The sequence below is a fragment of the Oceanicola granulosus HTCC2516 genome, assembly GCF_000153305.1.
Lineage (GTDB): Bacteria > Pseudomonadota > Alphaproteobacteria > Rhodobacterales > Rhodobacteraceae > Oceanicola > Oceanicola granulosus.
Window position 1 is genome coordinate 74,871 of the sequence record NZ_CH724107.1, and the last position, 57,193, is coordinate 132,063.

General features: G+C 71.3%; 47 protein-coding genes and 1 tRNA gene (1 of these 48 running past the window's edge). 38 read left to right on the top strand and 10 right to left on the bottom strand.

The annotated features are described in order from the left end of the window. Nucleotides 1–645: 645 nt before the first annotated feature. Both OG2516_RS00400 and OG2516_RS00405 read left to right on the top strand, forming a co-directional pair. Nucleotides 646–876 carry a hypothetical protein gene (locus tag OG2516_RS00400; protein ID WP_007253601.1) on the top strand — a complete coding sequence of 77 codons (231 nt, stop codon included), beginning with the start codon at nucleotides 646–648 and terminating at the stop codon, nucleotides 874–876. Between the two features lie 116 nt (nucleotides 877–992). Beyond that, nucleotides 993–2,993: an acetyl-CoA carboxylase biotin carboxylase subunit gene (locus OG2516_RS00405; protein WP_007253602.1), complete on the top strand. Its 2,001-nt coding sequence runs from the start codon at nucleotides 993–995 to the stop codon at nucleotides 2,991–2,993. Nucleotides 2,994–2,996: 3 nt separating this feature from the next. Here OG2516_RS00405 and OG2516_RS00410 read toward each other — a convergent pair whose 3' ends face one another. Then, entirely contained in the window at nucleotides 2,997–3,518 is a 522-nt protein-coding gene (locus tag OG2516_RS00410) for a DUF4174 domain-containing protein (RefSeq protein ID WP_007253603.1), read from the bottom strand. 144 nt (nucleotides 3,519–3,662) lie between these two features. Here OG2516_RS00410 and OG2516_RS00415 point away from each other — a divergent pair, with 144 nt between their 5' ends. The 5 genes from OG2516_RS00415 to OG2516_RS00435 all read left to right on the top strand — a co-directional run bounded on the left by OG2516_RS00415 (nucleotide 3,663) and on the right by OG2516_RS00435 (nucleotide 10,318). After that, a complete protein-coding gene (locus OG2516_RS00415; protein WP_007253604.1) occupies nucleotides 3,663–4,625 on the top strand; it encodes a hypothetical protein in 963 nt (320 codons plus the stop codon). Continuing rightward, complete coding sequence (gene scpA, locus OG2516_RS00420) at nucleotides 4,597–6,738, top strand: methylmalonyl-CoA mutase (RefSeq protein ID WP_007253605.1); 2,142 nt, start codon at nucleotides 4,597–4,599, stop codon at nucleotides 6,736–6,738. Before OG2516_RS00415 ends, scpA begins: the two co-directional genes overlap by 29 nt. A 103-nt stretch (nucleotides 6,739–6,841) precedes the next feature. Then, complete coding sequence (locus OG2516_RS00425; RefSeq protein WP_040614856.1) at nucleotides 6,842–7,327, top strand: (2Fe-2S)-binding protein; 486 nt, start codon at nucleotides 6,842–6,844, stop codon at nucleotides 7,325–7,327. Between the two features lie 43 nt (nucleotides 7,328–7,370). Then, on the top strand, nucleotides 7,371–8,162 hold the full coding sequence (locus tag OG2516_RS00430) for an FAD binding domain-containing protein (protein ID WP_007253607.1): 792 nt from the start codon (nucleotides 7,371–7,373) through the stop codon (nucleotides 8,160–8,162). Nucleotides 8,163–8,290: 128 nt separating this feature from the next. Further along, nucleotides 8,291–10,318 (top strand): OmpA family protein, encoded by a 2,028-nt coding sequence (locus tag OG2516_RS00435; protein ID WP_007253608.1) that lies wholly within the window; start codon nucleotides 8,291–8,293, stop codon nucleotides 10,316–10,318. Nucleotides 10,319–10,397: 79 nt separating this feature from the next. Here the strand turns inward: OG2516_RS00435 and OG2516_RS00440 are convergent, their stop codons facing one another. Both OG2516_RS00440 and OG2516_RS00445 read right to left on the bottom strand, forming a co-directional pair. Continuing rightward, nucleotides 10,398–11,567, bottom strand: a complete 1,170-nt coding sequence (locus tag OG2516_RS00440; protein ID WP_007253609.1) for a class I SAM-dependent methyltransferase — start codon at nucleotides 11,565–11,567, stop codon at nucleotides 10,398–10,400. Between the two features lie 4 nt (nucleotides 11,568–11,571). After that, complete coding sequence (locus tag OG2516_RS00445) at nucleotides 11,572–12,447, bottom strand: hypothetical protein (RefSeq protein WP_007253610.1); 876 nt, start codon at nucleotides 12,445–12,447, stop codon at nucleotides 11,572–11,574. An 82-nt stretch (nucleotides 12,448–12,529) separates the two neighbouring features. Between OG2516_RS00445 and OG2516_RS00450 the strand changes: the two genes are divergently transcribed. Both OG2516_RS00450 and OG2516_RS00455 read left to right on the top strand, forming a co-directional pair. Next, nucleotides 12,530–14,179, top strand: a complete 1,650-nt coding sequence (locus OG2516_RS00450; RefSeq protein WP_007253611.1) for an ABC transporter permease — start codon at nucleotides 12,530–12,532, stop codon at nucleotides 14,177–14,179. A gap of 41 nt (nucleotides 14,180–14,220) precedes the next feature. Next, a tRNA-Thr gene (locus OG2516_RS00455) sits at nucleotides 14,221–14,296 on the top strand. Nucleotides 14,297–14,410: 114 nt separating this feature from the next. Here the strand turns inward: OG2516_RS00455 and OG2516_RS00460 are convergent. Next, nucleotides 14,411–15,379, bottom strand: coding sequence for an aldo/keto reductase (locus tag OG2516_RS00460; protein WP_007253612.1), 969 nt, complete (start codon nucleotides 15,377–15,379; stop codon nucleotides 14,411–14,413). 287 nt (nucleotides 15,380–15,666) lie between these two features. Here OG2516_RS00460 and OG2516_RS00465 point away from each other — a divergent pair, with 287 nt between their 5' ends. The 9 genes from OG2516_RS00465 (at nucleotide 15,667) to OG2516_RS00505 (ending at nucleotide 25,568) form a co-directional block, all read left to right on the top strand. Continuing rightward, complete coding sequence (locus OG2516_RS00465) at nucleotides 15,667–16,710, top strand: GntR family transcriptional regulator (RefSeq protein ID WP_007253613.1); 1,044 nt, start codon at nucleotides 15,667–15,669, stop codon at nucleotides 16,708–16,710. Further along, nucleotides 16,707–18,233 (top strand): ABC transporter substrate-binding protein, encoded by a 1,527-nt coding sequence (locus tag OG2516_RS00470; RefSeq protein WP_007253614.1) that lies wholly within the window; start codon nucleotides 16,707–16,709, stop codon nucleotides 18,231–18,233. Before OG2516_RS00465 ends, OG2516_RS00470 begins: the two co-directional genes overlap by 4 nt. A 79-nt stretch (nucleotides 18,234–18,312) precedes the next feature. Continuing rightward, nucleotides 18,313–19,497, top strand: coding sequence for a M24 family metallopeptidase (locus OG2516_RS00475; protein ID WP_007253615.1), 1,185 nt, complete (start codon nucleotides 18,313–18,315; stop codon nucleotides 19,495–19,497). Between the two features lie 23 nt (nucleotides 19,498–19,520). Beyond that, complete coding sequence (locus OG2516_RS00480) at nucleotides 19,521–20,501, top strand: ABC transporter permease (protein ID WP_007253616.1); 981 nt, start codon at nucleotides 19,521–19,523, stop codon at nucleotides 20,499–20,501. A 5-nt stretch (nucleotides 20,502–20,506) separates the two neighbouring features. After that, a complete protein-coding gene (locus tag OG2516_RS00485) occupies nucleotides 20,507–21,400 on the top strand; it encodes an ABC transporter permease (RefSeq protein WP_007253617.1) in 894 nt (297 codons plus the stop codon). 39 nt (nucleotides 21,401–21,439) lie between these two features. Then, nucleotides 21,440–22,381: a succinylglutamate desuccinylase/aspartoacylase family protein gene (locus OG2516_RS00490; protein ID WP_007253618.1), complete on the top strand. Its 942-nt coding sequence runs from the start codon at nucleotides 21,440–21,442 to the stop codon at nucleotides 22,379–22,381. Further along, the gene (locus OG2516_RS00495) at nucleotides 22,378–23,388 is read left to right on the top strand and encodes an ABC transporter ATP-binding protein (protein ID WP_007253619.1); all 1,011 of its coding nucleotides are present in this window, start codon (nucleotides 22,378–22,380) and stop codon (nucleotides 23,386–23,388) included. Before OG2516_RS00490 ends, OG2516_RS00495 begins: the two co-directional genes overlap by 4 nt. Then, entirely contained in the window at nucleotides 23,378–24,358 is a 981-nt protein-coding gene (locus OG2516_RS00500) for an ABC transporter ATP-binding protein (RefSeq protein ID WP_007253620.1), read from the top strand. Before OG2516_RS00495 ends, OG2516_RS00500 begins: the two co-directional genes overlap by 11 nt. A gap of 46 nt (nucleotides 24,359–24,404) precedes the next feature. Beyond that, nucleotides 24,405–25,568, top strand: coding sequence for a hypothetical protein (locus OG2516_RS00505; protein WP_007253621.1), 1,164 nt, complete (start codon nucleotides 24,405–24,407; stop codon nucleotides 25,566–25,568). Between the two features lie 12 nt (nucleotides 25,569–25,580). Here OG2516_RS00505 and OG2516_RS00510 read toward each other — a convergent pair whose 3' ends face one another. Further along, on the bottom strand, nucleotides 25,581–27,146 hold the full coding sequence (locus tag OG2516_RS00510; RefSeq protein WP_040614857.1) for an acetolactate synthase large subunit: 1,566 nt from the start codon (nucleotides 27,144–27,146) through the stop codon (nucleotides 25,581–25,583). Between the two features lie 113 nt (nucleotides 27,147–27,259). On the opposite strand from OG2516_RS00510, the gene OG2516_RS00515 reads away from it, so the two are divergent. Beyond that, the gene (locus OG2516_RS00515) at nucleotides 27,260–29,617 is read left to right on the top strand and encodes a penicillin acylase family protein (RefSeq protein ID WP_050769093.1); all 2,358 of its coding nucleotides are present in this window, start codon (nucleotides 27,260–27,262) and stop codon (nucleotides 29,615–29,617) included. Nucleotides 29,618–29,632: 15 nt separating this feature from the next. Here the strand turns inward: OG2516_RS00515 and OG2516_RS00520 are convergent, their stop codons facing one another. Continuing rightward, nucleotides 29,633–30,403, bottom strand: a complete 771-nt coding sequence (locus OG2516_RS00520; RefSeq protein WP_007253624.1) for an IclR family transcriptional regulator — start codon at nucleotides 30,401–30,403, stop codon at nucleotides 29,633–29,635. 186 nt (nucleotides 30,404–30,589) lie between these two features. Between OG2516_RS00520 and OG2516_RS00525 the strand changes: the two genes are divergently transcribed. Genes OG2516_RS00525 through OG2516_RS00560 form a run of 8 tightly spaced genes read left to right on the top strand, consistent with a single transcriptional unit; the run spans nucleotide 30,590 to nucleotide 39,111 of the window. After that, on the top strand, nucleotides 30,590–31,570 hold the full coding sequence (locus OG2516_RS00525) for an ABC transporter permease (RefSeq protein WP_007253625.1): 981 nt from the start codon (nucleotides 30,590–30,592) through the stop codon (nucleotides 31,568–31,570). Continuing rightward, nucleotides 31,567–32,409, top strand: a complete 843-nt coding sequence (locus OG2516_RS00530; protein ID WP_007253626.1) for an ABC transporter permease — start codon at nucleotides 31,567–31,569, stop codon at nucleotides 32,407–32,409. The genes OG2516_RS00525 and OG2516_RS00530 overlap by 4 nt, the downstream gene beginning before the upstream one ends. After that, nucleotides 32,406–34,067, top strand: a complete 1,662-nt coding sequence (locus OG2516_RS00535) for an ABC transporter ATP-binding protein (RefSeq protein WP_007253627.1) — start codon at nucleotides 32,406–32,408, stop codon at nucleotides 34,065–34,067. Before OG2516_RS00530 ends, OG2516_RS00535 begins: the two co-directional genes overlap by 4 nt. Continuing rightward, nucleotides 34,064–35,656, top strand: a complete 1,593-nt coding sequence (locus tag OG2516_RS00540; RefSeq protein WP_007253628.1) for an ABC transporter substrate-binding protein — start codon at nucleotides 34,064–34,066, stop codon at nucleotides 35,654–35,656. Before OG2516_RS00535 ends, OG2516_RS00540 begins: the two co-directional genes overlap by 4 nt. Before the next feature lie 53 nt (nucleotides 35,657–35,709). After that, nucleotides 35,710–36,522, top strand: a complete 813-nt coding sequence (locus tag OG2516_RS00545; RefSeq protein ID WP_007253629.1) for a polysaccharide deacetylase family protein — start codon at nucleotides 35,710–35,712, stop codon at nucleotides 36,520–36,522. Beyond that, the gene (locus OG2516_RS00550; RefSeq protein ID WP_007253630.1) at nucleotides 36,519–37,268 is read left to right on the top strand and encodes an SDR family NAD(P)-dependent oxidoreductase; all 750 of its coding nucleotides are present in this window, start codon (nucleotides 36,519–36,521) and stop codon (nucleotides 37,266–37,268) included. Before OG2516_RS00545 ends, OG2516_RS00550 begins: the two co-directional genes overlap by 4 nt. Next, complete coding sequence (locus OG2516_RS00555) at nucleotides 37,265–38,017, top strand: SDR family NAD(P)-dependent oxidoreductase (protein ID WP_007253631.1); 753 nt, start codon at nucleotides 37,265–37,267, stop codon at nucleotides 38,015–38,017. Before OG2516_RS00550 ends, OG2516_RS00555 begins: the two co-directional genes overlap by 4 nt. Next, on the top strand, nucleotides 38,017–39,111 hold the full coding sequence (locus tag OG2516_RS00560) for an NADH:flavin oxidoreductase/NADH oxidase (protein WP_007253632.1): 1,095 nt from the start codon (nucleotides 38,017–38,019) through the stop codon (nucleotides 39,109–39,111). The genes OG2516_RS00555 and OG2516_RS00560 overlap by 1 nt, the downstream gene beginning before the upstream one ends. A 10-nt stretch (nucleotides 39,112–39,121) precedes the next feature. Here OG2516_RS00560 and OG2516_RS00565 read toward each other — a convergent pair whose 3' ends face one another. Then, nucleotides 39,122–39,964, bottom strand: a complete 843-nt coding sequence (locus OG2516_RS00565; protein WP_007253633.1) for an aspartate dehydrogenase — start codon at nucleotides 39,962–39,964, stop codon at nucleotides 39,122–39,124. Between the two features lie 191 nt (nucleotides 39,965–40,155). On the opposite strand from OG2516_RS00565, the gene OG2516_RS00570 reads away from it, so the two are divergent. Next, nucleotides 40,156–41,379 (top strand): aminotransferase class I/II-fold pyridoxal phosphate-dependent enzyme, encoded by a 1,224-nt coding sequence (locus tag OG2516_RS00570; protein WP_007253634.1) that lies wholly within the window; start codon nucleotides 40,156–40,158, stop codon nucleotides 41,377–41,379. A 9-nt stretch (nucleotides 41,380–41,388) separates the two neighbouring features. Here OG2516_RS00570 and gcvA read toward each other — a convergent pair whose 3' ends face one another. Next, a complete protein-coding gene (gene gcvA / locus OG2516_RS00575) occupies nucleotides 41,389–42,273 on the bottom strand; it encodes a transcriptional regulator GcvA (protein ID WP_007253635.1) in 885 nt (294 codons plus the stop codon). 118 nt (nucleotides 42,274–42,391) lie between these two features. On the opposite strand from gcvA, the gene OG2516_RS00580 reads away from it, so the two are divergent. The 9 genes from OG2516_RS00580 (at nucleotide 42,392) to OG2516_RS00620 (ending at nucleotide 54,076) form a co-directional block, all read left to right on the top strand. Next, complete coding sequence (locus OG2516_RS00580; protein ID WP_007253636.1) at nucleotides 42,392–43,570, top strand: hypothetical protein; 1,179 nt, start codon at nucleotides 42,392–42,394, stop codon at nucleotides 43,568–43,570. A gap of 15 nt (nucleotides 43,571–43,585) precedes the next feature. Continuing rightward, entirely contained in the window at nucleotides 43,586–44,668 is a 1,083-nt protein-coding gene (locus OG2516_RS00585; RefSeq protein WP_007253637.1) for a ketopantoate reductase family protein, read from the top strand. Then, nucleotides 44,665–45,777: a Gfo/Idh/MocA family protein gene (locus tag OG2516_RS00590; protein WP_007253638.1), complete on the top strand. Its 1,113-nt coding sequence runs from the start codon at nucleotides 44,665–44,667 to the stop codon at nucleotides 45,775–45,777. The genes OG2516_RS00585 and OG2516_RS00590 overlap by 4 nt, the downstream gene beginning before the upstream one ends. Further along, the gene (locus OG2516_RS00595; RefSeq protein WP_007253639.1) at nucleotides 45,774–47,357 is read left to right on the top strand and encodes a DUF885 family protein; all 1,584 of its coding nucleotides are present in this window, start codon (nucleotides 45,774–45,776) and stop codon (nucleotides 47,355–47,357) included. Before OG2516_RS00590 ends, OG2516_RS00595 begins: the two co-directional genes overlap by 4 nt. Nucleotides 47,358–47,514: 157 nt before the next feature. Beyond that, nucleotides 47,515–48,444 carry a 2-hydroxyacid dehydrogenase gene (locus tag OG2516_RS00600; RefSeq protein ID WP_007253640.1) on the top strand — a complete coding sequence of 310 codons (930 nt, stop codon included), beginning with the start codon at nucleotides 47,515–47,517 and terminating at the stop codon, nucleotides 48,442–48,444. Between the two features lie 66 nt (nucleotides 48,445–48,510). Next, complete coding sequence (locus OG2516_RS00605; RefSeq protein ID WP_007253641.1) at nucleotides 48,511–50,082, top strand: ABC transporter substrate-binding protein; 1,572 nt, start codon at nucleotides 48,511–48,513, stop codon at nucleotides 50,080–50,082. A gap of 54 nt (nucleotides 50,083–50,136) precedes the next feature. Continuing rightward, nucleotides 50,137–51,102, top strand: a complete 966-nt coding sequence (locus tag OG2516_RS00610) for an ABC transporter permease (protein WP_007253642.1) — start codon at nucleotides 50,137–50,139, stop codon at nucleotides 51,100–51,102. After that, a complete protein-coding gene (locus tag OG2516_RS00615) occupies nucleotides 51,099–53,045 on the top strand; it encodes a dipeptide/oligopeptide/nickel ABC transporter permease/ATP-binding protein (protein WP_007253643.1) in 1,947 nt (648 codons plus the stop codon). Before OG2516_RS00610 ends, OG2516_RS00615 begins: the two co-directional genes overlap by 4 nt. Beyond that, nucleotides 53,042–54,076, top strand: a complete 1,035-nt coding sequence (locus OG2516_RS00620) for an ABC transporter ATP-binding protein (protein WP_007253644.1) — start codon at nucleotides 53,042–53,044, stop codon at nucleotides 54,074–54,076. The genes OG2516_RS00615 and OG2516_RS00620 overlap by 4 nt, the downstream gene beginning before the upstream one ends. A 27-nt stretch (nucleotides 54,077–54,103) precedes the next feature. Here OG2516_RS00620 and OG2516_RS00625 read toward each other — a convergent pair whose 3' ends face one another. Together OG2516_RS00625 and OG2516_RS00630 are read right to left on the bottom strand one after the other, a co-directional pair. Then, nucleotides 54,104–55,126, bottom strand: a complete 1,023-nt coding sequence (locus OG2516_RS00625) for an AbrB family transcriptional regulator (RefSeq protein ID WP_007253645.1) — start codon at nucleotides 55,124–55,126, stop codon at nucleotides 54,104–54,106. Then, on the bottom strand, nucleotides 55,123–55,764 hold the full coding sequence (locus OG2516_RS00630; protein ID WP_007253646.1) for a GntR family transcriptional regulator: 642 nt from the start codon (nucleotides 55,762–55,764) through the stop codon (nucleotides 55,123–55,125). The genes OG2516_RS00625 and OG2516_RS00630 overlap by 4 nt, the downstream gene beginning before the upstream one ends. Before the next feature lie 59 nt (nucleotides 55,765–55,823). Here OG2516_RS00630 and tcuA point away from each other — a divergent pair, with 59 nt between their 5' ends. Next, nucleotides 55,824–57,193, top strand: the 5' portion of a protein-coding gene (gene tcuA / locus OG2516_RS00635; protein ID WP_040614859.1) for an FAD-dependent tricarballylate dehydrogenase TcuA. 97 nt of this gene lie beyond the right edge of the window; 1,370 of the gene's 1,467 nt are visible here — the first part of the coding sequence; it begins with the start codon at nucleotides 55,824–55,826; the stop codon falls past the right edge of the window.

Genomic DNA, 57,193 nt, shown 5'->3' on the forward strand with positions numbered 1-57,193 from the left:
CCACAAGCAAAACGGCGACGGCGGAAAAGCGCGGGGTGGCGCTCGCGAGAGCGGAACCACCCCGCTTCGAGAAAGGGACGTGGATCGCGCGGAGCGACAGGCCCCGTGCGACGGCTTCAGCCTGCCAAAGCCCGACGCGCCCGCCTAGCCCGTGTGACAGGGTGCAACGGACATGGGCTGAAATCTGCCGGCTGGCGCGGTGAAGCGGCAAATCCCCGCGCAGGGGGGCGGGCGGCAGCAACGTCAGGTGGCGGAGCGGGCAGCCGGGCTGAAGCCCGGCCTACGCGGAGCTTCGGGCCGTAGGCCGGGCTTCAGCCCGGCTGCCCGCTCCGCCACCTGACGTTGCTGCCGCCCGCCCCCCTGCGCGGGGATTTGCCGCTTCACCGCGCCAGCCGGCAGATTTCAGCCCATGTCCGTTGCACCCTGTCACACGGGCTAGGCGGGCGCGTCGGGCTTTGGCAGGCTGAAGCCGTCGCACGGGGCCTGTCGCTCCGCGCGATCCACGTCCCTTTCTCGAAGCGGGGTGGTTCCGCTCTCGCGAGCGCCACCCCGCGCTTTTCCGCCGTCGCCGTTTTGCTTGTGGAAGAGGGTGATAGCTGCATGATAAGCAGCTGTGTAACCGAATCCACTGTACGGAGAACTACCATGAGCAAGCTGAAACTGTCCGCGCTCGGTCTCATCGCCGCCGTCGGCCTCACCGCCTGCGAGAACAGCGGCTACCCGACCACCGACGCCGACCGTGCCGCCATCGGCGCCGCCGCCGCCGGCGGTGCCGCGCTGCTGACCGGTGCCGACAACCGCGACGTGGCCGGTGCCGCGCTCGTGGGCGGCGCTGCCGGCGCCCTCTGCGACGATGCGGGCGTCTGCCGCCGCTAATCGGGGCACCCGTTAGCGAAGACATCAGAGCCGCCGGGAGCCTTCGTGCTTCCGGCGGCTTTTTCACGACAGGGGAGACGCGCGGCCGCCAGAGCCGCCGCACCACAGGGGGGACGATGTTCGACAAGCTGCTGATCGCCAACCGGGGCGAGATCGCGTGCCGGGTCATCAAGACCGCGCGCCGGATGGGCATCGAGACGGTGGCGGTTCATTCCGATGCCGACCGGGGCGCGCTCCACGTGCGCATGGCCGACGAGGCCATCGCCATCGGCCCCGCGCCGGCCAACCAGTCCTACATCGCCATCGACCGCGTCATGCAGGCGGTCCGCGACAGCGGCGCGCAGGCGGTGCATCCGGGCTACGGCTTCCTTAGCGAGAATCCGCGCTTTCCCCAGGCGCTCGCCGAGGCCGGGGTCGCCTTCGTCGGCCCGCCGGTGCGCGCCATCGAGGCGATGGGCGACAAGATCACCTCCAAGAAGCTCGCCGCCGAGGCCGGGGTCAGCACGGTGCCCGGCTACATGGGCCTGATCGCCGACGCCGAGGAGGCGGTGAAGATCGCCCGCGAGGTCGGCTACCCGGTGATGATCAAGGCCAGCGCCGGCGGCGGCGGCAAGGGGATGCGCATCGCCTGGTCCGACGCCGAGGCGCGCGAGGGCTTCCAGTCGTCCAAGAACGAGGCGGCGGCGAGCTTCGGCGACGACCGCATCTTCATCGAGAAGTTCGTCACCCAGCCGCGCCACATCGAGATCCAGGTCCTCGCCGACGGGCACGGCAATTGCGTCTACCTGCACGAGCGCGAATGCTCGATCCAGCGCCGTAACCAGAAGGTCATCGAGGAGGCGCCGAGCCCGTTCCTCGACCCCGGGACCCGCGCCGCGATGGGCGCCCAGGCGGTCGCGCTGGCGCAGGCGGTGGGCTACCAGAGCGCCGGCACGGTCGAGTTCATCGTCGACGGCGACAAGAACTTCTACTTCCTCGAGATGAACACCCGGCTCCAGGTCGAGCACCCGGTGACCGAGCTGATCACCGGCATCGACCTCGTCGAGCAGATGATCCGCGTCGCCGCCGGCGAGCGGCTGCCCTTCGGCCAGGACGATATCCGCATGGACGGCTGGGCCATCGAGAGCCGGCTCTACGCAGAGGACCCCTACCGCAACTTCCTGCCCTCGATCGGCCGGCTCACCCGCTACCGGCCGCCCGCCGAGGAGGCGACGCCGACCCGCGCGGTCAGGAACGACACCGGCGTCTTCGAGGGCGGCGAGATCTCGATGTACTACGACCCGATGATCGCCAAGCTCTGCACCTGGGCGCCGAGCCGCGAGGACGCCGTCGAGGAGATGCGCCAGGCGCTCGACGGGTTCGAGATCGAGGGGATCGGGCACAACCTGCCGTTCCTGTCGGCGGTGATGGACCACCCCAAGTTCGTCGCCGGCCGGATGACCACCGCCTTCATCGCCGAGGAATGGCCCGAGGGCTTCGCCGGGGTCGACCTGCCCGAGAGCGAGCTGCGCCGGGTCGCGGCGGCGGCGGCGGCGATGCACCGGGTCAGCGAGATTCGCCGCACCCGCGTCTCGGGGCGGATGGGCAACCACGAGCGCCATGTGGGCGCCGAGTGGGTGGTGACGCTGCAGGGGCGCGACTTCCCCGTCACCATCGCCGCCGATCCCGCTGGCGCCACGGTGCGCTTCGAGGGCGGCCGGGCGCTGCGCGTCGAGAGCGACTGGCGCCCCGGCGGCGCGCTGGCGCGGCTCATGGTCGACGGCCGGCCGCTGGTGCTCAAGGTCGGCAAGGTCTCCGGCGGCTTCCGGATGCGCACGCGGGGGGCCGATCTCAAGGTCCACGTGCGCACTCCCCGGCAGGCCGAGCTCGCAGCGCTGATGCTCGAGAAGACCCCGCCCGACACCTCGCGCCTGCTGCTCTGCCCGATGCCCGGGCTGGTGGTGAAGGTTGACGTGGAAGCCGGCGACGAGGTGCAGGAGGGCCAGCCGCTCTGCACCGTGGAGGCGATGAAGATGGAGAACATCCTGCGCGCCGAGCGTGCCGGCACCGTCGCCCGGATCAATGCCGGCCCCGGCGACAGCCTCGCCGTGGACGACGTCATCATGGAGTTCGAGTAGGGCTCAGTCGCCCTGGCGGCGGCGCTCCTCGACCTCCTGCTGGCGCAGCGGGGTCTTGTCGATCGAGCGGGTGATCTCGCGCACGTCCCAGGGCAGCGGCTTGCGCAGGTCGACCTCGCCGTCCTTGCCGAGCAGCGCCAGCATGAAGCCGCGCGGCCGCAGCCGCTGGCGCACCCCGCTCATGGCGGCCGGGTCGGTGTCGGCGACGATCAGCACGTCGCGCTCCACGAGATCCTCGGGCCGGTCGGCGAGCAGCTCCATCTGGCGCTGGAAGCTCGGGTCGAACGGGCTGTCGGCGAAGACGACGATGGGCCGGGCGCGCCAGATGAAGTCGTCGAGGTCGATCTCGGCGGCGTCGAAAACCGTGTCGGGCGCGGCGAGCCAGCGGTCGAGCGGGCTCATCTCCTCGGCCACGGCGTCGCTCGCCTGCAGGTCGGACGAGGCTGTCTGCTGCGCCCGGAGCGGGGCGGCGACGGGAGCGGCGAGGAGGGCGAGGCCAAGGATGGCGGGAAGCGAGGGTCTCATGTCTCAAGATATAGTTGCCGAAGCCGCGGGGTGCGAACAACTTTACGTTTAAGGCGCTGGTGACAAAGCTGCGCGATATCTGCCGCGGGCCCGGGTCGGGGGGCGTCATGGGGGCGGCCGTCCGGGCGGAGTGGGGGCGCGCGCTTGGACGTCATCTTGCATATCGGGGCCCATCGCACGGGCACCACCACCTTCCAGAACTTCCTCGACCTCAACCGGTCGCACCTGCACGCCGCCGGGCTCGAGGCCTGGACGCCGCGCCGCACGAGCAACGGGCTGCTCGATACGCTCGTCGGCCGTCCCGGCGAGGGGATCGGCGGGCGGATGGGGCGCGCGGTCGCCCGCCGCGCGCAGGGGCGGCTGGAGGTGGAAGTCGCCCGGGTGGAGAAGGCGGGGCGGCGGCAGCTGCTGATCTCCGAGGAAAACATGATCGGCGCGGTGCGCAACAACCTGCGCGAGGTCGCGCTCTACCCCGCGCTCGAGGCCCGGCTGGCGCGCATTTCGCCGATCTTCGCGGAGCGGGTGTGCCGGATCGGCTTGTCGATCCGCTCGTATGACGGATACTGGTCGTCGGCGCTCGCCTTCGCGGTGGCGCGCGGGCACCGGGTGCCGGAGGTCGACGTGCTCGACCGCCTCGTCACCCAGCCCCGCCGCTGGCGCGATGTCGTGCGCGAGGTCGCCCGGGTGTTCCCGGAGGCCGACCTGCTGGTCTGGCCGTTCGAATCCGCCGTCGGTCGCCCCGACTGGCAGACCGAGCGGCTGACCCGCTCGCTGACCTGCTCGCCCCGCCTGCCGGGCGCGCGGGACTGGCGCCATCGCTCGCTGTTCGCGCGCGACCTGGCGCAGATCGCGCGGGCGCGCGGCGAGGGGCTGCCCGAGGGCGGCGGCGGCGAGGAAGGGCGCTGGATGCCGTTCGACGCCGACCAGCGCCGCACGTTGCAGGCGCTCTACGAGTCCGACCTCACCTGGCTGAGGGCGGGCGCGGACGGGCTGGCGCGGCTCGAGGACGGAACAACCGTCCCGGCCAACCGAGACGACCGGTGCGCCAGCGACCGGCCGATGACAGGAGGAGGTGACGGTGACCGGAGACGACACGCGACGGGATGAATGGCGCAGGCTGGCCGAGGCCGAGCTCCGCGGCCGCGACCCGGACGAGCTGACGTGGCACACGCTCGAGGGCATCGACGTCCGCCCGCTCTATACCGAGGCCGACACCGCCGAGCTGCCCCACATGGGCACAGTCCCCGGCGCGCCCCCCTTCACCCGCGGCGTGCGCGCGACGATGTACGCCAACCGGCCGTGGACGATCCGGCAGTACGCGGGCTTCTCCACCGCCGAGGAGAGCAACGCCTTCTACCGCCGCGCGCTCGAGGGTGGGCAGCAGGGGGTGTCCGTCGCGTTCGACCTCGCCACCCACCGCGGCTACGACAGCGACCATCCCCGCGTCGAGGGCGATGTGGGCAAGGCGGGCGTGGCGATCGACAGCGTCGAGGACATGAAGATCCTGTTCGACGGCATCCCGCTCGACAAGATCAGCGTGTCGATGACGATGAACGGCGCGGTGATCCCGATCCTCGCCAGCTTCATCGTCGCCGGCGAGGAGCAGGGCCACGACCGCGCCGCCCTCTCGGGGACCATCCAGAACGACATCCTCAAGGAGTTCATGGTCCGCAACACCTACGTCTACCCGCCCGGGCCGAGCATGCGGATCGTGGCGGATATCATAGAATTTACAGCCGACTACATGCCGAAGTTCAACTCGGTCTCGATCTCGGGCTACCACATGCAGGAGGCCGGGGCGAACCTCGTGCAGGAGCTCGCCTTCACCCTGGCCGACGGGCGCGAATACGTCCGCGCCGCCATCGCGCGCGGCATGGACGTGGACCGCTTCGCGCCCCGGCTCAGCTTCTTCTTCGCCATCGGGATGAACTTCTTCATGGAGGCCGCCAAGCTGCGCGCCGCCCGCCTGCTCTGGCACCGGATCATGGAGGAGTTCGCGCCGAAGAACCCGAAGAGCTCCATGCTGCGCACCCACTGCCAGACGTCGGGCGTCTCGCTGCAGGAGCAGGACCCTTACAACAACGTCGTGCGCACCGCCTACGAGGCGCTCTCGGCCGTGCTCGGCGGGACCCAGTCGCTGCACACCAACGCGCTCGACGAGGCCATCGCCCTGCCGACCGACTTCTCCGCACGAATTGCGCGCAACACGCAGCTGATATTGCAGGAAGAAACCGGCATCACCCACGTCGCCGACCCGCTCGCCGGCAGCTACTATGTCGAGAGCCTGACGCACGAGCTCGCCGAGAAGGCCTGGGCGCTGATCGAGGAGGTCGAGGCGCTGGGCGGGATGACCGAGGCCGTCGCCTCGGGCATGCCCAAGATGCGCATCGAGGAGACGGCGGCGCGGCGGCAGGCGCTGATCGACCGGGGCGAGGACGTGATCGTCGGGGTCAACAAGTACCGCAAGGCCAAGGAAGACCCGATCGACATCCTCGAGATCGACAACGCCCGCGTGCGCGCTGGCCAGATCGAGCGGCTCGAGCGGGTCCGCGCCGGCCGCGACCAGTCCGCCTGCGATGCCGCGCTCGCCGAGCTGACCCGCCGCGCCGGCGAGGGCGGCAACCTGCTCGAGGCGGCGGTCGAGGCCGCGCGTGCCCGCGCCACGGTGGGCGAGATCAGCGCGGCGATGGAGCAGGTCTTCGGACGGCACAGGGCGGAGGTGAAGACATTGGCAGGCGTCTACGGCTCGGCCTACGAGGGCGACGAGGGCTTCGCCGCGATCCAGCGCGCGGTGGAGGCGTTCGCCGAGGAGGAGGGGCGGCGGCCCCGGATGCTCGTCGTCAAGTTGGGCCAGGACGGCCACGACCGCGGCGCGAAGGTCATCGCCACCGCCTTCGCCGATATCGGCTTCGACGTCGACGTCGGCCCGCTCTTCCAGACCCCGGAGGAAGCCGCGCAGGACGCGCTCGACAACGACGTCCACGTCGTCGGCATCTCCTCGCAGGCCGCCGGCCACAAGACCCTCGCGCCCAAGCTCGTGGCGGCGCTGCGGGCGCAGGGGGCGGACGACATCCTCGTCGTCTGCGGCGGCGTCATCCCGAGCCAGGACTACGCCTTCCTCGAGCAGGCCGGGGTGAAGGCGATCTTCGGCCCCGGCACCAACATCCCCGCCGCCGCGCAGGATATCCTGCGCCTGATCCGCGAGGCGCGCACCCCGTAGGCCGGGCTTCAGCCCGGCACTCGCCGGCCCGCCCGCATTCTCGGCTCGACACCCGCCGCCTCTGGAGTAGGGTGCCGCCAAGACACCAATCTGGAGGACGATCGTGGCTCAAGTCAGCATGAGTGTGAACGGACAGCCCGCCGAGGGCGAGGTCGAGGGCCGGACGCTGCTCGTCGATTTCCTGCGCAACTCGCTCGAACTCACCGGCACCCATGTCGGGTGCGACACGTCGCAATGCGGGGCCTGCGTGGTGCACGTGAACGGGGCGGCGGTGAAGGCCTGCACCATGTTCGCGCTCGAGGCGGAGGGCGCCGAGGTGACCACCATCGAGGGCATCGCCGCGCCCGACGGCACGCTCTCGGCGGTGCAGCAGGCGTTCCAGGAGCATCACGGCCTGCAATGCGGCTTCTGCACGCCGGGCATGGTGATGTCGGCGACCGCGCTGCTGAAGGACAACCCGCGCCCCACCGAGGCCGAGATCCGCGAGTACCTGCAGGGCAACATCTGCCGCTGCACGGGCTACCACAACATCGTCAAGGCCGTCATGGCCGCGTCCGGCCAGGACGTCGGCGCCATCGCGGCCGAGTAGGCGCGGCGGGCCCACCCCCGGCGGCGCCGCGTAGGAGACAGACATGTACGCATTCGAGATCGAGAAACCGACCACCCTCGCCGACGCGCTGGCGGCGCTGAAGGAGGAGGACGCGCAGGCGCTTGCCGGCGGGCAGACGCTGATCCCGTCGCTCAAGGCGCGGCTGGCGATGCCCTCCAAGCTCGTCAGCCTGGCCGGCATCGAGGAGATCAAGGGCATCTGCACCGCCGACGACGGCCGGCTCTGCATCGGCGGCGGCACCACCCACGGCGCGATCGCCCGCGAGGCGGCCGATCGCTTCCCCGGCCTCGCCGGGCTGGCGGCGAAGATCGGCGATCCCGCCGTGCGCAACCGCGGCACCATCGGCGGCAGCCTCGCCAACAACGACCCCTCCGCCTGCTACCCCTCGGCGGCGCTGGCCTGCGGTGCGACCATCGTCACCGACCGCCGCGAGATCGCGGCGGGGGAGTTCTTCCTCGGCCTGTTCGAGACGGCGCTCGAGGAGGGGGAGCTGATCACCGAGGTGCGCTTCGAGGTGCCCGAGGCGTCGAACTACCAGAAGTTCGAGCAGCCCGCGTCGCGCTTCCCGCTCGTCGGCGTCTTCGTCGCCAGGTACGCGGACCGGGGCGGCGTCGGCGTGACGGGGGCGTCGGAGGGGGGCGTGTTCCGCTGGAACGAGGCCGAGGAGGCGCTGGCGTCGAACTGGTCGGCGGATGCGCTCGAGGGCCTCTCGGTGCCCGCCGACGGCATGATCGAGGACCTGCACGGCACGCCGGAGTACCGCGCGCACCTCGTCAAGGTGATGACGCAACGGGCCGTCGCCGCCGCCGGCTGATCGCGGCGCACAGGGCCGGGCGGATTGCCGCCCGGTCATCCGCCGCCGGTGGAACGCGGCGGCGGAGGCGGCGTTTCCATGGCAAACTGGCGCCCGCCCTGCGGGTGCGTTTCCATGAGGAAAACCACATGAGCCGCTATCGTTCCACGACCGCCATGGTCCTCTCCCTCGCGCTCGCCACGGGCCCGGTCCCGGCCTTCGCGCAGGACGAGGCCGAGACGTCCGACCTGCCGCTGTGCGACGGCATGACCTTCCCCTGCGTCGACCTCGAAGGCGAGGTGATCGAGACCCTTCCCGAGTTCGAGGCCGCCACCGACGCGGCCGCCGGGGCCGACAGCGAGATGGCTGTCGAGGCCGAAGACGGCGAGTTTCCCGCCGAGGGCGAAGCCGAGATGTCCGCCGAGGGCGAGGCCGAGGCCGAGCCTTCCGCCGACGCCGTCACCGAGGAGGTGGACGACGCACCTGCGCCGGAGACGGACGGAGAGGCCGACGTGACCGTCGAGGCCGAGGACGCGCCTGCACCGGAGGCGACCGAGAATGTCGAGGTCACCGGGGAAGCCGGGGCCGAGGGTGAGGCCGAGGTGATGGAGCAGGTGGACGACGCGCCCGCCCCGGAGACGGATGGTGAATCCGAGATGGCCGAAGCGCCCGAAGCCGGGGCGGAGGTGACGGAGGAGGCCGGCGAGGCCTCTCCGGAAACCGACGCGGTGCCCGAGGCTGAGGCCGCGACCGAGACTGAGGCCGCGACCGAAGCCGAAGTCGAGGCCGAGGAAGGCCCGATCGGCGAGGCGACCGATGCCGACAGCGACACGCCGCCCGAGGGCGACGCGGAAGCCGACATCGGCGCCGACACCACCGCCGAGAGCGAGACCCCGCCCGAGCCCGAGGCAGACGCTGCCGCCGAGACCGGTGAAGGGCCGAGCGCCGAAGACCTGGCAGAAGAGCTGTCCGTCGACGACGCCGCGGCGCCCGAGACCGACGGGGAGAGCGAAGCAGAGGCCGAGGTGACCGCGCCGGAAACGGAGGCCGAGGCCGAGACCGGAGCCGAGGTGACCGACACTGGGGCTGAAGCCGAGACCGACAGCTCCACCGAAGCCACCGGCGAAGCGCCGGCCGAGACCTCCGAGGAGGAGGCCGCCGAAGCCAGCGCACCGATCGAGGCGCTCGCGGCGTCCGAGAGCGCGGAATCCGGCGAGGAGGTCGTCACCGAGGAAGTCACCGAGGAGACCGTCCGTTCGTCCGACGAGGACTTCGAGACCACCGCCTCGGGTGACGGCGACGACGAGGGCCTGAGCAACTTCGAGCGTTTCCTGCTGCTCGGCCTCGGCGCCGTGGCCGTGGGCTCGGTGCTCGACGATGGCGGCGAGGTCGTCTCCAACACCGGCGACCGTGTGGTGATCGAGCGCGACGGCCGGCTCTACGTGCTCAAGGACGACGACGTCCTGCTGCGCCAGCCGGGCGCCGAGGTGCAGACCGTCAGCTTCGCCGACGGCTCGACCCGCACCATCGTCACCCGTGACGACGGCAGCCAGGTCGTCACCATCCGCGCCGCCGACGGCACCGTGGTGCGCCGCGAGCGGATCATGCCCGACGGCACCCGCGTGATCCTGTTCGACGACACCACCGACGTCGCCCCCGTCGACGTGACGGCGCTGCCCGACGCCCCGCAGCCGCGGGATGTGTCGCTGTCGGACGAGGAGGCGCTCCTCGCCGCGCTTGCCGCCAGCAACGCCAGCTACGATCGGACCTTCTCGCTGCGCCAGATCCGCCAGATCAAGGAAGTGCGCGCGCTGGCGCCGGAGATCGCGCTCGAGGAGATCAACTTCGAGACCGCCTCCGCCGCGATCCGTCCCGAGGAGGCCGAGGAGCTGGCAGCGCTCGGCCAGGCGATCACCGCGATCATCCGTGAGAACCCGCGCGCGGTGTTCCTGATCGAGGGCCACACCGACGCCGTCGGCAACGCGAGCTACAACCTCGCGCTCTCCGACCGGCGCGCGGAATCGGTGGCGCTGGCGCTGACGGAGTACTTCGGCGTGCCGCCGGAGAACCTCGTGACGCAGGGCTACGGCGAGAGCCAGCTGCTCGTGCCGACCGCCGAGGCCGAACGTGCCAACCGCCGCGCCGCGGTGCGCAACATCACCGGCCTGCTCGGCTGACGCGAGCGCAGAGACCTGATGAAGAAGCCGGCCCCCGTGGCCGGCTTCTTTCGTTCGTGCGCCGAGGTGGCGCTCCGCGTCAGAGGCGCGCGTAGTGGAGCAGGTTCCAGCCGCTGAAGGCAGCGGCGACGGCGTCCCAGTGCGCCCCCGCCGGCCCGGCGCGCAGGGCTTCGACGGTGCGGTGGCCGTCGATGGCCGCGAGCAGCGGGGCGGCGTCCTCGGGGAGCACGATCTCGGCCGGGTGGTGGCCGTTGGCGCGGAAGGCGAGGCGGCCCGTCGCCGCGATCTGGCGGGCGATGCGCTCGGGCGGGCCGGCGAGGTGGGGCACCTGATCGGGCGCGCCCTCGGCGACCTGTCGCGGATCGTCGGCGGGGACGGCGTAGCCGATATGGACCTTCATCGTCCCGTCGAGCTTCTCGGCAATCTCCATCCGGGTCAGCGCGTCCAGCCCCTCGGGCACCTCGACGAAGCGCGCCGGATCGTAGAGCCGCTCGGGCAGCAGCGTCACCGCCCGCAGCCCCGCCGCCGCGAGGGCCGCGTGGAGGTCGCGCACCGGGAACGCGCGGTCCTGGCTGTGCAGCAGCAGGTCGTAGAAGCCCGCGTCGCTCGCCTCGTAATCGGCGAGGTGCGGGTTGCGGCGGAAGGGGTGCCCCTCCGGCAGCCGCGCCAGCGCCGTGCGCGCCGCCGCCAGCCGGTCGGCCTCGGAGAGCCCGGCGAACAGCGCGCCGAAGGCCTCCTGCAGCGGGTAGACGCCGGTGCGGCCGTAGGGCGCGTAGACCATGAAGCCGATCCCGCCCCCCGGGGCGAGGGCGGCGCGCAGGGCCGCGAAGCCGGCGACCGGGTCGGGCAGGTGGTGCAGCACGCCGCAGCAATCGATGTAGTCGAAGGGCCCGAGCTCTCCGGCGTCGAGCAGCGAGCCCGTCACGAAGCGCACGCCGCCGAGGTCGCGCGCCGCGAGCCGGGCCTCGGCGATGGCGCGCGCCCGCTCGGAGAGGTCGATGTAGGTGATCTCGCAGGGCCGCCCCGCCCAGGCGAGCTTCTGCGCCAGCTGCACCAGCCCGTCGCCCGTGCCGCCCCCCGCCACCAGCGCGCGCAGCGGCACCGACCAGTCGCGCCGCCCGCCGAACAGCACGTGGTCGATCTCGCGCGGGTCCGAGGGCGAGCCGACGATCAGCCGCCTGGCCTCGTCGGCCGGGTCGCGGGCAGGGTAGGGGTAGGCCTCGTACTGCGCGCGGACCCGGTCGGCCATGGGATCAGGGCCCGATGAAGGTGACGTCATTCATCCGCTCGATGGCGTAGACGTCTTCCTCGTAGGCCGCGGTCAGCGCGTCCACCAGCTCGTCCGTCCAGCCCGGCAGGTCGACCTCCTCCTCGACTTCCTCGTCGATGGCGAACTTGTCGAGAAAGGCCGCGATGACACGGCGCTTCTGCACCTCGGTCTGGGGCGGGTGGCTCTTGAGGTAGACGAGCAGGCGGCGCATCCCCTCGGGGCTCATGATCGCGTTGAGCAGATCGAACCCGCCCGAGATCTTGGTCATCGGATCGACGCCGGAGAGCTCGCGGATCAGCTGCGCCCAGATCAGCGGAGTGTCCTCGTTGCACCAGATCGTCAGCCCGGCGTCGGGCGCGGCGGCGCGGATGCGGGTGACGAGGTCGGACCAGCGCACCGACAGCGGATCTACGCCGCGCAGGTACGTCTCGAGCGACGGGCTCTTGGATTCGGCAAAGGCGGCGGGGATGAAGGTCGCCGGGTTGCGCAGCGCGAGGTGGAACTCGACGCGGTCCTCGGGGAACAGCCGCCGGAAGGAGGCGACCTTGAAGTCGGCCAGCCCGTAGAAGGTGCCGCCCTCGAAGATGCGGTTGGCGATGCAGATGAAGTCGGGGTTGCTCAGCACCAGCCGCTCGGCCGACTCGTCGTCGAGGATCGCGTCGAGCAGGATGTCGCGGGTGTCGGGCTCGGGCTCGCGGCCGTCGAGATTCTGGATCGTCTCGCGCAGCAGGCGGCGGTACTTGCCCCCCGGCGGCACCCTGATCCCCTGCGCGGCGAAGGTCTCGTCGTTCTTGGCGAGCGAGCGCGTAAGCCGTTCTCCGTCGGTGCAATTCGCGCCGATATGATAGACGATCTGCATGTGCGGCCGGGCCCTCGATTGGCGGCGAACTTATGCGGGGAAATCTGGACACGCAAACCGCTTTCCGCTAGGCGCGTGCCCCATGTCCGAGGGAATTCGTCAGCCTCTCGCGGCCGCCCGGCGCCGCCCCGACGGCTGGTCCCTCGGGGCCGCCGTCATCGCGGCCGTCGTGCTGCTGCCGATCGTCGCCGTGGTGTGGTTTGCGCTGCACCCCGAGGAGAACATCTGGCCGCACCTCGTGGCCACGACCCTGCCGCGCTACCTCGGCAACACCGCGCTGCTGATGCTGGCGACGGGCGCGCTGACGGCGGCGATGGGCACGGGGGCGGCCTGGCTCGTGGTGATGTACCGCTTTCCGGGGCGGCGCTGGCTGCAATGGGCGCTGCTCGCGCCCCTGGCCGTGCCGGCCTATGTCGGCGCCTACGCGCTCGCCGACTTCCTCGAATATGCCGGCCCGGTCCAGACCGCCCTGCGCGAGCTGATGGGCTGGCAGAGCGCGCGCGACTACTGGTTCCCCGAGATCCGCTCGCGCGGGGCGGCGATCCTCGTCTTCTCCGCCGCGCTCTATCCCTACGTGTACATCCTCGCCCGCGCCGCCTTGCGCGAACAGTCGGGGGCCGGCTTCGAGGTGGCGCGCGCGCTGGGGGCGGGGCCGCTGTCGCGCTTCTTCCGCGTCGGGCTGCCGCTGATGCGCCCGGCGGCGGCGGCGGGCGTGGCGATCGTGATGATGGAGACGGTGAACGACTTCGGCACCGTCGACTACTTCGCCGTCCAGACCCTCACCACCGGCATCTTCTCGGTGTGGCTGCAATCGGGCAACCTCGGCGGCGCGGCCCAGATCGCGACGCTGTCGCTGTCGCTGATCGTGCTGCTGGTGCTCGTGGAGAAGATCAGCCGGCGCAAGAGCCGCACTTTCCAGACCGCCCGCCAGATCCGCCCGGTGATCGCCGAGCCGCTGCCGCCGCGCCTTGCCTGGGCGGCGACGCTGGCCTGCCTGATCCCGGTGGCCTGGGGCTTTCTGCTGCCGGTCGCGGTCATCACCAGCCACGCGCTCGACGCCGCCGAATGGGCCGCGCCGGGGCTGGTGCGGGCGCTGTGGCACACCGTCGTCACCGGCGGGATAGCGGCGGTGCTCTGCGTCGGGGGCGGGCTGTTCATGGTCTACGGCGTGCGCCTGTCGGGCCGCCGACTGCCGATCCTGCTGATGCCGGTCACCGCCATCGGCTACGCCGCCCCCGGCGCGGTGCTGGCGCTCGGCATCCTGATCCCGCTCGCCCGGCTCGACAACGCGCTCGCCGACGCCTGGGTGGCGCTGACGGGCTTCGATCCGGGCCTGCTGCTCACCGGCAGCGCCGCGGCGCTGATCCTCGCCTACGTGGTGCGCTTCTTCGCGATCGGGCAGGGCGCCGCCGACGCCGCGCTGGGCCGCATCTCGCCGAGCCTGCCCATGGCCGCCCGCTCGCTCGGGCGCAGCGCGGGCGGCACGCTGCGCGCGGTCCACCTGCCGCTGGTGCGCGCCTCCGTCGGCTCGGCGCTGCTTCTGGTCTTCGTCGATTGCGTCAAGGAACTCCCGGCGACGCTCCTGCTGCGCCCCTTCAACTACGACACCCTCGCCACCCGCGTGCACGAGAAGGCCTCTCTCGAGAACATCGCCGAAGCCGCTCCCGCCGCGCTGATGATCACCGCCCTCGGCCTCGTCGCCGTCGCCCTCCTCGCCCGCGCCAACCGCTGAGGCTTGCACCGCGGCCCCGGCGCGCGTAAATCGGCGCCAGTGCCCCTATAGCTCAGCTGGTAGAGCAACTGATTTGTAATCAGTGGGTCCGCGGTTCGAGTCCGTGTGGGGGCACCAAAATCGCAAGACCCGCGCTCCGCGCTTCCCTCGGACCTGTCCATCGAGGTCCGCCGCCGTGGCGGCGAGTCTGGCTGCGTCCGCCGCTCGGCGGACGCAGTACGGTCGGCCGCCTCAGACGTGCCCGGCGACGGGTTTGGGGGCGTAAGGCGCCTCCAGCGCGGCGACTTCGTCCGCCGTCAGCTCGATGTCGAGGGCGGCGATGGCGTCGCTGTATTGCTCGGCGCGGGAGATGCCGACGAGCGGGGCGGTGATGCCGGGGCGGGTGGCGACCCAGGCGTAGGCGATCTGCGCCGGGGGCACGCCCCGGTCGGCGGCGATCGCGGCGACGGCGGCGACGATGGCGTCGTCCTGTGCCTTCGAGGCGTCGTAGAGCGCGTTGGCGGTGCCGTCGGTCTCGGCGCGCACGGAGCTGCGCTTGCCGGCGAGGACGCCGCGGGCGAGGGGGCTCCAGGGCAGGACGCCAATGCCTTCCTCGCGGCAGAGCGGCAGCATCTCGCGCTCCTCCTCGCGGTAGATTAGGTTGTAGTGCGGCTGCATCGACACGAACTGCGCCCAGCCGTTGGCGCGCTGGAGGCCGATGGCCTTCATGAACTGCCAGGCGAACATCGACGAGGCGCCGAGGTAGCGGACCTTGCCGGCGCGCACGACGTCGTTGAGCGCGTCGAGGGTCTCCTCGAGGGGCGTGCCGTAGTCGAAGCGGTGCAGTTGGAGCAGGTCGATGTGGTCGGTCTTCAGGCGGCGCAGGCTGCCGTCGACCGAGTCCATGACGTGCTTGCGCGACAGGCCCCGGTCGTTGGGGTCGTCGCTCATCGGATTGTAGAGCTTGGTGGCGAGCACGATGTGGTGGCGCGGCAGCATCGGCATCAGCACCTCGCCCAGCACCTCCTCGCCGGCGCCGCGAGAGTACATGTCGGCGGTGTCGAAGAGGTTGATCCCGTGTTCCACCGCCTTGGCGATGATCGGTGCGGAGGCCTTGGCGTCGAGCACCCACGGCGCCCAGTCGGGCGAGCCGAAGGTCATGCAGCCCAGCCCGAGCCGCGACACCTTGAGGCCGGTCCGGCCGAGATTGACATATTCCATTATTACACCTCTTCGCTGGCGTGGCAGGTTTCGGCGCGACGTGCGTGCCGCGGCGGGGGGAGTGGCGAGGCCGCTCCGGATGCGGGCAGGAGAACGCTCTCGCGATGCAAAAGGCCACCAGATTCGCCCGGGAGGAGCAGAAAGTGGCGCGAGGCGTCGCGTATCTGCACAAATAATAGGCAAGACCGAGTGTCACGGCAAGTCATTACACTCCGCAGCCGAAAAAGGTCTTGCGTGATGGAGGAGATCGCGGCCAACCTCCCGGTGATCCAACCGAGTAGAACACTTTGTCCTTCGACTTCGACCCCAGCTACATCGACAAGACACTGCCGGTCCCGGTGGGGCGGCAGCTCTACGGGCTGATGAGCTACCAGCTTTCGCACGGCGACCTGCCGAAGGGGACCAAGCTGCCCTCGGTGCGGCGCATGGCGGCCGATCTCGGCATCGCGCAGGCGACCGTCGCGCAAGTCTATTCCGATCTGCGCGACGCGGGCCTGCTCGAGATGCGGCACGGCTCGGGCGCCTATACCTGCCTGTCGTTCCCGCGCCTGCAGGACACCGCCGCCGCCGCGCTGCGCGCCGAGGTGGAGATCCTGCTCAACAAGGCCGAGCGGCTCGGCGTGCGGCGCGCGGCGCTGGTGGAGATGGTCAACGCGCAGGCCCAGCTGCGGCGCGGCCGGACGGGGCTGCGGATCATCTTCGTCGGCGTCTTCGAGGCCCCGGCCGTCGACTACGTCGACGAGATCCGCCCCCACCTCGCCGCCTCCGACAAGGTCACGATCATGACCTTCGACCAGCTGCGCAACTCCGAGCCCGCGCGCGCGGATTGCCTCGAGGCCGACCTCGTGCTGACGATGCTGCACCGCGAGGTGGAACTGCAGGAGATCGTGCCCCAGGCGGCGGTGATGGGGCTGCGCTTCATCCCCTCCAACGAGACCCGCCAGAAGCTCGCCGGGATCGACCCGCGCGCCCGCGTCGCCGCGATCACCCAGCTCAAGGACTACATCGCCGTGATGCGCCCGAGCGTGAAGCGGTTCGCGCCGCACGTCTCGGACGTGCGGGTGAGCTGGTCGCACGCGCCCGACCTCGCTCAGGTCATCGCCGAGTCGGACGTGGTGATTCACGCCACCGGCGCCGACCACATCGCCCGGATGACCGCGCCGGGCGTCCCCTGTTTCGAATACCGGCACGCGCCCGATCCGGCGGTGCTGGAAGACGAGCTCGTGCCGCGACTGGCCGGGCTCCGCGCCGCCCGGGACCGGATGCCCGTCCCGCCCAAGCCGGCGTCAACGACCAAGAAAGACGCGCATCAACAGGAGATGGAACAATGAAAACGCACCTTCGCAGCTGTGTGGCGGCGCTCGCCCTCGCGGCGGCCGGCGCCGGTATGGCCTCGGCCCAGGAGCTCGTCATCGGCACCGACGTCGACGCCGGCACCCTCGATCCGCGCCTGACCCGCGACACCACCGCCTACCGCACCTCCAACCTGATCTCCTCGGGGCTGGTGCAGCTGACCCCGCAGCTCGAGGCGGTGCCCGACCTCGCCGAGAGCTGGGAAAGCCCGGACGACACCACCGTCGTCTTCACCCTGCGCGAGGGGCTGACCTTCTCCGACGGCTCGGCGCTGACGGCCGAGGACGTCGTCCACACCTTCGAGACCCTGATCGACCCCGACTTCAACGCGCCGCAGCGCTCGCTCTACACGCCGATCGAGAGCGTCGAGGCCATCGACGAGCGCACCGTGCAGTTCAACCTGTCGACCCCCTACGCGCCGCTTCTGAGCTACCTCGACATGGGCATCGTGCCCTCCGACTACGAGGGCGACATGGCGCTCGAGCCGGTCGGCGCGGGGCCGATGGTGCTGGAGAGCTGGACCCGTGGCTCGGAGATCGTGCTCGCCCCGTCCGAGAGCTACTGGGCCGGCGCGCCCGAGGTCGAGCAGGTCACGATGCGCATCGTCGGCGACAACTCCGCCCGCGCCCAGGCCTTCGAGGCCGGCGATCTGGACGTGATCCAGTCGCCGCTGTCGCCAAACGACATTCAGCGCCTGCAGGACATGGACGGCGTCGGCTCGGCGATCATCGCCGGCCTCGGCGTGACCTACCTCAACTTCAACACCTCCGACCCACTACTGTCGGACCCGGAGATGCGGCAGGCCTTCGCCATGCTGGTCGATCAGGACACCATCGTGAACCAGATCTACCAGGGCGTCGACGAGGTCGCGACCTCGGTGATCCTGCCCGGCAGCTGGGCCTACTCGCCCGACATCCAGCAGCCCACCTTCGACATCGAGGGCGCGGTGTCCAAGTTCAACGAGCTCGGCTGGAGCGACAGCGACGGCGACGGCTTCCTCGACAAGGACGGCGAGACCCTGTCGATCACGCTCTCCACCCACTCGGAAGACCCGAACCGGGTGCAGTCGGTCGAGTTCCTGCAGGCGATGATGCAGCAGGCCGGCGTCGACGCCAGCGTCCAGATCTCGGACTGGCCGTCGTTCTCGACCGGCTACGTCCAGCAGGGCGAGCACCAGATCGCGCTGCTCGGCTGGCTCAACATCGTCGACCCCGACCGCATGCTCTACTCGCAGCTCAGCTCCGAGGGCGGGCTCAACTGGGGCGGCTACGACAACGCGGAGGTCGACGCGCTGCTGGAGGAGGGCCGCACGGCGCTCGAGCAGGACGCGCGCACCGAGGCCTACCGGGCCGCGGCCGAGATCATCGCCGAGGAGCTGCCTTACTACATCATCAGCTACCAGGGCTACCAGCTGTTCTGGGACGAGGAGGCCGTCTCCGACGTCACTGCCAACCCGCGCGGCGCGTTCCGCGGCCTGATCGGGCTCGCGACGCCCGAATAAGGCGCCCGCGCCAACCGCCGGCCGCCGTTCCTCCCAGCGGCGGCCGGCTCCTTGCCTTCCAACGGACCCGAGGCTCCCCATGCTCGACCAGCCCCGCTTCCGGCAGATCCTGCCGCCGGCGCATTACGAGGCCATCCACGCCGGCATCCGCGCCGCGATGGCGCGCGACGGGCTGGACCTGCTGCTGCTCGAGGCCAACGACGACATCATCTACACGACCGGCTTCTCGCACTACACGACAGAGCGCCCAGTGGTTTTTGCGATCACCGCCGACGACGCCGTCCTGCTGGTGCCCCGGCTCGAGATCACCCACGCGCAGGATCAGGCCATTGCCGCCGACCTGGTTTCATACTTCGAGTTCCCCGGCGTCACGTCGCCGTTCGAGGCGCTGCGCCCGCGGCTGGGCGAGGTCGCCGGCCGGGTCGGCGTCGCGCCGTCCATGTCGCTGGGCCGCCTCGCGCACCTGCGCGCGGTGTTCCCGCGCGCCGATATCGGCGCCAGCGGCATCGTCGGCGCGATGCGGCTGATCAAGACGCCCGCCGAGATCGCGCTCCACCGCGAGGCGGGCCGGATCGCCGACGAGATGGTCGCCGCCGGGGTTGCGCTGATCGACGAGGCGCTGCGGCGCGGGGGCACGCTGCCCTCGGAGATCGAGCTCGAGAGCCACGTCTCGCGCCACGCGATGCGCATCATGCACGAGGACCACGCCGACCGGATGCTGGTGCAGGGGATGGCCTCCGGGTTGGTCTATTCCGGCGCGCGCTCGGCCTTCCCCCACGCGATGCCGACGGGCAACCCGGTCAAGGTCGGCGAAAGCCTCATCCTGTCGCTCGGCTGCCGGGTCGGCGGACGCGCCTCCGAGAGCGAGCGCACCTTCTTCATCGGCGAGCCCACCGCCGAACAGGCCGGCCACTACGCCATCGCATTCGAGGCGCAACGGCGGGCGACTGCGGCGATGGTCGCGGGCAACAGCTGCGCCCATGCCGACGCGCAGGGGCTCGACCACATCCGCGCCAACGCGCCCGAGGAATGGTTGCTGCACCGGGTCGGACACGGCATGGGCGTGATGTTCCACGAGCCGCCCTGGGTCGAGGCGGGCGACGAGACGGTGCTGGCCGCCGGCATGGTCACGTCGTCGGAGCCTTCCATCACCGTGCCGGGCTTCGCCGGCTACCGCATCGCCGACACGATCCACGTCACCGAGGCCGGCCCCGACCTGCTCACCCACCACCCGCGCCGCATCGACGACATCGTCATCGGCTGACGCGCGGGACGAGAGACCACACCATGACCGACTACATCATCCGCAGGCTGCTGCTGTTCGTCCCGATGGCGCTGGGCATCATCGTCGTCACCTTCGGGCTGCTGCTGCTGATCCCGGGCGATCCCGCCGCGGTGCTGCTGGGGCAGGAGGCGACGCCCGAGAACATCGCCTCGCTGCGCGACGCGCTGGGGCTGGACGATCCGTGGTTCCTGCGGCTCGGCCGCTACATGCTCGAGCTGCTGCAGGGCGACATGGGGGTGTCGATCTTCCAGAACGCGCCGGTCTCCGACATCATCCTCGGCCGCCTCGGCGCGACGGTGGAGCTGGCGCTCGTGGCGCTGCTGATGTCGACCGTCGTCGGCGTCTTCCTCGGCGTGACGGCGGCGATACGGCAGGGCGGGGTGGTCGATGCGGTGGCGATGCTGTTGGCGCAGATCGGCATCTCGATGCCGGTCTACTGGCTGGCGCTGTTGCTGATGCTCGGCTTCGCCGTCCAGCTCGGCTGGCTGCCCGCGATCGGGCGCGGCGAGCCGCTCGTCTCGGCGCTCGGGATGGCGCTGCGCGGCAACCCGGCGCCGCTCTGGGACAGCCTCGCCCACATCGCGCTGCCGGCGCTGTCGCTGGCGCTGAACTCGGCGGCGATCATCTCGCGGCTGGTGCGCACCTCGATGCTGGAAGTGCTGCGCGAGGACTTCGTGCGCACCGCCAAGGCCAAGGGGATGCGGCGCCGCTCGGTGGTCTGGCGCCACGCCCTGCGCAACGCGCTGCTGCCGGTGGTGTCGGTGATCGGCCTGCGCTTCGGCGCGCTGCTCGGCGGCGCGATCCTGACCGAGACGATCTTCGCCTGGCCGGGGCTGGGCCAGCTCACCATCTCGGCGATCTCCCAGCGCGACATCCCGCTGATCCAGGGCATCGTGCTGACCTTCGCCCTGATCTACGCCAGCGTGACCCTGCTGGTGGACCTTCTCTACGCCGCGGTCGATCCGCGCATCCGACTGAGGTAGGCGCCATGACCGACGCGACCGAGCCCGCCATCCCCGCCGAAGGCCCCCGCCGCGCCCGCCGGGTGCGGCTGCCCAAGCCGCTGCGCAACGCCTCGCTGCTGATCGGCGCGGCGATCACCCTGACGATCTGCCTGCTGGCGATCTTCGCGCCGCTGGTGGCGACCCACGACCTGACCCAGATGGACATGGCCAACCGCTTCTCCGGCCCCTCCGCGGCGCATTGGCTCGGCACCGACAATTTCGGCCGCGACCTCTGGAGCCGGCTGGTGGCGGGGGCGCGGATCTCGCTCTCCATCGCGCTGATCGCGGTCACCGCCTCGGCGATCATCGGCACCGTGGTCGGGCTCGTCTCGGGCTATTTCGGCGGCTGGGTCGACCTGCTCCTGATGCGGATCACCGACATCTTCCTCGGCTTCCCGCCGCTGGTGCTGGTGCTGGCGATCGTCGCGGTCATGGGGCCCGGGCTGGTCAACGTGGCGCTGTCGCTGATCGTGGTGAGCTGGACCGAATACGCCCGCGTCGTGCGCTCCACCACTCTGTCGCTGCGCGAGCAGAACTACGTCCAGGCCGCCCGCGCGCTCGGCGCCTCCTGGCCGCGGATCCTGTTTCGCGAGATCCTGCCGAACTCTTTCGGGCCGATCATCGTGCTCGCCTCGCTCGGCCTCGGCACCGCGATCATCTGGGAGAGCGCGCTGAGCTTCCTCGGCTTCGGCCTGCCGCCGCCGGCGCCGACCTGGGGCTGGTCGCTGTCCTACGGCACCCGCTTCATCCGCGACGAGCCGTGGATGTCGATCATCTCCGGCGCCGCGATCATGGTCACGGTGCTCGGCTTCAACCTGCTGGGAGACGGGCTGCGCGACGTGCTCGACCCCCGCCGACAGACCCGCGGCGGCGCCTGAGCGCGCCTGCCCCCAAAGAGACAAGACTAGGAGGACCACATGGTCAAAGACATCATCCGCCACACGCCGCAGTTCACCACGCTCGCCGACGGCAGCGCCGCGCTGCTGCACATGACCGACCTGGTGGGCGAGGAGGACGGGCCGCTGGTGGGCATCTCGGCCTCGATCCACGGCAACGAGAATTGCGGCAGCCAGACCATCGTCGACCTCTACCACCTGCTCAAGGAGCAGCGGATCAAGGGCACGATCCGGCTGCTGCCGGTGGCCAACCCCTCGGCGATGCGCGTCAACGCCCGGTTCTCGCCGATCGATCACCTCGACCTCAACCGCCAGTTCCCGGGCGACCCGAACGGCACCTATTCCCAGCAGCTCGCCGCCGCCCTGACCGAGCACTTCCTGGGCAAGATCGACATCCACATCGACCTGCATTCCGGCACCGACCGGCCGACCGTGGACTACATGTACCTGCTCAACGACGAGGGGCTCAGCCGCGCCTTCGGTTCCAAGCTGCTCTACCGCCCCGACGACGGCAAGCAGGGCACCAAGTTCGGCGGCACCACCAAGGACGTCACCATGCCCCGCGACGTCTCCGCCGCGGTGATCGAGCTCGGCGGCGGCATCGTCGACCAGACCCCCTACATCGAGCGGATCAAGGCCGGCGTGCTCAACATGCTGCGCCACAAGGGCGTGATCGAGGGCGAGGAGACCGCACCGCCGGCGCAGGTCGTGGTCAACGAAATCGCCGGCATCCGCCCCACCAAGGGCGGCTGGATCGAGCCGCTGTCGCCGCCGCTCGGCGAGACCATGAAGAAGGGCGACCCGCTGTTCCGCGTCGTCAGCCCCTACACCTTCGAGGTGCTCGAGGAGGCGACCTGTCCCTTCGACGAGGGAATCATGATCATGGGCCACCTGACCCGCAACATCGTCGAGGCCGGCGATTACGGCTGGATGGTCGGCAACATGGAGGGGGCCACCGCGTGAGCGCGCCAGCGGTCAGCCAGGCGCCGGCCGACGCCCCCGCGCTCGACGTGCGGGGCGTCACCGTGCGCATCACCACCGACGACGGCGGCTTCAACGTGGTCGAGGACATCTCGCTGGCGGTCGCGCCGGGCGAGACGCTCTGCATCGTCGGCGAGTCGGGCTGCGGCAAGTCGATGACCGCGCTGTCGCTGCTGCGCCTGCTCCCCGACGGGGCGCGGGTGGCGGAGGGCGCGATCCGGGTCGGCGACACCGACCTCCTGGCGCTCAGCGAGCGGCAGGCCGAGGACATCCGCGGCGACCGCATCGCGATGATCTTCCAGGAGCCGCTGACCGCGCTGAACCCGGTGATGAAGGTCGGCGCGCAGATCGCCGAGACCCTCGCCCGCCACCGCGGCCTCGGCCGCAAGGCGGCCTGGGCGGCGGCGGTCGCGGCGCTCAAGGGCGTGCAGATGCCCGACGCCGAGCGCCGCGCCCAGCAATATCCCCACGAGCTCTCGGGCGGCATGCGCCAGCGGGCGATGATCGCCCTGGCGCTCGCCTGCGACCCGTCCGTGATCGTCGCCGACGAGCCGACCACCGCGCTCGACGTCACCGTGCAGGCGCAGATCCTCGGGCTCTTGCGCGACCTGCAGCGCCGGCACGGCACCGCGGTGGTGGTGATCACCCACGACCTCGCCGTGGTCGCCGAGACCGCCGACCGGGTGATCGTGATGTATGCCGGCCGCCGGGTCGAGGAGGCGACAATCACCGACCTCTTCGACAGCCCGCTGCACCCCTATACCCGCGGCCTGATGGGCGCGATCCCCAAGGGCCGGGCCGAGGGCGGCGACGGCCGGCTCACCGACATCCCCGGCACCGTGCCGGCGCTCTGGAACCTGCCGCGGGGCTGTGCCTTCGCCCCGCGCTGCCCGCTCGCCATCGACAAGTGCCGCGCCGAGCGGCCGCCGCTCGAGGACCACCGCCCCGGCCACCGCGCCGCCTGCTGGAGGGTAGACGATGCCGCTTGATACGCCCGCCGCGCCGCTCCTTTCGGTGCGCGACCTCAAGGTGCACTTCCCGATCCGCCAGGGCGTGTTCCAGCGCCAGGTCGGCACGGTGCGCGCCGTCGACGGGGTCAGCTTCGACATCGGCCGCGCCGAGACCGTCGGCCTCGTCGGCGAATCCGGCTGCGGCAAGTCCACCACCGGCCTGGCGCTCGCCGGGCTGGTCGAGGCCAGCGCCGGCGAGGTCACCTTCGACGGCAAGCGCGTCGGCACCGAGCGCGGCGCGAGCCTGCAGCGCTACCGCCAGCGGATGCAGATCGTGTTCCAGGACCCGTTCTCCTCGCTCAACCCGCGCCAGCGGGTCCGCGACATCCTGCGCGCGCCGCTCGACATCCACGGCATCGGCAAGGCCAGCGAGCGCCCCGCGAAGGTGCTCGAGATGATGGCCCGGGTCGGGCTGCGCCCCGACCAGGCGGCGAACTACCCGCACCAGTTCTCCGGCGGCCAGCGCCAGCGCATCGGCATCGCCCGGGCGCTGATGCTGAACCCCGACGTGATCGTCTGCGACGAGCCCGTCTCCGCCCTCGACGTCAGCGTGCAGGCGCAGATCCTCAACCTGCTCAACGATTTGCAGGCCGAGCTCGGGGTGTCGTTCCTGTTCATCAGCCACGACCTCGGCGTGGTCGAGCACATCAGCCGCAAGGTCGCGGTGATGTACCTGGGTAAGATCGTCGAGATGGCCGAGCGCGACGCGCTCTTCGCCAACCCGACGCATCCCTATACCGAGCTGCTGCTGTCTTCGACGCCCTCGCTCGACCCGCGCAACCGCCACGACTTCGCCGCCAGCTCCGAGGACGTCCCCTCGGCCACCTCCAAGCCCTCGGGCTGCGCCTTCCGCACCCGCTGCCCCCTCGCCACCGCCGAGTGCGCCGAAATCGAGCCGCCGCTGACGCCGCGCGCGGACGGCCGCACCGTCGCCTGCCACCACAGATGAGACCCCGCGGTCGACCCGCTCTTCCTCGCGCCCCTCAGGAGTACCAATGACCATCGGAACCGACCTCGCCGAGCTGACCGCCGGCATCGACGCGCTCTACCGCGCGCAGCTGACGGAGCAGTCCACGCTCAACGCCGAGGGGCTGATCCCGGTCGCCGTCGCCGAGGTCGCGCCGCGCCCGCTGCGTGACTGGTCCGAGGCCCACGACGCCATCGCGGCATTGCTCGCGCGGGTGCCCGCCGAGGCCGAGGAGGCCGGCCGGGTCGGCTGGCTCACCGAGATGACGCAGTCGCTCGCCTCGCTGGCGCGCATGTTCGCCGGCGAGCGGATCGGCTTCGCCGAGCGCCTGCGCGACCAGCTCCGCGTCGCGCCCGAGCCGATCCCGCAGGCCATCCTCGACGGCTACCGCACCGAGCTCGCCGACGCCCTCGACGCGCTCGGCTACCGCTCCGGAGACCTCGCTGAGGATGTGCGCCGCTGGGAGGACGACACCACCGTGCCCGAGGCCGAGGTGATCGCCCGGCTCGCGGCGATCCAGCGCGAGGCGCAGGCCCGCTCGCGCCGGCTCGTGGTCGACATCGGCGACGACTGGACCGAGCCCGCAGGCGTCCACGACAAGCCCTATTCTGCCTATTGCGACTATCCCGGCCGCCATGTCTGGCTCAACCTCGAGTTCCGCTACACCGAGGCCGATCTCAAGCACCTCGCCACCCACGAGGCGTTCCCCGGCCACCTCGTCCACCTCGCCCGGCGCGAGGCGCTGGTGGCGGCCGGGGAGATGCCGCTCGACGGGGCGCAGGTGGTGACGAACTCCGCCTCGAGCCCGCTGTTCGAGGGGATCGCCGACAATGGCATCGCTCTGCTCGACTGGATCGACGGGCCGCAGGACATCGCCGGTCTCGCGCTCCAGCGCACCCGCAGCGCGCTCCGGTGCAACGCGGCGTGGATGGTCTTCGAGGAGGGCAAGAGCATCGAGGAGGCCGCGCGGGCCGTGGCGGGGCCGTCGTTCATGGACGTTCACCCGATGACCCGGCGGCTCGCCTTCTTGTCGCACGAGCTGCGCGCCCCGTTCCTGTTCGCCTACTGGTGCGGCGACGACGCCGTGCGCCGCTTCCTCGACGCCACCCGCGACTGGGAGCGCCCGCGCGTCGTGCGCACCCTCTATGACGAGATGCACACCCCCACGACGCTGGCCGCCGCCGCGGCCTGACCCTGCCGGCCGTCAGCCGAGGCAGGCCTCGATCAGGAACGGACCGCCCTGGCGGAACGACTGGCGCAGCAGGTCGCCGAGCTGACCGGCGGTCGCGGCCCTCGCGGCCTCGACCCCGTGGCCGCGGGCGAGGGCGCACCAGTCGAGGGCAGGGTCGTCGAGGCTCATCATCCGGGCGGCGGCGTCGCCGTAATTCTCGAGCCCGACATTGGCCATCTCGCCCTTCAGGATCGCGTAGCTGCGGTTGGAGAAGATCACCGTCGTCACGTCGAGCCGCTCGCGGGCCTGGGTCCAGAGGGCCTGCAGCGAGTACATGGCGCTGCCGTCGGCCTGCAGCGTCACGACGCGGCGGCCGGGGCAGGCGACGGCGGCACCGGCGGAGAGGGGCAGGCCAATGCCGATGGAGCCGCCGGTAAGCTGGAGGTAGTCGTGGCGCGGCCCGGCCATGCTCTCGGCGAAGAAGGCGCGGCCGGAGGTGACGGATTCGTCGACGACGACGGCGTCCTCGGGCAGGTGCCGCGCGACGAGGCCGGCGGCGATGTCGGGGGTGAGGGGCGCGTCGTCGGGGGGTGGCTCGGGCGCGGGCGCGGCGGCGGGGACGTCGCCGAGGGCAAGACGCTCGGCCAGCGCCTCGAGGGCGGGCAGCGCTTCGCTGCCGGGATCGACGAGCGGCACGATCTCGCAGCCCTCGGGGTAGAGCAGGCCGGGCTTGCCGGGATAGGCGAAGAAGGCGACGGGGCGCTCGGCGCCGATCAGCACGATGCGCTCGTATCTGGGCAGCACCTCCGTGGAGAGCGCGACGGGGTAGGGCAGCTTCGCGATGGGCGCGCGTCCCGTGCCGCGCTCGATGCGGGCGTTGAAGGTCTCGGCGAGGACGCCGGCGCCGGTGGCGGCGGCGAGGCGCTGGGCGAGCAGGGCGGGGGCCGCGCGCAGGGCGCGACCGCCGAGCAGCAGCAGGGTGCCCGGCCCGGCGGCGATGGCGCGGGCGGCGGCGGCGAGGCGGTCTCCGGCGGGCGCGTCGGCGGCGGGCGGTGCGGCGGCGGGAAGCGGGCCGCCGGGCGCGGGCGACCAGGCGACGTCGGCGGGCAGCACCAGCGTCGCGATGCCGGGCGTGTCGCGCGCGGCGGCCACCGCCTCGGCGGCATCGTGGCCGACGTCGCCGCCGGGCACGGCGCGGCGCACCCAGTTCGACATCGGCGCGGCGAGGCTGTCGATGTCGCTCGCGAGCGGCGGGTCGAGGGCGAGGTGGTCGGTCGCGTGCTCGCCGACCACGTTGACCAGCGGCGTGCGGGCGCGGCGGGCGTTGTGCAGGTTGGACAGCCCGTTGGCGAGGCCGGGGCCGAGATGCAGCAGCGTCGCCGCGGGCCTGTCGGCCATGCGGCCATAGCCGTCGGCCGCGCCGGTGACGACGCCTTCGGCCAGCCCGAGGATGCAGCGCATCCGGGGCCGGGCGTCGAGCGCGCCGACGAAATGCATCTCGGAGGTGCCGGGGTTGGCGAAGCAGGTATCGACGCCGCTCTCGAGCAGCGCGTCGCAGAGACGCTGCGCGCCGTTGGCGGAATTGTCGGTGGACGACATGAAGCTCACCCTGTTACTTTCGATCCTGTCGTATTGCATAGCAATTCGACGCGGTTGTAAATGATCCGGATGCGGCGCGGTGGCCCGGTCCGGTGCGGCGGTCGGAGCAGGTCATGCGGGACAAGGTGGCAGATAGCGAGGCACGGGTGCAGGAGGTGCGTGTGTCGGGGCTCGCCGCCGAGGCGGAGATCGCCGTCGACCGCTGGGGCGTGCCGCACTTGCGGGCGCGGACGCAGGCTGACCTGTTCCTGCTGCAGGGCTTCAACGCGGCGCGCGACCGGCTCTGGCAGATCGACCTGTGGCGCAAGCGCGGGCTGGGGCTGCTGGCGGCCGATTTCGGGCCGGGCTACCTCGAGCAGGACCGCGCGGCGCGGCTGTTTCTCTACCGGGGCGACATGGCGGCGGAGTGGGCGGCCTATGCGCCCGACGCCGAGGCGATTTGCGCCGCGTTCGCCGCGGGGGTGAACGCCTACATCGACGCCGCCGAGGCCGGGGCGGTGCCGCTGCCGCCGGAGTTCGAGCTGATGGATACGCGGCCCGCGCGCTGGGCGGCGGAGGACGTGGTGCGGATCCGCTCGCACTGCCTGACCCGCAATGCGCTGAGCGAGGTGCTGCGCGCGCGCACGCTGGCCGGGGCGGGCGAGCTGGCCGACCGGATGCGCGCCGACCTCGAGCCGCCGGTGGCGCCCGGCTTCGATCCGGCCCTGCCGCCCGAGGACATCCCGCTCGCGGCCATCGAGGATTTCCGCCTCGCCATCGCGCCGGTCAGCTTCAGCCCCGAGCGGCTGGCGGCGACGCTCGAGGAGGCGCCGCTCTGGCGCGCGATCAGCCCGCTCGGCGACGTGGTGGCGGAGAGCGAGAGCCAGGGGTCGAACAACTGGGCCGTGGCGGGGACGCGCACCGGGAGCGGCCGGCCGCTCATGGCGAGCGACCCGCACCGCACCCACGCGCTGCCCTCGGTGCGCTACATGGTTCACCTGTCGGCGCCGGGGCTCGACGTGATCGGCGCCGGCGAGCCGTGCGTGCCGGGGATCGCGCTCGGTCATAACGGGCACAGTGCCTTCTCGATCACCATCTTCGGGGCCGACCAGGAGGACGTGCTCGTCTGCCGCACCGACCCCGAGGCGCCGCTGCGCTACGCCTACGGCGAGGGGTGGCGCGAGATGGAGGTGGTGGAGGAGACGTTCGCGGTGCGCGGCCATCCGGCGCAGTCGCGACGGCTGGAATTCACCTGCCACGGTCCGGTGGTCCATCGCGATGCCGGGCGGGCCTTCACGATCCGCACGGTCTGGAGCGAGCCGGGGGCGGCGCCCTACATGGCGAGCCTGTCGGTGATGCGGGCGAAGAGCTGGGACAGCTACCGCGAGGCGCTGCGGGGCTGGGGGACGCCGTCGATCAACCACCTCTACGCCGACGTCACCGGCGACATTGGCTGGCAGGCGGTCGGGATGACGCCGGTGCGCGCGGGGTGGAACGGGCTGCTGCCGGTGCCGGGCGACGGGCGCTACGAGTGGCGCGGGATGCTGTCGCTCGACGAGCTGCCGCACGCGCTGAACCCCGAACGCGGCTTCCTCGCGACGGCCAACGAGATGAACCTCCCCGACGGTTGGGATCACGAGGCGCGGGCCATCGGCTACGAGTGGGTCGACCGCAGCCGGGCCGAGCGGCTCCACGACGTGCTCGGGCGGCAGGAGACGCACGGCGTCGCCGAGGCCTGCGCGCTGCAGATGGACGTCCATTCCGAGGCCGCCGCGCGGATGCAGCGGGCGCTGACCGGGATGACGCTGGAGGGCGACGACGCGAAGGTGGCCGCCGCGCACCTGGCGGCGTGGGACGCGCAGGCGCGCGCGGAGTCCTCGCCCGCGTTGCTGTTCGAGCTGTGGGTGACGCGCCACCTCAAGCCGGCGCTGTTCCGCGCCGTGGCGCGGGAGGGGGCGGCGATCGGCCTGCTGTGGCCCGGCGCGATCCAGTCGGTGCTCGACACCATCGAGCGGCCCGAGCACTGGCTCGGCAGCGCGGCCGAGCGCGACGCCATCGTCTCGAGCACGCTCGCCGCCGCGTGGGCCGACGCGGCCGAGCGGTTCGGCGCGGACCCGGCGGACTGGCGCTGGGGCGCGTTGCACCGGCTGCCGCTCGAGCATCCGCTGGCGCAGGTGGGCGCGGCGGCGGACTGGTCGCTGCCGGCGATGGAAATCGGCGGCTCGGGCTCGACGCCGAACTACGCCAACTACCGCGTCGGCGACTTCACCGCGATCACCGGGCCGTCGGTGCGGCTGGTGGTGGACGTGGGCGACTGGGACAAATCCGTCTTCGTCAACCTGCCGGGGCAGTCCGGCGTGCCGGGCGACGCGCATTACGCCGACCTCGCGCAGGATTGGCAGGCGGGCATCTACCACCCGCTGCTCTACAGCCGCGAGGCCGTCGACGCGGCGACCGAGACGCTGCTGCGGCTAGTGCCGGGCGGCGGCTGAGGCGGGGGCGTGGGGTCAGAGCGCCTTGGCGGCCGCGATGGCGTGGGGGGCGAAGCGGCGGCGGAAGTCGTCCTCGTCCCACTCGGCGAGCGAGCCGGCGATGTGGATCGCGCCGAGCGGCCGTCCGGCGAGGTCGGTGACGGCGGCGGACAGGACGATCTCGCCGATCAGGCTCTCCTCGAGCGCGCAGGCATAGCCGTCGGCGCGCGCCTCGCGCACCTTGTCCATGACGGCGTCGACGTCGGTGATGGTCTTCTGCGTCTGGGCCTGCCGGTCGCAGCGCTCGACGATGTCGCGCGCCTCCGCCTCGTCGAGCCGGGCGAGGCAGGCGCGGCCGCCCGACGAGCTGAAGGTCGGGATGCGGCGGCCGGCGAGGGTGGCGTAGAAGGTCTCGCGCTTGCTCTGCAGTCGCATGGCGTAGATGATCGTCGTCCCGTCGAAGAGGCTCAGGTCGACCCGCTCGCGCGCCGTCGCGCGCAGCTGCGACAGCACCGGCGCGGCGCGTTCGATGAGGGGATTGGTGCGCAGGTAATCGAACGAACGGTCGAGCAGCGCCTTGCCGGGCAGCAGGCCCGCGTCGTTGCCGGCTCGCTCGAGATAGCCGAGCGTCAGCAAGGTCTGCGCGACACGCTGGGCGGCGCTCTTGTCGATCCCGGCGGCCTCGGCGATCTCGCGCAGCGACAGCGGGTGCGGGTGGCGGCCGAAGGCCTCGAGCACGTGCAGCGCCCGCGCCACCGACTTCAGGAAAAGGCGGTTGTCGACGTCGTCGGCCTGGTCGTTGCGCACCTGTCTCTCCTTGTTCCGGACCCCTGGGGCTCGGCGCGATTGACGCGCCCGCAGATTGTACCTAACGTATAAACGAAACGATCGTATCGCTAGTCGATACCATAGAATGAAAACCGACGGAAGCATCTTGCCTCATTTCCCATCCCTCGCACCGATCCGCCGGCGCCTGCCCAGAGGAGCGGCGGCATGACCCGGCTCGTGCTCTCGGTGCTGCTGCGCCTGGCGAAGGCGGTGGGCGTGGTGCTCGCCATCGTGCTGCTGAACTTCGTGCTGATCCGCCTCGCGCCCGGCGATCCGGCGAGCGTCATGGCGGGGCAGGCGGGTGCGGCGGACGAGCAGTTCATGGCGCAGCTGCGCGCCCAGTTCGGCCTCGACAAGCCGCTGCCGGCGCAGGCGTGGAGCTACGTGTCGGGCGTGCTGCAGGGCGATCTCGGCTTTTCCTACCGTCAAGGGATGCCGGTGAGCGAGCTGATCCTCGACCGACTCCCCGCGACGCTGCTGCTGACCGGCACCGCCTTCGCCATCGCGCTGATCGGCGGCGTGCTCATGGGCATGGTCGCCGGGCTCAATGCCGGGCGGGCGCTCGACTTCATCGTCTCGGTGGTGTCGCTGCTGTTCTACGCCACGCCGCTGTTCTGGGTGGGGCTGATGTCGATCCTGCTGTTCTCGGTCTATCTCGACTGGCTGCCGGCCTTCGGCATGACCCAGGTCGGGGCGCGCTTTACCGGCTGGGAGTACGTCGTCGACGTCGCCCGCCACCTTGTCCTGCCGGCGACGACGCTGGGGCTGTTCTACATGGCCGTTTACGCGCGGATGACCCGGGCCTCGATCCTCGAGGTGCGCGACATGGACTATGTCCGCACCGCCCGCGCCATGGGCCTGCCGCGGCGGCGGATGGTGCGCAGCCACATCCTGCGCAACGCGCTGCTGCCGATCATCACCCTCGCCGGCATCCAGGCCGGCCAGCTCGTCGGCGGCGCGATCCTCACCGAGACGGTGTTCGGCTGGCCCGGCATCGGCCGGCTCGCCTTCGACGCGCTGCTGCAGCGCGACTACCAGGTGCTGCTCGGCGTCTTCTTCGTCACCTCGATCATGGTGGTCGTGTTCAACATGATCACCGACCTGCTCTACCGGCTGGTCGACCCGCGGATCGGGGCGGCGGCATGAACCCGACCCTGCGCCGCCTGTCGCGCGATCCCAAGGCGCTGATCGGCTTCACGATCCTGCTCGTCGCCACCCTGTCGGCGATCTTCGCGCCGATGCTGTTCCCGCGCGATCCCTGGGCGATGGCGACGCGCCCGTTCCTGCCGCCGTTCGAGGACCCCGAATTCTGGCTCGGCACCGACATGCTGGGCCGCGACATCTTCGCCGGGCTCGCCTACAGGGCGCGGATGTCGCTGATCGTCGGCCTCGCCTCGACGGTGGCGGCGGTCGTGATCGGCATCGTGATCGGCGCGCTGGCGGGCTATTTCGGCGGCTGGATCGACGACGTGCTGATGCGCGTCACCGAGTTCTTCCAGACCATCCCGACCTTCGTCTTCGCGCTCCTGATGGTGGCGATCCTGTCGCCCTCGATGCTGTCGATCATCATCGCGATCTGCATCGTCAGCTGGCCGCCGGTGGCGCGGCTGGTGCGCTCGGAGGTCGCCAGCCTGCGCAACCGCGACTTCGTGCGCGCCGCCACCGTGCTCGGCGAGAGCCACGGCCGCATCATCGTCGCCCAGATCCTGCCCAACACGCTCTCGCCGGTGATCGCGATGGCCTCGCTGATGGTCGCCTCGGCGATCCTGACGGAGGCGGCGATCAGCTTCCTCGGGCTCGGCGATCCCAACCGGATGAGCTGGGGCTACATGATCGGCGCCTCGCGCACGGTGATCCGCCAGGCCTGGTGGATGAGCTTCTTTCCCGGCCTCGTGATCCTTCTGGTGGTGCTGGCGCTGAACCTGCTCGGCGAGGCGCTCAACGACGCCTTCAACCCGCGGCTGGCGCGGCGGGGGCGGCGATGAGCGCGCCGCTGCTCTCCATCGAGGGCCTCACCGTGGCGCTGCCCGGCGGCGGCGAGCGTGCCCACGCGGTGCGCGACGTGTCGCTGACGCTGGCGCGGGGCGAGGTGCTCTGCATCGTCGGCGAGAGCGGGTCGGGCAAGTCGATCACGGCCTCGGCGGTGATGAACCTGCTGCCATCGGACCAGCTGCGCATCACGTCGGGCCGGGTGCGCTACGAGGGCGAGGATCTGCTGACCCTGTCGGAGCGGCGGATGCGCCGGCTGCGGGGCGACCGCATCTCGATGATCTTCCAGGAGCCGATGACCTCGCTCAATCCGGTCGCCACCATCGGCGTGCAGATCGAGCAGGTGCTCGAGGCGCACGGCGTGCCGGCGCGCGAGCGCGCGGGGCGGGTGCAGGAGCTGGTCCGCGCCGTCGGGCTGCCCGATCCCGAGTCGATCGTGAAGCGCTATCCGTTCCGGCTGTCGGGCGGGCAGCGCCAGCGGGTGATGATCGCGATGGCGCTGGCGATGGAGCCCGACATCCTGATCGCCGACGAGCCGACCACGGCGCTCGACGTCACCACGCAGGCGCAGATCCTCGGCCTGATCCGCGACCTGCAGCGCGACCGGGGCATGGGCGTGCTGTTCATCACCCACGATTTCGGCGTCGTCGCCGACATCGCCGACCGGGTCGCGGTCATGCAGAACGGCGAGGTGGTCGAGACCGGCCCGATCGAGCGCGTCCTCGGCGCGCCGGAGCATCCCTACACGAAAAAGCTGATCGGCGCGGTGCCGCGCTTCCGCGAGACGCAGGCCGACGAATCGCGCGACGCGCCGATCCTGTCGGTGCGCGGGCTGACCAAGATCTACCGCAGCGGCGGGCTGGTCCGGGGCGTGCGCGAGGTGCGGGCCGTCGACGGGGTCAGCTTCGACATCCGCCGTGGCGAGACGCTCGGCCTCGTCGGCGAGAGCGGCTCGGGCAAGTCGACCATCGGCCAATGCCTGCTGCGCATCGCGTCGGTCGACGCCGGCGAGGTGCGCTTCGACGGGCAGGACATCGCGCACGCGACGGGGCGGGCGCTGTTCGACTACCGCACCCGGGCGCAGATGGTCTTCCAGGACCCGTTCGCCTCGCTCAACCCGCGCCACACGATCGGCCGCTCGATCCTCGCCGGCCCGCTCGCCCACAAGGTGCCGCGCCCCGAGGCGGAGCGGCGCATGGCGCGGCTGCTGGAGCGGGTCGGCCTCGATGCGGGCGCGGCGACGCGCTATCCGCACGAATTCTCCGGCGGCCAGCGCCAGCGCATCGGTATCGCCCGCGCCCTCGCCGTCGAGCCCGACCTGCTGGTCGCCGACGAGGCGGTCTCGGCGCTCGACGTCAGCGTGCAGGCGCAGGTGCTCGAGCTGCTGCGCGAGATCCGCGACGAGTTCGACCTCGCGATGCTGTTCATCACCCACGACCTGCGCGTCGCGTCCAACATCTGCGACCGGGTCGTTGTGCTGCATCGCGGCAAGATCGTGGAGCAGGGGCCGGTGACGGAGGTCTTCTCCCGGCCCGCCCACGCCTACACGCAGGAACTTCTCGGCGCCGTGCCCGGCCGCAGCTGGCACGGCGATCCGCAACAGGGGGCGACGCCAACGCACCCCATCCCAGTCCAGCAAGGAGCGACAACATGACGAGACTGACCAGACGGAGCGTGCTCAAGGCCACCGCCGCCGGCGTCCTCGCCGGCATCCTGCCGGCGGCCGTGCGCGCGCAGGGGGCCGACGGCGGCTCGATGAACATCATCGCCTTCCCCGAGCCGCCGACGCTGTTCATCGGCCTCGACCAGAACGGCTCGACCCAGACCGTGGCGGGCAAGATCTACGAAAGCCTGCTGACCTTCGACTTCGACTTCAACCCGCAGCCCGGGCTGGCGACGAGCTGGGAGATGAGCGAGGACGGCCTCGTCTACACGTTCAACCTCGTCCAGAACGCCACCTGGCACGACGGCACGCCGTTCACCGCGCACGACGTCGTCTTCACCTGCCGCGACTTCCTGATGGAGGTGCACCCGCGCGCCCGCGTCATCTTCGGCAATTGCGAGACCATCGAGGCGCTCGACGACCACACCGTCCGCTTTACCCTCAAGCAGCCGTTCGGCCCGTTCCTGATGGGCTTCGAGATGTCGACCGCGCCGATGATCCCGGCGCACCTCTACGAGGGCACCGACTACCGCACGAACCCCAACAACGACACGCCCGTTGGCACCGGGCCATTCAAGCTCGCCGAGTGGAGCCGCGGCCAGTTCATCCGCCTCGAGCGCAACCCCGACTACCACGGCGAAGGCCAGCCGCATCTCGAGGAGCTGGTGTTCCCGATCCTGCCCGACGCCGGCGCCCGCGCGGTGGCGCTCGAGCAGGGCCAGGTGCAGCAGTCGCAGTTCTTCGACATCGAGCTGTTCGACGTGCCCCGCCTCGCCGAGCTGCCGCATCTCGACCTGATCTCGCGCGGCTACGAGTTCTACGCCCCCGTCGCGCGGATCGAGTTCAACAACCGCGTCGCGCCGTTCGACGACGTCCGCTTCCGCAAGGCCGTCAACTACGCGCTCGACCGCCAGCTGTTCGCGGACGCGATCTTCTTCGGCCTCGGCGTCCCCGCCACCGGCCCGATCAGCAAGCGGACGCGCTTCTACAGCGACGACGTCACCACCTACGACTACAACCTCGAGCAGGCCGAGGCGCTGCTCGACGAGATGGGCCTGACGCCCGACGGCGACGGCGTGCGCACCACGGTCAGTTTCCTGCGCCTGCCCTGGGGCGAGACCTGGGCGCGGTTCGCCGAGATGGTGCAGCAGCAGCTCGGCCAGATCGGCATCCGCGTCGAGATCGAGCCCTCCGACCCGGCCTCCTGGACCCAGCGCTACGCCAACTGGGACTTCCAGATGACCTCGAACTACCCCTACCAGTTCGGCGATCCGGCGCTCGGCGTGGCGCGGTTCTTCATCTCGTCCAACATCCGCCAGGGCGTCGCCTACTCCAACTGCACCGGCTATTCGAACCCGCAGGTCGACGCGCTGTTCGAGAAGAGCGCGCACGGCGTGACCGACGAGGAGCGGCAGGCGGCCTATACCGAGGTGCAGCAGATCCTCACCGACGAGGTGCCCATGGCGTGGCTGGTCGAGGTCGACTTCCCGACGCTGCTCGACACCCGCTACGAGGACGTCATCGTCTCGGCGATCGGCACCAACGAGACCTACCGCAAGGCGAAGCTCGCCGCGGAGTGACCCTCGCCGCTCCCGGCCCGGCCGGGGGCGGCATCCTGCCACGGAGGTTCGCGATGAACTGGCCCAATGGCGCCAAGAGCGCCGTCATGCTCACCTTTGACTTCGACGCCGAGACTCTGTGGCTGTCGCGCGATCCGGCCAACGCCACCAAGCCGGGGGTGCTGTCGCAGGGCATCTACGGCGCCCAGCGGGGCGTGCCCGAGATCCTGAAGGTGCTGAAGGACCACGACCTGCCGGCGACCTTCTACACGCCGGGCTGGACGGCGGAGAAGTACCCCGACCGGATCCACGCCATCCTCGAGGCTGGCCACGAGATCGGCCATCACGGCTACCTGCACGAGTGGATCGACCCGTCGAAGCCCGACGAGGAGCGCGCCGCCTTCGAGAAGGGCCTCGCCGCGCTCGACAAGGTCGCCGGGATCACGCCCACGGGCTACCGCTCGCCGGCGGGCGAGACCTCGGCCAACCTGGTGGCGCTGATCGACGAGTTCGGGCTGCTCTACGACAGCTCGCTGATGACCGACATCACCCCCTACCGCCACCGGATGCCCGACGGCCGGCCCGGGCCGGTGGAGCTGCCCTGGCATTGGTCGTCGGACGACGCCCCCTACATGATCTTCGCGATCCAGGCGCCGCGGCCGATCCGCAGCAACGACGACATCTTCCAGATCTGGCGCGACGAGTTCGACGCGATCCACGAGATGGGCGGGCTGTTCAACCTGGTGATGCACCCCCAGTTCACCGGCCGGCCGTCGCGGCTGAAGCTGCTGCACCGGATCATCGAGCACATCACCGCCCACAGCGACGCCTGGATCGCCACCGGTCACGACGTCGCCACCGCCTGGGCGGCGGCCAACCCGGAATGAGCGGCCTCGACGGGCGGCGCATCGCCATCACCGGCGCCGCCGGCGCGCTCGGCCGCGCCACCGCGCGGCGGCTGGCGGCGGCGGGAGCGGTACCGGTGTTGCTCGACCTCGACGGCGCGGCGGCCGGGGCGCTGGCGCGCGAGGTGGGCGGCGAGGGCCATGCGCTCGACGTCACCGACAGCGCCGCCGTGGCGGAGCTGTTCGAGCGGATCGGGCCGGTCGGAGGCCTCGTCAACAGCGCCGGGATCGAGGGGCCGTCGGGCCCGCTCGAGAGCGTCGCGCCGGATGCGCTCGACCGGGTCATGGCGCTCAACGTGCGCGGCAGCCTCGCCTGCGCGCAGGCCGCGGTGCGCTCCATCCGCGCGGGCCGCGCGGGCGCCGCGACGGGCGGGGCGATCGTCAACATCGCCTCGACGGCCGGGCTGTTCGGCTCGGCGCAGCTCGGGGTCTACGCGATGTCGAAGGCGGCGGTGGTCTCGATGACGCGCTCGCTGGCGCTGTCGCTCGCCCCCGAGGGCATCCGGGTCAACGCCGTCTGCCCCGGCTCCATCGACAGCGAGATGTTCGAACGAACCACCGACGGCCCCGACGCCCAGGCGCGGCGGGCGCGGCTGATCGGGCTGCACCCGCTGGGGCGGCTCGGGCGGCCAGAGGAGGTCGCCGAGGCGGTGCTCTGGCTGCTGTCGGACGCGAGCGCCTTCACCACCGGCGTCGCGCTCCCGGTCGACGGCGGGCGGCTGGCATGAGCCGCCCCGTCGCCATCGTCACCGGCGCGGCCGCCGGCATCGGGCAGGCCATCGCGGCGCGCCTGCTCGCCGACGGCTTCGCGGTGGTGGCCTGCGACCTGTCGGCGTTCGCCGACGCGGCGGAGGGGCGCGAGGATGTCGTCGCCGACATCGCCGATCCGGAAACCCCCGCGCGGCTGGTCGCGGCGGCGCAGCGCGCGGGCCGGCTCGCGGCGCTCGTCAACAATGCCGGCATCGGCGGCGCGAAGGCGGCGGCGGAGACCGACGACGCCAGCTGGAGCCGCATCCTCGACGTCAATCTAGGCGCGGGCTTCCGCCTCGCCCGCGCGGCGCTGCCGGAGATGATCGCCGGCGGCGGGGGGAGCCTCGTCAACGTCGCCTCCGTCTACGGCCAGCTCGGCTTCCGCACGACCGCCGCCTACGCCGCCTCGAAGGCCGGCATCGAGGGGCTGACCCGCCAGATGGCGGTGGATTACGGGCCCCGGGGCGTCCGGGCGAACGCGGTCGCGCCGGGGCTGATCGAGACCGCGCTGACCCGGCGGCTGCTCGAGGACCCGGCCTACCGGCTCCTGATGCTCGACGGCACGCCGCTGCCGGGGCCGGGGCGCCCCGAGGACGTGGCCGGGGCGGTGTCGTTCCTCTGCTCACCCGACGCCCGCTTCGTCAGCGGCGTCACCCTCAACGTCGACGGCGGCTGGGCCACCACCCGAAGCCGCTTTCCCCATGATCCGACCGGAGAACCCACCTGATGACCGCCCGGCTATTCACGCCCTTCCACCTGCGCGACACCGAGCTCGACAACCGCATCGTGATCGCGCCGATGTGCCAGTACAGCGCCGAGGACGGGCTGGCGGGGGATTGGCACGAGCTCCATTGGGGGCAGCTGGCGCTGTCGCGGGCGGGGTTGCTGATGATCGAGGCCACCGGCGTCTCGCCCGAGGGGCGGATCAGCGCGGGCTGCCTCGGTCTCTGGAACGACGCGCAGGAGGCCGCCATCGCCGCCGGCGTGGCCAAGGCCCGCGCCGTCTCCGACATCGCCATCGGCATCCAGCTCGCCCACGCGGGGCGCAAGGCGTCGGTGCTGAAGCCTTGGGAGGGCAAGGGCCACCTCGCGCCGGGCGACGGCGGCTGGCAGGTGGTCGGGCCATCGGCGGTGCCCTTCGCAGAAGATTGGCCGGTGCCGCACGAGATGAGCGAGGCCGACATCGCGCAGGTGGTCGACGACTTCGCCGCCGCGACCCGCCGCGCCGTCCGGCTGGGGATGCAGGCGATCGAGATCCACGCCGCGCACGGCTACCTGCTGTCGTCCTACCTCTCGCCGCTGGCCAACCGCCGCACCGACCATTGGGGCGGCTCGCTCGAGAACCGGATGCGCCTGCCGCTCGCGGTGCTCGACGCGGTGCGCGCCGCCGCGCCCGAGACGGTGCCGGTGGCGGTGCGGCTGAACGGCACGGACTGGATCGAGGGCGGCATCCACCCCGACGAGGCCGTCGCGCTGGCGCGGGCGCTGAGGGAGCACGGCTGCGACCTCGTGGACGTGTCGAGCGGCGGCAACGGCTTCGCGCAGATCCCGGTCGGGCCGGGCTACCAGGTGCCGGTCGCGTCGCGCATCCGCCGCGAGGTCGGCATCGCGACGATGGCCGTCGGCCTGATCCGCGCGCCGCAGCACGCCGAGGCCATCGTCGCCGGCGGCGAAGCCGACCTCGTCGCGCTCGGCCGCGGCATCCTCAACGATCCCCGCTGGCCCTGGCACGCCGCCGAGGAGCTCGGCGTCCCGCTCGAGGTCGCGCCGCAATACCGCTTCGGCGCCACGACCGCGTACCGCCCGACCTGGGGGCGGTAGGGCGGGCGCGTCAGGCGCCGATCACCAGCGGGGCGGTGAGCCGCTTGAGGGTCGAGATCACGCTCAGCGGCGTCAGCCGCCCGGTGCGCGGGTTTTCCTCGATCGGGATGCCCTCGATCTGCATGGTGAAGTTCGAGCTGTCGGACGTGACGCTGATCCGGTGCGTATTGCGGCTGACGCCCGGGTCGGCCCAGACCTCGAGCATCGTCCGCTCCGTCCCGAACCCGGCGAGGCCGAGCGCGACGGCGACGTTGAGGTTGGCGGGAAAGCTCGAGATCGCCTCCGACGCCGGCCCCGCGAAGCAGCGCACCGGCTCGCGCAGGGTGTCGAGATCGAGGCCCATCGCCTCGATCGCCGGTGCGCCGCGCAGGCTTTCGGGCGGTTTGCGGGTGACGATGGTGACGCTCTCGATCTCGCCCTGCGCGGCCGCCTGCACCGCGTCGAGCCCGAGCAGCGCGCCCGACGGCACGAGGATGCGCCCGCCGGTCCGCGCGGCGAGCGGCACGAGGTCGGGGTTGCTCAGGAGCGCGCCCACGCTCAGCGCGACCACGACCTTGCCCGCCTCCAGCACCGGCCGCGCCAGCTCGCCGAGCAGCTGCGGCGGCGCGCACTCGACCACCACGTCCGCCACCTCGCCGAGCCGCGCGAGCGGCATCGCCGGGTAGGCCCGGCCGAGCTCGCGCGTCATCCACGTCTCGGCCCGCCCGGTGTCGCGCGCTGAAACGGCCGTCAGCTCGAGCCCGTCGATGCCCTCGTGCAGCGCCCGCACCACCGGCTTGCCGATCGCGCCGAAGCCCCCGACGGCCACCCTCAACCTCTCGCCCCGCATCCGCTCCGCCTCGCTGCTGTCCATCCGCGCCACTCAGACCACCCGCCACGCGTCGGGGCAAATGAGTTCTGCTCCCGGTTCGCCCGGCGCTCCGGTCATGGCAGGCGCTCCTCGCAGGACTTTTTCTCACGTCCGGCTGGCGATAAAATCGCTTTGTTTCAGCTCCCGCTGTCCGTACCACTCGGCGCAAACGCCGCAGCCGAGAGAGCCCGCTCATGGACACCTTCACCCCGACGCAGCCCCGGCGCAGCCAGCGGGTCGTCGACCTCGAACTTCCCGAACGCGCCGACATCGCGCCGCCCAACGTGCGCCGGGCCGACCTCGAGATCCTCGCCGAAGTGCCGTCCGACTTCCTCGACACCACCCACTTCGACACCGTCCAGTTCCCGCCCCCCGCCTGGGCGCTCGAGCGCTTCGCCGAGGCCGCCCGGCAGGGCGAACTGGCCTATACCGGCTACAGCGGCCACGCCGGCGTGCTCGAGACCGTCGCCGCCAACGTCTCGGGCTTCCTCGGCCTGCCTGTCGATCCCGAGCGCAACGTCGCCCTCACGCCGGGCACCCAGTCGGCGCTGTTCTGCGTGCTCGCCTCGCGGGTGAACGCGGGCGACCGGGTCGTCGTCATGGACCCGGACTACCTCTTCACCGCCCGCATCTTCCGCTTCCTCGGAGCCGACGTCGCCTACGCGCCGCTGATCCTGCGCGACGGCAAGTACGAGCCCGACCTCGACCTGCTCGAGACCGAGTTCCGCGACCGCGGCGCGACGCAGCTCGTCTTCTCGCACCCCAACAACCCCACCGGCGCGGTCTACCGGCCCGAGATCGTGCGCGACATGGCCCGCCTCGCGGTGCGCTACGGCGTCGGGATCGTCGCCGACGAGCTCTATTCCCGCCTCGTCTACGGCGATCTGCCGTTTTCCCACATCGCCGCCGAGGAGGGGGCGTTCGAGCTGACGGCGACGCTGCTCGGCCCCAGCAAGACCGAGTCGCTCTCGGGCTACCGGCTCGGCGTCGTGGTCGGCTCCGAGGCGACGATGCAGGGGGTCGAGAACGTCCTCTCCGTCACCTCCCTGCGCGCCCCGGCCTACGCCCAGCACGTGCTCTGCGGCTGGCTCGGCCCCGACGAGGCTTGGCTGCAACAGCGCCTCGGCCTCTTCGCCGAGCTGCGCCGGCAGACAATCGAGCGCCTCTCCGGCCTCGACTGGATGCGCTTCCACCCCCAGGACGGCACCGCCTACCTCTGGGCCGACGTGCGCGCGCTGGGCCGCTCCGATGTCGAGATCGGCAAGGCGCTGGCGCGCGACGCGGCGATGCTCATCAGCCCCGGCTACCAGTTCGGCCCCGGCTCCTCGGGCCACTTCCGCATCTGCTACGCCCGCGAGGCGCAGGGCTGGGCCACCGCCATGGACCGCATGGTCGAGGTGCTCGAAGGGCTGCGCTGAGCGCCGCCCTCACATCTGCCCCAGCACCCACTCGCGGAAGGCCTGCACCCTTGGCAGATCGGTCTTGTCCCACGGCGTCACGAGGTAGTAGCCGCCGGGGCTGACCACCCGCACCGGGAACGGCGCCGTCAGGCTGCCGTTGGCGATGTCGTCGGCGGCGAGGTAGCTCGGCAGCAGGCCGATCCCCAGCCCCGACTTGGCGGCCTGCAGCACCATGTAGAAATGCTCCAGCCGCAGCCCCTTGTCGTAGCCCTCGGTGCTCGCGCCCACGGCCTGCAGCCAGTGGCTCCAGGTGCCCGGCCGCGACGAGTGGGCGATCAGGCTGTGGCGGCGCAGCTGCGCGTAGTCGGTGAGCGGGTAGGGGCCGTCCATGATCCGCGGGCTGCACACCACCTGCAGCTCCTCCGACATCAGCGGCTCGGCCCGTGCGCCGGGCCAGTTGCCGTAGCCGAAGCGGATCGCCACGTCGATGCGCTCGTCGGCGAAGTCCAGTTCGCCGTCGCTGCTCGTGACGTCGACGGTCAGCTCCGGGTGCAGCTGCATGAACGAGCCGAGCCGGGGCAGCAGCCACTTGGTCCCGAAGGTCGGCAGCATCCCGATGCTGAGCGTCCCCCGGCCGGCCTTGGTGTCGATCAGCTCGCGCGAGGCGACTTCGAGGATGTCCATCGCCTTGGAGATCTTCTCCGAGTAGTAGACCCCGTCCTCGGTCAGCCGGATCTGGCGGCCGGCGCGCTCGAAGAGCTGCAGCTCCAGATGCTCCTCCAGCCCCTTGATCATCCGGCTCACCGCGCTCTGCGTCACGTTCAGCTCGTCGGCGGCGTTAGTGAAGCTGCCGTGCCGCGACACCGCCTCGAAGGTCCGCAGGGCGTTGAGGGAGGGGAGGGCGCGGCTCATGGTCTATTCCAAAAACTCATTGAAGCCCCAGAATTTCGTAGGTTGAGCAGGACGTCAATTCCGGTCGATCCTTCTGTCATCGCAATTGCCGCCGAGCGGCGCGCCCGTGGGATCAGACGTGAACCTGAGCAAGATCACATACGACCTGACTGCCGTCACGATGGGCATTCACGGGCTGGAACGCCAGAGAAACGACGGCAACAGCCTTCTCGACGGCGAGGGGCTGGTGCCGATCTACACCGGCGGCGACCTTGTCGTGCCGCGCAGGTACCAGGATTGGGAGACCGTCCGGCGCGACCTCACGCAGCTCCAGGACGCGGTCGAGAAGATCGCGCCGGGGGAGCGGCGCACATTCTTTGAAGGAATGATCGGCTCGCTCCTGATCGCCGTCCGCCTGTTCTCGGGCGGCAGCCCGACCTACGAGCAGAAGGTCATCGGCCTCGTCGGCGCGGCGCGCGGCCACGAGGACGCCGGCATGATCGCCGCCAGCCACGACCGCATCGACCGGCTGCTGACCCGGCTCGGCTTCCGGCGCGGCACGCTCGCCGACCGGGTGCGCCTCTGGGAGGACGAGCGCGCCGTGCCCGAGCACAAGCTCGACGCGGTGCTCGCCGAGCTGATGGAAGAGGCCAAGCGGCGCACCGACGAGATGATCTTCGATACCGGCGACTTCTCGATGGAGATCCGCCCGGTGCGCGACGTGCCCTATCCCGCCTGGTGCGGCTTCGCCGAGCGGCGCGTCGATCTCAACGTCGAGATGATGTTCTCGCGCGCCGCGCTCAAGCACATCATCTGCCACAACATCTATCCCGGCCACGCCACCCAGACCCTCTACGCGCACGCCGAGGTCACCGCCGGCCGCTCCACCTTCGATGCGCTGCTGACCTCCGCCAACGCGGTGACGGGCTGCGTGCAGGAGGGGATCGGCGACCAGGGCATCTACCTGATCGACTGGATGGAGGACGAGGACGACGAGCTCACCGCCGAGCTGCGCAACCTGCGGTCGGCCTGCCAGACCAGCGCCACCTGGGCCTACATGGCCGAGGGCCAGCCCGCCGAGCAGACCGTGAAGTACCTGCGCGACACCGCACTCGGGCAGGACGCCTGGGTGCGGGGCCGCCTGCGCTCGGCCGCGCATCCCTTCAAGGGCCCCTTCGCCGCCTCGTTCTGGGCGGGCAACGAGGTGGTCCGCCGGGTCCGCGAGCGGGTCTCGGACGCCAACCGCCCCGACTTCATCCGCTACCTCTACGGACGGGCCCACAGCCCGCAGAGCCTGGAAATGTACCGGGCGGCTTAACTACCGGAGACCTATATGAAAATCACGATTGTTGGCGCCGGCGCCATCGGCGGGCTCGCCGGTGCGTACATGAGTAGTGCCGGTCACGACGTCACCCTCACCGACCGCTGGTCGGAGCATGTCGACGCGATGAAGGCCAAGGGGCTGTTCATCGACGGCGTGCGCGGCGAGATGACGATCCCGGTCCACGCGGTCCACCCGGCCGAGCTCGAGGGCCCGCTCGAGATGGTCCTGATCGCCACCAAGTCGCAGCACGCGGTCGAGGCGGTGAGGCAGCTCATCCCGCTGATGAATGCCGAGACCGGCGTCGTGTCCTTCCAGAACGGCTTCAACGAGCCCGACCTGGTCGCTGCGCTCGACGAGGCGGGCCTGCCGGGCGACAGGATGGTCATCGGCGCGATCCCCAACTACGGCGGCGCGCTCGTCGATCCGGGCTACATCGAGTACGTCCACGAGGGCCCGATCCAGCTCGGAGAGATGGACGGCAGCACCACACCCCGCCTCACCGCCCTCGCCGAGGCCCTGGGCGCGCTGACCGAGGTGCAGCTCTCCGACAAGATCTGGGGCCAGATCTGGGCCAAGGAGGTCTACGCCAGCCAGGTCGTCTTCTCCGCCCTCGTCGACGACCGCATCCGCAACACCCTCGGCGTCGAGCGCTATGCCCGCATCGCCGGCGCGATCGTCAAGGAGGCGCTCGAGATCGCCGACGCCAACGGCATCGACGTGCAGGCCTTCGACTTCTTCGACCCCGCCAACTACCGCGTCGAGACGGCCGACGACACGCGCAAGCTGCTCGACAACATCAACCACGCCATCTGGCTGCTCAAGAAGGACCAGGAGACCAAGCCCACCCACGACTTCAAGAAGAAGGGCTCGGGCATCTGGTGGGACATCGTCTACCGCAACCGCCCCTCCGAGACGCGTTCCTCGTCGGGCAAGCTCATCGAGTACGGCAAGGCCGCCGGGGCCGACACCCGCCTCAACGCCAAGCTGTTCGAGATGATCTACGAGATCGAGGACGGCAAGCGCGAGCTGGGCTTCCAGAACTACGACGAGCTCGAGGCCTACGTGGCCGCGTGCGGAAAGGCCCTGCCATGAGCGCCGGCGCGAAGCTCGGGGTCGGCGTGATCGGCACCCACGCCTGGGCCAACAAGGCGCACCTGCCGGGCTACGTCGCCCACCCCGACGTCGACCTGGTCGCGGTGTGCGACGTCGACGAGGGCCGGGCGCGTGCGGCGGCGGAAAAGTTCGGCGCGCGTAAGGTCTACACCGACGCCGAGGCCCTCATCGCCGATCCCGAGGTGCAGATGGTCGACGTCTGCACCCCGACCCACACCCACCTGCCGCTGAGCCTCGCCGCCATCGCCGCGGGCAAGCACGTGCTGTCGGAGAAGCCGCTCCACACCGAGGCCGGCCCCGCCTTCGACGCCGCCGCGCGGGCCGATGCGGCCGGCGTGCGCACCAAGCTCGGCTTCACCTTCCGCTACTCCCCCGCGATCCGCCAGCTCAAGGCCTGGATCGACGACGGCACCCTGGGCGAGATCTTCCACGTCAACGGCTTCGAGCAGAACCAGCAATGGCTCCACCCCGACGAGCCCCTGCGCCAGGTTCCCCCCGACGCCGACCGCTCGCAGCTGATCCCGGCCTCCATCGTCGGCTACGGCTCGCACCTGATCGACCTGATGCGCTGGCTCGGCGGCGAGTTCTCCGCCGTCGCGTCGACGATGCGCAACTTCGTCCCCGAGCGGGTGGTGCGCGGCGAGCCCGGCCGGCAGAAGATCAAGATCGACGACGGCACGGTGGGGCTGGTGGAGTATGCCCGCGGCGCGATCGGCACGCTGCAGACCAGCTACGTCACCGTCGGCAACTACCCGGGCGTCGAGATCCGCGTCTACGGCTCCAGGGGCGCGGCCATCGCGCGGCTGATCTCCGAATTCGACGTCGCCGAGACGCTGACCCACGCGCGCGCCGACTCCGTCGAGTTCGTGCCCTTCGAGTTGACCGAGGCGGCACTGCCTCCCGGCACCACCCTCGCGACGCCGTGGCCCGAGCTCTACTACCGCAACCTCGTGCGCCACTTCGTCGACGAGATCCTCGAGGACCGCCCGCAGGAATGCACCTTCCACGACGGGGCCAAGAGCCAGGAGATCGTCGACGCGATGATCCTCGCCCACGCCGAGCGCCGCTGGGTGGACCTCGGCGCATGAGCGACCTCGTCGACACCTACCTCGCGCACCGCTTCAAGTGGCGGCCCGTGGACGCCACCTTCATGGGCGCCGAGGGCCACGACCACCGCCTGCCGCCGCTCGAGCCGGGCTGCATCGCCGCCGAGCGCGCCGAAATCGCGGCGCTGCTCGAGCAGGTGGCCGCCGACAGCGCCGCCCACCCCCACGACCGCCGGATGCTGCGCGCCGAGCTGATCGTCGAGCAGGCCCGCCTCGACAGCCGACCCCGCCAGCACAACCCGGCGTGGCTGACCGGCGAGGCGGGCTTCGGCGTGATCTCGCTGCTCCTGCCGCAATCCGCCCCCTGGCGCACCGACGCCATCGCCGCCCGCCTCGCCGCGATCCCCGACTTCCTCGCCGACGGCCGCGCGCTGCTGGACGACACGCCCGTGCCGGCGGGCTGGGTGGCGCGGGCGGTCGCCGAGGCCGGCGTGCTGGCGCTGTTCCTGCGCGAGGACATCCGCCTTCACGAGGCGTGGGACGAGGCGTGGGCCGCGCCCGCCGCCGCCGCCGCGTCCGCCTTCGACACCTTCGCCGCCTCGCTCGCCGGCCAACCCGACGCCGACCCGGCCTGCGGCGAGGCGCATCTCGGGCTGCTCCTGCGCGAGCTGCACGAGCTCGACCTCACCCCCGCCGAGGCGATGGACGCCGCCCGCGCCGCCTTCGCGCGCTGTGGCGAGGAACTCGAGGAGATGGCCCGCGAGATCGAGCCCGGCCGGAGCTGGCAGGACCAGCTCGCCGCGCTGGCGGAGGTCCACCCGGCCAGCGCCGCCGAGGTGCCCGACAGCTACCGCCACTGGGACGCCGCCGCCCGCGACGCCGCCGAGGCCCACGGCCTCGTCACGCCCGAGCGCGGCTACCGGCTCGACTACCGCGCCCTGCCGCCCTGCTTCCAGCGGGTCGCCGGGCCGCTCTACTTCCTGTTCTACCGCTCGCCGCCCGGCCTGAGCGCGGGGCAGGGGAGCACCTACTGGATCATGGCCGCCGACGACCCCGCCGCCCATTCCACCGCGATGGTCAAGGCGATCCACGCCGTCCACCACGGCTCCGTCGGCCACCACACCCAGAACGCCCGCGCCCGCGCCGCCGCCTCCCGCCTCGGCCGGATCGCGGCGACCGATTGCAGCATGGGCCTCGCCTTCCAGGGCGCGCTGACCCTCGTCGAGGGCTGGGCCTGCCACGTCGAGGACCTGCTGATGGAGGCCGACGACTTCTACACCCCCGCCGAGAAGCTGCTGCTCAAGTCGTTCGAGCGGCGCAACGCGGCCTCCGTGCTGGTCGATCTCGGCCTGCACAGCGGCGCGTGGTCGATGGCGGAATGCGAGCGTTTCTACGCCGAAGAGGCCGGCTTCGCCCCCGCGCGGGTGCACTCCGAAGTCGTGCGCAACTCCATGTTCCCGGCCTCCCGCGCGACCTACTGGCTCGGCGTCGAGGGCATCCGCGCCCTGCGTCGCCGCTGGACCGGCTCCACGCGGGACTTCCACGACACGCTGCTCTCCTGCGGACACGTCCCGCTGCGCCTCGTCGAGGAGGAGATGGCCCAGGCGGGATGTCTGTCATGATGAGTTTTTCGGCAGTTTGCGAACCGGCTTCGCCCGTTCATCCGCACCTCCACAGGGCCATCCCGGCCTGCGCCCCCAGAACCCATGAGTTTTCCGCAAGGCGTGTCCGAGAATTTGGCACGTTGTTCATGACACCCCTCCCGATAGCCTCCCTCACATGACCGAAGAAATCCGCATCTGCATCGCCTCCCGTGGCAAGCCCGAAGAACTCGCCGAGAGCTTCCGCAGCGAACTGCCCGGCGCACAGGTCTTCACCGACCCCGCCGCGCTCGACGAAACGCCCGTGCCCTACGTGGTCGCCGGCAAACCCGCGCCCGGGGTGATCGCCTCGGTGCCCGGCGCCGAGCTGATCCTCAGCCTCAATGCCGGCGTCGAGCACCTGCTCGCGCCCGGCGAGGTGCCCGAGGGCGTCGACATCGTCCGCCTCGTGGATCCCGCCATGACCGAGGGCATGTCCGACTGGTGCCTCGCCGTGGTGCTGTCGTGGCACCGCAACCTGCCGCTCTACCGCGCCGACAAGGGCTGGAACCGGCGCACCGAGATCCTGTCGCGCAACCGCGTCGTCACCGTGCTCGGCGCCGGCGCGCTGGGCAGCCGGGTGGCGCGGCTGCTGGCCCAGATCGGCTTCCAGACCCGCGTCTGGAGCCGCACCGGCCGCGCCGTCGAGGGGGCCGAGGCGTTTGCCGGGCCGGACGGGCTCGACGCGGCGACGCGCGGCGCGGACGCCGTCGTCAACCTGCTGCCGCTCACCGACGAGACCCGCGACGTGCTCGACGCCGCCCTGTTCGCGCGCATGGCTCCCGGCGGCTTCGTCGCGAGCGCGGGCCGGGGCGAGCACCTCGTCGACGCCGACCTGCTCGCTGCCCTCGACAGCGGCCAGCTTTCGGGCGCAGCGCTCGACGTGTTCCGCACCGAGCCGCTCCCCGAGGACGACCCGCTCCGGGCGCATCCGAACGTGCTCGTCACACCCCACGTCGCCGCGCCCACCCAGGCCGGCTCGGCGGTGCGCATCATGGCCGACACCATCCGCCGCCACCGCGCCGGCGCCCCGATCCCCGATCTTGTCGATCGCCGCCGGGGCTACTGATCCGCCCACAGCAACAACAACAAGACCGAAGACCACCCAACAGGATAGCGAAAGGACTACGGCACAATGACACTCAGAACCCCGACCCTCCTGGCCGCGCTGATGGCGCTGCCGACGCTGGCGATGGCCGAGACCACACTCGTCATGCCCCAGCAGGACGAGCCCCGCACCCTCAGCCCCGGGCCCTCGTCCGACACCGGCGGCCACGGCCCCACCTCCAACATCTACAGCCACCTCGTCGTCATGGACTGGGGCATCGTCGATGGCGTCGCCGCCTACGGTGACCTCGCCGAGAGCTGGGAGGTCTCCGACGACGCCACCACCTACACCTTCAAGCTGCACCCCGACGCGATGTGGCACGATGGCGAGCCGGTGACCTCCGAGGACGTCAAGTTCACCTACGAGCGCATCATGGAAGAGGGCTACACCTTCTCCTCGTTCCTGCGCGACGTGGAGAGCATCGAGACCCCCGACGACCAGACCGTCGTCATCACGCTCAACAAGCCCAACATGGCGTTCCTGCCGATGATGGCGCAGGGCGCGCAATGGACCGGCAAGATCTACCCCGAGCACCTCTGGGCCGACCAGGAAGGCTTCGACACCGGGCCCTACGTCAACGAGCCCATCGGCTCCGGCCCGTTCAAGTTCGTCCGCTGGGACCGCGGCAGCGCCGTCGTGCTGGAGGCCAACGAGGACTACTTCCGCGGCGCGCCCGAGGTCGACACCCTGATCTTCCGCACCATCCCCGACGCCAACGTCGCCCGGGCCGAGTTCGAGGCGGGGCAGTTCCCCTACCTGCCGTTCAACTACGCCCCGCCGCTTGCCGAGGCGCCGATGTTCGAGGCCGACCCCGAGATCAACGTGGTCTACACCCCCTCGCACTTCAGCCGCGACCTGCAGCTCAACCTCAACCACGAGGCGCTGGGCAATCCCAAGGTCCGCGAGGCCATCGCCTACGCGATGGATCGCGAGGAGATGAACCGGCTGGCGTTCAACAACTCCTGGACCCCGGGCTACTACGCCGGCGTCAGCAGCCTGCAGCAGTGGATCAACGAGGACGCCCGCTTCCCCGAGCATGACGCCGCCAAGGCCGAGGAGCTGCTCGACGAGGCCGGCTTCCCGCGCGGCGACGACGGCTGGCGCTTCTCGGTCAAGGTGACGGGGCCGAACATCTCCGACTGCACCGCGATCACCGAGATCCTCGTGCGCCAGCTGCGCGAGGTCGGCATCGAGGCCGAACTCGACCGCTTCGACCAGTCCACCTGGTTCAGCCGCATCCAGGAGAAGCAGTTCGACATCTCCTGCTACTTCGGCCGCTACGGACCCGACCCGGACGCCTACCGCGAGCACTTCTCCACCGACGGCGCGCGCAACTTCATGAGCTACTCCGACGCCGAGCTCGACGAGCTGGCCGCCGAGGCCAACACGATCAGCGACGAGGAGACGCGGCGCGAGATGTACGACCGCATCCAGGAGATCGTGGTGCGCGACATGCCCTACATCAACGTCTTCGAAGAGCAGAAGATGAGCCTCGTGCGCCCCGGCTGGGACGGCTTCGCGGTGATGCCCGCCGGCTTCAACAAGTCGATCAGCTGGTTCGGCGTCTACGGCGTCACCGGCCCCGACGACGCCGAGTAAAGCTGCTACCGTCTCGCTGAGACGACCCAACGCGAACCGACAGGGCGATCGACCATGAGACTTCTGCGCTACTTTCTCTTCCGGCTGCTGCAGATGTTTCCGATCGCCCTGTTCATCGTCGTCATCAACTTCGCCCTGATCCACCTCGCCCCCGGCGACGTGTCGATCCTGCTGGCGGGGGAGGGGGCGGACCCGGAATACATGCAGTCGATCCGCGAGAGCTACGGCCTGGATCGCCCGCTCCACGAACAGCTCGGCGCCTATCTCGGCCAGATCCTGCAGGGCGACCTCGGCCTCTCCTTCCGCACCCGCGAGCCGGTGATCGACATCATCGCCGAGCGCATCCCCGCGACGCTGCTGCTGGCCGGCACCGCGCTGGTGCTCGCCTCGATCGCCGGCGTGGCGATCGGCGCGGTGATGGCGCGGCGGCCGGGCTCGGCGCTCGACACCGCGGTCACGACGCTGTCGATCTCGCTGTTCTCGATCCCGGTCTTCTGGCTCGGGCTGATGCTGATCCTGCTCTTCGCCGTCACCCTGCGCTGGCTGCCCTCGAGCGGCATGGTCTCCATCGCCGGCCCCCGCGAGGGGCTCGGCTTCGTGCTCGACGTCGTCCGCCACATGATCCTGCCGGTCACCGCGCTCGCCGCGGTCTGGCTCGGCCAGTACGTCCGCCTCTCCCGCGCCTCGGTCTCCGAGACCCTGGCCGAGCCCTACGTCACCACCGCCCGCGCCATCGGCTTTCCCGAGCGGCGGGTGATGACCCGCTTCGCGCTGCGCAACGCGATGCTGCCCATCGTCACGGTTCTCGGGCTCGAACTCGGCCTGCTGCTGTCGGGCGCGGTGCTTACCGAGACCGTGTTCAGCTGGCCCGGCCTCGGGCGGCTGATCTACGAGGCGATCCTGTCGCGCGACACGCCCGTCATCATGGGCGCCTTCCTCATCATGTCCTTCACGGTGATGCTCGCCGCGCTCCTGACGGACCTCCTCTACGCGGCGCTCGATCCCCGGGTACGCCTGTGACACCGACCGCCGCCAAGACCCTCCGTGCCACTGTCGCGAGCGTGCCCGGCGCGCTGAGCCTCGCCGTGTTCCTGGTGATCTGCGCCACCGCGCTCGCCGCGCCGATCCTCGGGCTGCCCGACCCGGCCGACATGGCCTTCGCCCTCTACCAGCCGCCGAGCGCCGAGCACTGGCTCGGGACGGACAATTTCGGCCGCGACATCCTGAGCCGGGTGGTCTGGGGCGCGCAGGTGGCGCTGACGGTCGCCGTCGGCGCGGCGCTGCTCTCGATCCTCATCGGCTCCGCCCTCGGCGCGATCGCCGGCTACTTCGGCGGCTGGGTCGACGGGCTGCTGAGCCGGGTGTTCGACATCTTCCTGCTGATCCCGACCTTCTTCCTGATCCTGCTCATCGTCGCCCTGTTCGGCGCGAGCCTGCCGCTCACCATCGTCGCCATCGCGCTGACCACCTGGCCCCGCTCGGCCCGCCTGATGCGCAGCCAGGTGCTGACGCTCAAGTCGCGGGTCTACGTCCAGGCCGCGCTGGCGGCGGGCGCGCCGCACTGGTGGGTGATCGTGCGCCACGTGATCCCCAACGGCATCGCGCCGATCATCACCGACGGCACCATCCTGATGGGGATGGCGATCCTGACCGAGGCCGGCCTCAGCTTCCTCGGGCTCGGCGACCAGAACCTGGTGAGCTGGGGCAGCATGATCTTCGAGGGCCAGCGCCACCTGCGGCTCGCGCCGTGGATGTCGATCGCGCCGGGCGTGGCGCTGCTGCTGCTGGTCGCCAGCCTCAACCTGCTGGGCGACAGCATCAACTTCGCCATGAACCCCCAGCTGCGCACCCGCGGCGGCGCTCCCAAGCGGCGCGCCACCACCGCGCCGCCGGCCGGCGAGACCGCCCCGGCCGCCGACACACCGATCCTCGAGGTCGACGACCTGCGCCTCGTCTACCATGCCGGCGCGCGGCGCATCGCGGCGGTCGACGGCGTGTCCTTCACCCTGCCGCGCGGCGGCAGCCTCGGCATCGTCGGCGAGAGCGGCTGCGGCAAGTCGAGCCTCGGCTCGGCCCTGCTGCAGACCATGCCGAACAACGCGGAGCTGACTTCCGGCACCATCCGCTTCGACGGCCGCGCCATCGTGCTCGGCGGCAAGCCGGTGGTGGAGAACGGCCGCTCGCGCATCGACGCGCTTCGCTGGACCCGCATGGCGACGATCTTCCAGAGCGCGATGAACGCCCTCAACCCCGTCACCACGGTGCGCCGGCAGATGATGGACGCCCTGCGCCTGCACAAGCCCGGCATCTCCAGGGAGGAGGCCACCGCGCGCATCGCCGAGGTCTTTGCGATGATCGGCATCCCCGCCTCGCGCATGAACGCCTACCCCCACCAGCTGTCGGGCGGAATGCGCCAGCGCGCGATGATCGCCCTGAGCCTGATCCTCGAGCCGGAGCTCGTCATCGCCGACGAGCCGACCACCGCGCTCGACATGCTGATCCAGGACCAGATCCTCGGCGAGATCGCCGACCTGCGCGAACGGCTGAACCTGTCGCTGATCCTCGTGTCGCACGACATGGGCGCGGTCGCAGAGAGCTGCGACGTGGTGGCGGTGATGTATGCCGGCCGCATCGTCGAGATTGCCCCGACGCAGCGCATCTTCGGCAACCCCGCGCACCCCTACACCCGCACCCTGATCGGCGCGCTGCCGAGCCTGACCGGCCCGCTCGAGGAGCTCGAAAGCCTGCCCGCCACCGACACCGCCGCCGCCGCGGCCGCGACGGGCTGCCGCTTCGCCCATGCCTGCCCGGCGGCGACCGACCTCTGCCGCCGCGCCGCGCCGCCCGCCGTGCCGCTCGGGGCGGGGCACGTCTCCGAGTGCCACTACGCCGAGGACTTCGCCGCCGAACCCTCCTCCGAGCCGCACGCCGCTCCCGCCGCTGCCAAGGAGGCCCGCGCATGAGCCGACCGATCCTGCAACTCGACGCCCTGCGCATGGTCTACAACGCCGACCCGGGCATCCTCGCCCGCCTCAGCGGCCGCGCCGACCCGCCGGTGATCGCCGCCGACGACGTCAGCCTCGACCTCCACCCCGGCCAGACCCTCGCCGTGGTGGGCGAGAGCGGTTCGGGCAAGACCACGGCGGGCCGCATCGCCACCCTGCAGGAGCGTCCGACCGCGGGGCGCGTGCTCTACGAGGGCGAGGACGTCACCGCGCTCACCGGCGCGGCGCTGAAGGCGTTTCGCGCCAAGGTGCAGATGATCTTCCAGAACCCCTACGACGCGCTCAACCCGCGCCTCACGGTCGGGCAGTCCCTCGCCGAGCCGCTGACGCTGCACGGCCTCGTGCCGCGCGCGGGGCTGCGCGCGGCGGTGATCGAGATGCTCGAGGCCGTCGAGCTGCGCCCCGCGGAGAGCTTCGCCGACGCGTTCCCCTCGGAGCTCTCCGGCGGCCAGCTCCAGCGCATCGCCATCGCCCGCGCGCTGATCATCAAGCCCCGCGTCGTCATCGCCGACGAGCCGGTCTCGATGCTCGACGTGTCGATCCGCTCGGGCGTGATGAACCTGATGCGCGGCATCCAGCGCGACACCGGCGTCACCTACCTCTACATCACCCACGATCTCTCCGTCGCCCGCTACATGGCCGACCGGATCGCGGTGATGTACCTCGGCGCGGTGCTCGAGGAAGGCCCCGCCGAGACGCTGATCTCGCGCGCCGCCCATCCCTACACCCGCCTGCTGATCCAGGCCGTGCCCGAGCACCGCGCCAGCGCCACCCGCCGTACCCGCATCCGCCTGCCGGGCGACGCCGCTTCGCAGGCCGGGCTGCCGTCGGGCTGCCGTTTCCACCCGCGCTGCCCGCTCGCCCAGCCGATCTGCCGCGAGAAGGCGCCGCCACTCGCGCCCGTCGGCGCCGCCCACCGCGCCGCCTGCCACTTCGCCGACGACGTCCAGACGCACGGGCTTGGCGCCGCGACCGCCGCCACCGCCTGATCCGCCGCCCTCCCGGCGTCCGCGGCGCTAGTCGCGCGGGCGCAGGAACCGTGCGGCGACCGGGGCACCGAGGATGACGACGACGAGGCGCAGGATGTGGTGGGCGATGACGAAGGCGAGGTCGGCGCCCACGATGATGGCGAGGACGGCCATCTCGGCCTGTCCGCCGGGGGCGAAGGCGAGCAGGGTCTCCATCGGCGGGGCGAGGTCGAGGAGGTGGATCAGCTCGGCGAAGCCCGCGGCGAGCGCCAGCAGCACCAGGCAGAAACCGACGGCGGCGACCACGTCGCGGCGCACCTCGGCGCCGGTGACGCCGGAGTAGTTCGCGCCCACGGTCATGCCGATGTAGAACTGCGCCGCCCAGATCGCCTCGGCGGGAGGGCGATGCTCGAGCACGCCGGTCAGGGCGAGCGCGGCGGCGAAGATCATCGGGCCGAGGATCGCCGCGCCGAAGAGGCCGATCTTCTTGGCGATCTGCCAGCCGGCGATGCCCGCGATCGCCATCAGCACGAGCTGCTGCCAGGGCAGGCTCGACGCCGGGGCGCCGGGCGGATTGTCGAGGCTCACCTCCCACCAGCCGGTGAGGATGAACGGCAGGACGGAGACGATGATCAGCACCCGCGTGGCGTGGATCAGCGACAGCGCGCGCACGTCGCCGCCGGCCTCTTCGCCGAACAGCAGCATGTCCTGCAGACCGCCGGGCATCGCGCCGTAGTAGCTGGTGGCGAAGTCGAAGCCCCAGAGCCGCTGGAAGTAGGGCACGCCGATCAGGCCGATCAGGAAGACCAGCACCGGCACCATGATCAGCGTCGGCCACATCGCCGCCATCGAGGCCACGATGGCCGTGGTCAGGCTCGCTCCCACGGCGACGCCGAGGATCGAGCGCATCAGGTTGTTGAGCGCGGGCAGTCCGCGCAGCCGCACCTTGAGCAGGGCGGCGACGAGGCAGGCCGAGATCGGGCCGAGCAGCCAGGGCAGGGGCAGGGACAGCGCGATGAAGAGCGCGACGCCCGACAAGGCGATGGCGTGGGTGAGGGCGGTGCGCCTCATGTCCGCAGCGCCCGGAGCCGGTAGCGCAGCGACGTCTCGAGATGCGTCGCGGCGGCGTCGCCGGCACGGGGGCCGTCCCCGGCGCCGATCGCTTCGAGGATGTCGGCGTGCTGGCGCGCGACCGTGGCGATGCGCTCGGCGTCGGCAAGGGTCGTCGGGCCGAGCAGCAGGAGCGCGTTGTTCATCGCCCGCGCCGCGTCGAGCAGGAATCGGTTGCGGGCGGCGAGGTAGATCGCGCGGTGGAACTGCTGGTTCAGCGCCGCGGCGCGCGGCGGCGAGTCGCCGGCGGCCCCGAGCTCGGCGTTGAGCCCGGCCAGGTTCTCGACCTCGGCCACGGCGGCATGCTTAGCCGCCATCTCGGCGGCGGTGCGCTCGAGCACCAGGCGCATCTCGTAGAGCTCGACCAGCTCGGTCTGGCTCAGGGTACGGATCACCGCGCCGATGCGGGGGCGGTGCTCGATGATGTTCTCGGCCTCGAGCCGGCGCAGCGCCTCGCGCACCGGGGTGCGCGACAGCGACAGGCGCTCGGCTACCTCGAGCTCGCGCAGCCGGTCGCCCGGGCGGTATTCGCCGGCCTCGATCGCGGCCATCAGGCGCCCGAAGGCCGCGCCGCCCTGGGAATGATCCTGCTCGCTCACGGTCTTTCCAAATTGTATACGTTTGGATACAACTGAGCCGGAAAAAAGGGGGATCGTCAATGGCGCAACGTGTGATCGTGGTGGGTAGCGGCAATGCTGCCATGTGCGCGGGCCTCGCCGCGCTCGAGGCCGGGGCCGAGGTGCTGATGCTCGAGAAGGCCGACGCTGCGCTCGCCGGGGGCAACACCAAGTACACCGCCGGCGCGATGCGCTTCGCCTACGACGGCGCCGACGACCTGCTGCCGCTGCTGAAGGACCCCGACGACCCGCGCCTGGCGAAGACCGATTTCGGCGGCTACAGCGCGGCGCGCTTCGCGGACGATCTGCTCGGCTTCAACGGCGGGCGGCCGCTCTCGGAGGAGCAGCGCCGGCTGGTGGACGGCTCGCTCGCCGCGATGCAGTGGCTCGGCGGGCACGGCGTCAAGTTCGAGCCGATCTACAGCCGGCAGAGCTTCGAGAAGGACGGCCGGCACGTCTTCTGGGGCGGCCTGACGCTCGCCGCCGAGGACGAGGGCGTCGGCCTCTTCGAGATGGAGCGCGCCGCCTTCGAGGCGCAGGGCGGGGAGCTGCGCCTCGCCACGCCGGTGACGGGGCTGGTGACGGAAGGCGGGCGCGTGGTCGGCGTCGAGACCGAAGGGGGCCGTCTCGACGCCGATGCGGTCGTGCTCGCCTGTGGCGGCTTCGAGGCCAGCGAGGCGCTGCGCGAGGACTGGATGGGCGGCGATTGGCGCCGCGCCAAGGTGCGCGGCACGCCGCACAACACAGGCGACGGGCTCGTCATGGCGCGGGAGCTCGGCGCGCGGCGGCACGGGCTCTACACCGGCTGCCACGCGACGCCGATGGACCTGCACATGGCCGATTACGGCGGGCTCGACCTGCCGCCGGGCGAGCGCAAGAACTACCGCAAGATCTGCTACTTCCTCGGCGTGATGCTGAACGCCGACGGCCAGCGCTTCGTCGACGAGGGCGAGAACTTCCGCAACTACACCTACGCCCAGTTCGGCCGCGCGGTGCTGGAGCAGCCGGGGCACGTCGCGTGGCAGGTCTTCGACGCGAAGACCGACGACCTGCTCTATGCCGAGTACCGCTTCCACGATGCCCACTTCGAGGAGGCCGGCACGCTCGAGGCGCTCTGCGCCAGGCTCGACGGGCTCGACGGGGAGGCCGCGCTGAAGACGCTCGCCGACTATAACAATTCGGTGGACGACAGCGTGCCGTTCAACCCGACGGAGCTCGACGGCCGGGGGACGAAGGGGCTGGCCCTGCCGAAGTCGAACTGGGCGCAGCGGCTGGAGACGCCGCCGTTCCGGGCCTACCCCGTCACCGGCGGGATCACGTTCACCTATGGCGGCCTGAAGGTCGACGCGCGGGGCGGGGTCGTTCACGAGGACGGCCATGCCATCCCCGGCCTGTTCGCCTGCGGCGAGAT

Excerpts from the sequence above, each read along its gene's own strand:
- OG2516_RS00550 (WP_007253630.1), top strand. The coding sequence starts at position 36,519 with ATGAGCGGCCTCGACGGGCGGCGCATCGCCATCACCGGCGCCGCCGGC.
- OG2516_RS00480 (WP_007253616.1), top strand. The coding sequence starts at position 19,521 with ATGACCGACTACATCATCCGCAGGCTGCTGCTGTTCGTCCCGATGGCG.
- OG2516_RS00510 (WP_040614857.1), bottom strand. The coding sequence starts at position 27,146 with ATGTCGTCCACCGACAATTCCGCCAACGGCGCGCAGCGTCTCTGCGAC.
- OG2516_RS00405 (WP_007253602.1), top strand. The coding sequence starts at position 993 with ATGTTCGACAAGCTGCTGATCGCCAACCGGGGCGAGATCGCGTGCCGG.
- gcvA (WP_007253635.1), bottom strand. The coding sequence starts at position 42,273 with ATGAGCCGCGCCCTCCCCTCCCTCAACGCCCTGCGGACCTTCGAGGCG.
- OG2516_RS00555 (WP_007253631.1), top strand. The coding sequence starts at position 37,265 with ATGAGCCGCCCCGTCGCCATCGTCACCGGCGCGGCCGCCGGCATCGGG.
- OG2516_RS00440 (WP_007253609.1), bottom strand. The coding sequence starts at position 11,567 with ATGGCCGACCGGGTCCGCGCGCAGTACGAGGCCTACCCCTACCCTGCC.
- OG2516_RS00625 (WP_007253645.1), bottom strand. The coding sequence starts at position 55,126 with ATGAGGCGCACCGCCCTCACCCACGCCATCGCCTTGTCGGGCGTCGCG.
- OG2516_RS00540 (WP_007253628.1), top strand. The coding sequence starts at position 34,064 with ATGACGAGACTGACCAGACGGAGCGTGCTCAAGGCCACCGCCGCCGGC.
- OG2516_RS00445 (WP_007253610.1), bottom strand. The coding sequence starts at position 12,447 with ATGCAGATCGTCTATCATATCGGCGCGAATTGCACCGACGGAGAACGG.
- OG2516_RS00565 (WP_007253633.1), bottom strand. The coding sequence starts at position 39,964 with ATGGACAGCAGCGAGGCGGAGCGGATGCGGGGCGAGAGGTTGAGGGTG.
- OG2516_RS00525 (WP_007253625.1), top strand. The coding sequence starts at position 30,590 with ATGACCCGGCTCGTGCTCTCGGTGCTGCTGCGCCTGGCGAAGGCGGTG.
- OG2516_RS00410 (WP_007253603.1), bottom strand. The coding sequence starts at position 3,518 with ATGAGACCCTCGCTTCCCGCCATCCTTGGCCTCGCCCTCCTCGCCGCT.
- OG2516_RS00610 (WP_007253642.1), top strand. The coding sequence starts at position 50,137 with ATGAGACTTCTGCGCTACTTTCTCTTCCGGCTGCTGCAGATGTTTCCG.
- OG2516_RS00585 (WP_007253637.1), top strand. The coding sequence starts at position 43,586 with ATGAAAATCACGATTGTTGGCGCCGGCGCCATCGGCGGGCTCGCCGGT.
- OG2516_RS00450 (WP_007253611.1), top strand. The coding sequence starts at position 12,530 with ATGTCCGAGGGAATTCGTCAGCCTCTCGCGGCCGCCCGGCGCCGCCCC.
- OG2516_RS00435 (WP_007253608.1), top strand. The coding sequence starts at position 8,291 with ATGAGCCGCTATCGTTCCACGACCGCCATGGTCCTCTCCCTCGCGCTC.
- OG2516_RS00570 (WP_007253634.1), top strand. The coding sequence starts at position 40,156 with ATGGACACCTTCACCCCGACGCAGCCCCGGCGCAGCCAGCGGGTCGTC.
- OG2516_RS00590 (WP_007253638.1), top strand. The coding sequence starts at position 44,665 with ATGAGCGCCGGCGCGAAGCTCGGGGTCGGCGTGATCGGCACCCACGCC.
- OG2516_RS00535 (WP_007253627.1), top strand. The coding sequence starts at position 32,406 with ATGAGCGCGCCGCTGCTCTCCATCGAGGGCCTCACCGTGGCGCTGCCC.
- OG2516_RS00595 (WP_007253639.1), top strand. The coding sequence starts at position 45,774 with ATGAGCGACCTCGTCGACACCTACCTCGCGCACCGCTTCAAGTGGCGG.
- OG2516_RS00475 (WP_007253615.1), top strand. The coding sequence starts at position 18,313 with ATGCTCGACCAGCCCCGCTTCCGGCAGATCCTGCCGCCGGCGCATTAC.
- OG2516_RS00500 (WP_007253620.1), top strand. The coding sequence starts at position 23,378 with ATGCCGCTTGATACGCCCGCCGCGCCGCTCCTTTCGGTGCGCGACCTC.
- OG2516_RS00485 (WP_007253617.1), top strand. The coding sequence starts at position 20,507 with ATGACCGACGCGACCGAGCCCGCCATCCCCGCCGAAGGCCCCCGCCGC.
- OG2516_RS00515 (WP_050769093.1), top strand. The coding sequence starts at position 27,260 with ATGCGGGACAAGGTGGCAGATAGCGAGGCACGGGTGCAGGAGGTGCGT.
- OG2516_RS00400 (WP_007253601.1), top strand. The coding sequence starts at position 646 with ATGAGCAAGCTGAAACTGTCCGCGCTCGGTCTCATCGCCGCCGTCGGC.
- OG2516_RS00470 (WP_007253614.1), top strand. The coding sequence starts at position 16,707 with ATGAAAACGCACCTTCGCAGCTGTGTGGCGGCGCTCGCCCTCGCGGCG.
- OG2516_RS00505 (WP_007253621.1), top strand. The coding sequence starts at position 24,405 with ATGACCATCGGAACCGACCTCGCCGAGCTGACCGCCGGCATCGACGCG.
- OG2516_RS00430 (WP_007253607.1), top strand. The coding sequence starts at position 7,371 with ATGTACGCATTCGAGATCGAGAAACCGACCACCCTCGCCGACGCGCTG.
- OG2516_RS00600 (WP_007253640.1), top strand. The coding sequence starts at position 47,515 with ATGACCGAAGAAATCCGCATCTGCATCGCCTCCCGTGGCAAGCCCGAA.
- OG2516_RS00460 (WP_007253612.1), bottom strand. The coding sequence starts at position 15,379 with ATGGAATATGTCAATCTCGGCCGGACCGGCCTCAAGGTGTCGCGGCTC.
- OG2516_RS00620 (WP_007253644.1), top strand. The coding sequence starts at position 53,042 with ATGAGCCGACCGATCCTGCAACTCGACGCCCTGCGCATGGTCTACAAC.
- OG2516_RS00605 (WP_007253641.1), top strand. The coding sequence starts at position 48,511 with ATGACACTCAGAACCCCGACCCTCCTGGCCGCGCTGATGGCGCTGCCG.
- OG2516_RS00545 (WP_007253629.1), top strand. The coding sequence starts at position 35,710 with ATGAACTGGCCCAATGGCGCCAAGAGCGCCGTCATGCTCACCTTTGAC.
- OG2516_RS00530 (WP_007253626.1), top strand. The coding sequence starts at position 31,567 with ATGAACCCGACCCTGCGCCGCCTGTCGCGCGATCCCAAGGCGCTGATC.
- OG2516_RS00560 (WP_007253632.1), top strand. The coding sequence starts at position 38,017 with ATGACCGCCCGGCTATTCACGCCCTTCCACCTGCGCGACACCGAGCTC.
- OG2516_RS00490 (WP_007253618.1), top strand. The coding sequence starts at position 21,440 with ATGGTCAAAGACATCATCCGCCACACGCCGCAGTTCACCACGCTCGCC.